Source organism: Haloarcula sp. 1CSR25-25 (genome assembly GCF_032027985.1).
Taxonomy (GTDB): Archaea; Halobacteriota; Halobacteria; order Halobacteriales; family Haloarculaceae; genus Haloarcula.
The window spans coordinates 1-53,571 of record NZ_JAHYBW010000015.1 but is presented as its reverse complement, the minus strand read 5'-3'; the positions used below and the strand labels follow the sequence as shown (position 1 = coordinate 53,571).

Below are 53,571 nucleotides of genomic sequence, written 5' to 3'. Positions count from 1 at the left end.
GGAGTCGCCACGGCTGGACGTCTGTGGTCCATGCGCCGCCCTGGTAGACGACTGCGTACACAGCCGCACCGAGGACGATGCCAAGCGTGAACACGACCCGCCAGTCACGGGAGCCGACGTACCGCTGAAACCGGGACTGGTCTGAAACGTACGACAGCGTCGACTCCAGGAACGTGCTCGCGCCGGCGGGAATACCAGTGCCAACGTAGATGACGACAGTTCCGAGCCCCACCAGCAGGCCCCCGACAGCGTAGCGACTGATGCCGTTCGGGAACAGTTCGGCGGTTGCCTGCAGTGGGAGTGCCTCAATGACCATTGGCGTGGTTAGTCACCCGCAAGGGATTCCTGGCTGGCCGCGCAGTTGTTCGGGCCCAGTTCCAGCGTGAACGCTTCCTCGTCGTCGACGGCGTTCTGCCCCAGATTCGTCGCGATGATCTCCTCGTAGTTGGCCGGCCGCGGCGGCATGTCCGAGAGGATCAGTTCGACGAACGCGTCTTCGTCCATCGTGAGCGCCTCCATCTCCGCGACGAGCTCTCCGATTGGTGCTGTGTAGGTGCCGTCCTCGGCGGGCTCGGCTGCATCGCTGAAGTGCGCGCCGCCAATCAGCGTGTCATCGGGCAGGGTCAGCACCCGCTCCTGCAGGGACTCGTAGAGCATCCGGGCAGCGTCGGGTGCGCCGTCGTCCCCTTCTTCGAGGTCCGGGCGGGCGACGCTTTCGATGAAGAGCCCATCCCCAGTTGCGAGCAGGCTCTCGTCGACGAGATACGAAGTCATCCCGGTCGTGTGGCCGGGCGTGGAGACGGTTTCGATAGTCGCGTCGCCGACGCCGAACGTGTCGCCGTCGGCCGCTGTCGTCAGGTCGTCAGCATACACGACGCCGCGGTCGACCGCAGCCTCCGGGATGACGCCCTCGACGCCCTCCGCGTCGAGATTGCGAACGCCGGAGACGTGGTCGGCGTGGATGTGCGTATCAAATGCGTACTGTAGCTCCACGCCGAAATCCTCCGCATCTTGCAGATAACGGTCGGTGAACGCCCGCAGCGGGTCGATAATTGCAGCTTCGCCGTCGTGATAGAGCAGATAGCCGAGACAGCCCGAGGAGGGCCGCTGGTACTGCAGGAGCGTGCCGGCGCCGTCGTAGCGCTCGACCTCGACGGCCTCGTAGATGCTCGCCCAGCCGTTCATGCCGTCTTCGAGATGGTCGACGTCGTAGCCGCGCTCCGCGAGCGTGCCCGCGACGTACTCGCTGGCGCCGCCTTTCGCACACAGGACGGTCACTTCGCGGTCCTCGGGAATCTGAGCGAGGACGTCGTCGTCGATGTCGTCCTCGAGGAACTCGAAGTACGGGATGTTGATCGACGTGACGTTCGCACCGTCGATGTGCCACTCGTCGTAGTCCGATTGCATCCGAGTGTCGAGGAGCGTGACGTCCTCGCCGGCGTCGATGCGGTCTTTGAGCGATTCTGGATCCGTTGATTCCACGGCAACGTCCGGCGTCGGAAAGTCGTCGGCGTTCATATTGTGCACTCGTTCCTACCGGTCGGATGCACAAAAGCATTTGCATAGTAATTCACATTACGAACAATACTATCGGCCGAAGTCAGCTGTTCAGAGAGGGCAGAACGACACCTGAGCGACCTTCAGACCTCGAAACGCGTGTCTCGAAATCGAGGTGTTGTTTGTAGTGTGTACAAGAACCGACAATCTTTTACTTGATTGGGTGGTATTGTGTGATACCTCCAAGACAGACCAACGGAGTACACAACCAATGAACGCTGAATTCAACATCGCGGAGACGCTCGACGTGAAAGGTGCATCGTGTCCCATGCCAGTGGTGAAGACGAAATCGGCCATCGACGACCTCGCCGCCGGCGACGTCCTGGAAGTCCTGGCGACCGATTCGGGAAGCATGAGCGACATCGACGGCTGGGCCGCCGGAACCGAGGGTGTCGAACTCCTCGCCCAGGAAGAAGGCGACAACGTGTACAAACACTACGTCCGCAAGACCGAGTAACGATGAGCACGGACACACCCGACGCGGACGGGGCCGACACGCCATCCGAGGACCCGCCTTCGCGTGCGGAGCTGGCCGCCCGCGTCGACGAACTGGAAGACGCGCTCGCGGAGACCACCAGCGAGGACGACACGAAGAAGATGAGCATCATCGCGACGAAGGGAACGCTGGACATGGCGTACCCGCCGCTGATCCTCGCCAGCACGGCGGCTGCGTTCGGGTACGAGGTGACAGTCTTCCACACGTTCTGGGGGCTAGACATCCTCCACGAGGAACGCTCGAAGAACCTCAAACTCAGCTCCGTCGGCAACCCGAACATGCCGATGCCGAACGCCGTGGCCGCGATTCCCGGCATGGACCGCGTGACGACGAAGATGATGGAGAAGAAAATCGCGGACAACGACACCGCGACCATCCAGGAGCTGCTGGAGACGAGCCTCGATATGGGCGTGGAGTTCCAGGCCTGCCAGATGACCATCGATCTGATGGACTACGACGAGAAGGACTTCTACGACGGCGTCACCACCGGTGTCGGCGCCGCGACAGCGCTGCAGGACATGGCCGACGCCGACATCCAGCTTCTCGTCTGAAGCGACAAACCGCGTGTAAGGTAGCTGCGTCGGACGACTACTCTGTTTTTTCCTCGGCTCGCTCACTGCCGACTGCGCCGGCAATCGCCAGCAAGTAGCCGAGCCCGTACTGGACGTCCGGGTCGCGCAGCCCGCGAAGCAGGCCGACGGGGCCGACCGGCTCGGCCGGTTCGCGCTCCGCTTCGCCGAGGCCCGCCAGTAGCGTCTCGATACCGTTGCGGGTGTCCTCGTCCGCGGCCGTCTGTGCGACCTCGCCGAGCGCAGCACCGGTGCCTGCCAGCGAAGTGACCATCTCGTCGTCGAGCGCGGCGGTTGCCAGCGAGCCGACTTCGGCGAGTTCGGCCAGTTCGTCGAGCGTGCCGCTTCGCTGGAGCACGAGCAGGGTTTCGAGCGCGTTCTGCAACTCGTCGCCGTTCTCACCGACGGTCTCGGCCAGGGCGACGGTCTCGTCGGTCGCGAGCCCGTCTACGGACTCGGCGAGCGTCGAGCCCGTGGCCGAGAGCTCACGCACCATCTCGTCTGAGAGCGCACTCTCGCCGAGTGAGAGCACGGCCAGCAGTTCGTTGACGGCGTCGAGATGTTCGACAAACTCGGCGACGGCTTCGGGGTTCTGCTGAATCGCCGCTTCGAGGTCGGCCTGCTCGGTGGCCTGTTCCCCGGACATGGTCAGAGCAACCCCCGTGCGGTGAGCCAGTAGGACTCGTTGTACGCCAGTTTCGACCAGTGGAGTTTCTCCGAGGGCGGCGCCGGCGACGGTGGGTTCTCGTAATCGAACTCGACGAACGACGCCGCGTCCATCCCCGTCTCGATGAAACACAGCGTCTTCCCGTCGTAGGTCGCTGTCGCCGGCCGACCGCGGACTTCGCTGGCGAGGCGCTGGCCGACGACCCCGGCCTGATAGTGGGCGACACTGCCCGCTTTCGGGACGCCAGTGTCGGCGGTGTCGCCGAGCGCGTAGACGTTGTCGGCAGCCTCGGCTTCGAGGGTGTGCTTGTCGACGTCGACCCAGCCGTCGTCGCCGAGTCCCGCCTCCTTGATCAGGTCGACACCGCCGTGGGGCGGAATCGTCACGAGGAGGTCGTAGTCGAGTTCGGTCCCCTCCATCGAGACGAGCGTCTCCGAGTCCGGGTCGACCTCGTCGGCGTTGAAGAACGTCTCGACCTGGATGTCGCGCTCATCCATGATCGGTCGGGCCCACTCGGCGATATGTGGGTTGCCGTGGACGCGCTGGATCGGGTACGTGTAGGTGATGTCGACCTCGTCACGGAGCCCGCGCTCGCGGAACCAGTCGTCGGCCATGAAGACGAACTCGAGTGGCGCTGCCGGACACATGTGCGGTGAGCCGATAACGCTCAACACGAGGTGCCCTTCGGTGAACTCCAGGAGTTCGTCCCGGAGCGCGGTCGAACCCGATTCGCTGTAGTAATCGTGCCCGCCTTCGGCGAGGCCAGGGATCCGTTCTGGCTCCAGCGTCGACCCGGTCGCCAGCACGAGGTAGTCGTAGTCGACTGACGGGGCGGTACCGTGGAACCGGAGTCGCTGGGCGTCGGTGTCGATTTCAGTCACGCGGTCGATCCGGAGGTCCACGGCGTCGTCGACGAGCTCGTCGAGCGGTCGCCGACCGTCGTCCGGTTCGCGCTGTCCGAACGGCACGTACAGCCAGACCGGCTTGTACACGTGGTCGGGCCCGTCGTTGAACAGCGTGATGCGGACGTCGCCGGCGTCGAGTTCGGAGCCCAGTCGGTCGGCGAGGTCGTTCGCGAGGACAGCGCCGCCGGTTCCGCCGCCGACGATGGCGATTTGGTCGGTCATGCTTTCTCCACGTATAGTTCGTAGTGGTCCTCGAGCTCTTCGGTGGCCAGCAGTTCGTTGCCGGCCTCTTCGGCCCACTCCGGGACGTCCGTGAGCGACTGTTCGCTGTCGCTCAGGAGCCGAACCACGTCGCCGGGTTCGGCATCCCGGATCGCTCCGATGAGGTCCATCAGCGGACCGGGACAGGCTGCGCCGCGGGCGTCGACGGTGTCGTCAGGTTCGATATCGGTCATGGGTATCTCACAGGAGTTAGTTGGGGCTGGTCCGTATTAGTATTGTGCTATAATTCCAAGATAGTGAAAAAGAGGGATACGGCGAAGCCGAGCAAGGTTATCGCACGTACGGCGACCACAGAGCTGCATTGAGCGCGACGCGATAGCTAGCCGAAAACACGAGCGCGTCGACGCGGGCAGGGAGCCGAGGACGGCGCCGAGTAGTGTCGAAATGGCCCCAGACGACGTCCAGAGATTCGACAGCCCGGTGAGCGTCGCCAGTCCGACACCGGCAAGCCCGGGACCGTGGACTGCGCGAGTCCGTCCCTCGGTTGTACCAATATTGTCTTCTATATCCACAAGTCTACAACGGTAACATCCGAGTCTCACTCGATGGCCGGCCTGTCTCCGAGTCAGTGTCTCCGGCGGACTCGGATGTCCCCGGACTGCTACCGGCCTGTCTGGGACGCCCACACTGCGGGAAGTCTGGTGTAGACGGCTGCATTGTCGACGAGCACATCGACCGGGACGTACTCGTCGGGGGCGTGGACGGTGTCGGTCCCGAACGCGAACTCGACGGTCGGGATGCCCGCGTTCCGGAGCGTCTTGGCGTCGCCGCCCCCCGTGGCACTCCGCCGGAAGACGCGTTCCCCTGTGACGTCCGCTGCCGTCGCGGTGACAGCTTCGACGAGCGGGCTGTCTGGCCTCTCAGCAGTCCCGACGCTCCAGGAGACGTCGGTGATCGTAATCCCCTCGCAGTCGGCGACACAGGACCGGATCTCCGAGAGCACGTCGGGCGTCTCCACCCCGGCGGTCAGTCGGATATCGACTTCGGCGCGGGCGGACTGCGGGACGCTGTTTATCGCGTCGCCGCCTTCGAGAACGCCGAGGTTGATAGAGGGGTACCGGAACAGGTCGCGAGCGACATCTTCGCCCAGTGACGGGGCGTAGTATTCGACCGACTCGTCGACGATCGACTCCAGGTCGGGGTCGATATCGAGTCGCCTGGAGCCAAAGCGGTCCCGCAGCGTCTCGACGGCGTCGTAGAGCCGGTCGATAGCGTTGACGCCGAGTACCGGCCGGGAGCCGTGGGCCCCCTCGCCGCTGGCTTCGAGCGTCAGCCAGATGCTGCCCCGGTCAGCGATTGTAACGGAGTGGTGGCCCGCCTCGCAGGTCGGCTCGCCGATCACGCACGCGTCGGCGTCGAGTCGTCCGGCCTCCAGCAGCGCGGGAAGGCCGGCGTCGCCGCCCACTTCCTCGTCGCTCACGAAGGCGAACTGGAGTGTGACAGGCGGCTCAGCGGCAGTCGCGGCGAAGGCCCGGATGGTAAACAGCATCGACGCCACGGCACCTTTCATATCGGTCGCGCCGCGGCCGTACACACGGTCGTCGTCGCGCTCGCCGAGCGGGTCGTGAGTCCAGGCATCGGCGTCGAACGGTACCGTATCGAGGTGACCGTTGTACAGCAGCGTTCGGTCCGCCTCACCGGGAATCCGAACGAGGAGGTTCGGCTTCGCCGGGTCGACTGCGAACCGCTCGACATCGACCGAGAGCGGGTCGAGGAACCCCTCGATATCGGTCACAATCTCGCGCGTATCTCCGGGTGGATTCGACGTGTCGCTTGCTATGAGGTCGAGGGCGAGTGTGACCAGTTCTTCGCGGTGGTCTCGAACGTAGTCGGGTGGAGTAGCGTCGCTCATGCGTGGTCGAATTTGCCGTCGAGGACGTTCGCTGCCGTCAATACCGGGTCCCGGACGGGACTGAATGGGGGCGCGTAGGCGAGGTCGGCAGTCCGCAGTTCGGTCACCGTCATGCCCGCTGTGAGCGCCATTGCGACCGTGTCACTCATGTTTTATGAAAGGAACGGCGCATTCAAAAGTATTTCGTGAATATTACAATACTACAAACTACCAATCGGCAAACTCTGGCCATCGAGAAAGTCGCCGGGCAAGAAGGATAGGGAGGGCTTGAACCGTTTCCAAATCGCACATCGACGAGAGCACATCTGGTCTCCATCACACGGAAACAGACCTGGTCTCTCCTGCACAACGAGTGGCTGCTTACCCGAACAACGGGACCTTATCGCGAGGGGAAAACCGACTATCCGTCTGGAGACCTGTCCCGTCGGCCGGAGCTTCGCTCCCGGGTTAGGCACCTGCGGGGCCGGTGGAATCAGGCGTGGCTCTCGATTACCGAGCGGAGCTGTGCTTCGTCCTGCATCCCGACGAGTCGCTCGACCGGCGCCCCGTCAGCGAATAGCAGGAGCGTCGGGACCCCCTGGACGCCGTACTCGGCGGCGAGTTGCTGGTTCGCGTCGACGTCGACCTTTGCCACTGTCGCAGCGGTTTCGGCGGCCACCGTTTCGACGACGGGTTCGAGCATCTGGCAGGGGCCACACCAGTCTGCGTAGAAGTCGACCAGAACGACGTCGTGCTCGGTGGCTATGTCGGTCAGCTCGGATTTTCCATCGACCGAGATCGGCTCGGAAACGCGCTCTGGTTCCGACTCGTCGGCGCTCCCCGCTTTGCCTCGGTCACGGAGTTCGTTCAGTTTTTGCCGTCTGATCTCCTCTAGCTCGTCGGTCATCGCTCTGACCTTCGACCTGAATCGACTTATTTGTTTTGCATATAGTATACAATACTGCACCGCATTGAGAGAGTGTCTGAAATGGGCCGCCAACAGCGGCGGACTCCGACCACGAGAGCCCGAGCAGTCGGTCGACAGTCGGTCGAACGGCCACCGCCGTGGTACCGACGATAACAGAGCTTTCCGGCCGGGCAGGAGGTCAGAGGGGTCGCTGTTCATGTGACGGGAGACCCCAAGAGCCTTTGTCCTGTAGGCACAATACAATACACGAATGGTTCTCCCAATCGACCCCAGTCAGATCGACCCTGAAGACATCGGCGAACAACAGACGACGCTGGAAATGAGCCACGAAGACGCGATCGAACACGTCCGGGACGTGTTCACCGACGCTGGATTCGGCGTCCCCGTGGAGTTCTCGCCCTCCGACATGCTCAACGAGAAGATCGACGCGGGTCGGGACCCCTACTACGTGCTGGGAGCCTGCAACCCCGAGGTCGCCGACCGTGCCCTCGATGCGACAGACAACAAACTCGGTGCGCTCATGGCCTGTAACGTCGTCATCTGGGAGGAAGAGCCCGGGCAACAGCGCGTCTATCACGTCTCCATCATGCGCATCGCCCGCCTCGTCGGGATGGCACCCGACAACGAGGAGATGGCGGACATCGTCGCCGACACCGGCGAGATCGTCGACGAGGCGTTCCGGAACCTCTAACATGGGCTATCACACGTTCGAGGCCGACCGGGCCGACAAACTCGAAGACGCACAGCAACGGTACCGGTTCCTCTCGGCGGAAGAGCTCCGCTGGGCGCTGTCGGCCGACAGCGGCGAGACGGTCGCGGACCTCGGGAGCGGGACCGGATTCTACACCGACGAAGTCGCACCGGACGTTGACCGTGTGTACGCGGTCGACGTTCAGGAGGCGATGCACGACTACTACCGGGAGAAAGGTGTCCCTGACAACGTCGACCTCGTGACGAGTGCGGTCGACGACCTCCCCCTCGATACCGGGAGCCTCGACGCGGCGTTCTCGACGATGACATACCACGAGTTCGCTAGCGAGGGGGCGCTGACCGAGGTCGCACGCGTGCTCAAGCCACGGGGGACGTTCGCTATCGCCGACTGGGCAGCCACCGGAAGCGGTCGCGATGGCCCACCCGTCGACGAGCGGTTTTCAGCTGCCGAGGCCACGGAGGCGCTCCGCCAGCACGGCTTCACCGTCGAGTTCGAGGCGGTGCGACCGGAGACGTTCCTGGTAGTTGTGAGTGCCGAGTGAGGTCACGGCACCCACTGTCCACGCCGGTTTTCCGAATGCCGCCCGCGGGTATCATCGGTTGAGTTGCTTGACCGGTCTCGTCCCTGGTAATCTAGTTACATCGGACACCGAATCGGCCCATAAGACCGGCTGTTTCGATAGGTATAGATTCATATATGTACCGAGACACGCCTATCTTGTAAAAGTATTCCTGTTTTGGGAATAAAAAGCTCTTTTAGACTTCTAAATATATTTACGACTGATAGCAGCACTATATGAGATGTATGTTCAGATATCTCCAGAAAAGTGTCTCGTATTGGTGTCAGATATACCTCGATACGTGCAGTCCCAGATTAAAACGGTTTGCCCACCGATCGCATTGCAGTCGTGCGGCCGGCGTATGCAGTGATATTTAATGGGTGCTACGATCCGTGGCTCTGTTGCCGACGGACGGCCATGTCCGTCACCGGTGGACTTCTCTGATGACGACCTCCTGAATGCCGTCGTGGAGTGTCGTCTGTTCGAGTTGCCTGAGCTGCTCGGCGCTTGCGTCGACCGTCGCGACGTGATTCCCTGCAAGCTCGCCCGCTTGACTCTTGAAACAGGTCGGTCCACAGGGGAGCAGTATTTCCGCGTCGTTCCGATAGCCCGGATAGAGCAACAGGTCGCCACGCGACGGATACGTCGTGTGGTTTTCTCGGGGCAGTTCCGGGAGGTCGACCTCATCGATGTTGATCCACGTCGCGATGCCGCTCCAGCGGACGTGCATCAACTCCGAGCGAAGCGGTAACATCGCTTTGAGTGCTGCAACCGTTTCGGGGGCCTGCTGTTCGTGTAGCTCAGCTGTAAACGTCGTCTCGTCGGTCTGAATTTCGATCATTCGTACGTATGGTGTCGCTCAGTGTTCGATGCAAGCAATGCGAGACTCTCTGCGAGGACCTGGGTCGCCACAGCACAGTCCGACCATTCAGCCCACTCTTTGGGCGAGTGCGAATAGCCACCCGCAGACGGGGCGAACAACAACGCTGCATCGGTCACGTTGGCGACCTGCATCGTGTCGTGGCCCGCGCCGGAGTGGAGCGCGAGTGTCTCGATATCACACCGGGAGGCCGCTGTTTCTACGGTGTCCCGAATGCGCTCGGAGAGTTGCGTCGGGGCGATGTCGTATGGGATATCGAGCGACGTTTCGACGCCGTGTTCGCGCTCCAGATCAGCAAGCGAGCTCTCGACAGCCCGGACCTGGCGGTCGATCTCCAGTCGGTCGATGGACCGGAGGTCGAGACGCATCGACACGCTCCCCGGAACGACGTTGACTGCGTTCGGTTTCGGGGTGAGGCGGCCGACAGTCCCGACTGCAGTCTCCGTTCCCGTGGCGGCGATCTCGGTTGCGGTCTCCTCGACATCGAGGACAAGTTGGCTCGCCGCGACGAGCGCGTCGCGACGCGCCTGCATGCCCGTCGTCCCCGAGTGATCGGCGCTCCCATCGATACTGACGTGTCCCCGAGTCGTGCCGGTGATATCGGTCACGATGCCGAGGGGGATGCCCGCGTCTTCGAGGTGCCCCCCCTGTTCGATGTGGAGTTCGATCCAGGCGTGCCACTCGCTCGCGTCGAGGCGTCCCGTCCCGCGAAAACCAGTCTCTGCCAGTGCCGTTCCGAGAGAGACGCGTCCGTCAGAGAGGTCCAGCGCGTCCTCGACCGATAGTTCCCCGGCGGCGACTGAAGAACCCAGGACTCCGTCCGCGAACCGAGTTCCCTCCTCACCGGTGAAAGAGACGACTTCAAGCGGGCGTTCGACGACCACGCTGCTGTCCCGAACGGTTCGGACCGCTTCGAGCGCGGCGTAGACACCGAGGAGACCATCGAAAATCCCACCCCTCGGCACGGAGTCGAGGTGGCTTCCAGCCACGACCGGTGCGGCGTTGGGGTCACACGTCGACGGCGCCCACCGGCCGGCGATGTTGCCGACAGCGTCGACCCGAACGTCGAGACCGACCTCTTCCATCCGGTCGAGTAGGTACTCTCTCGCCCGCACGTTTGCATCGTCCGCCGGAAGGGCGGTCCGGCCGCGACCGGTTTCGGCTGCAACGCTGCCGAAGTCACCGGTACGCTCGATGTCTGTTCGGAGCGAATCGGCGTCGACGTCACTTGTGGTGTCCACTACGCCATACCTCCCTGTGGGTCCCATGTCGGAACGTCACGGACGAGGAACTCGCCGCGCGGGTCCCCAACGACGCCGGAGTCGTCCGCGATGCGTCGCCCTCTGAGGTACGTCTCGACGACTTTCCCGGTCACCTCTCTGCCGTCGTATATCGAGTAGTCCGCCAGAGACGCGTTGTCCGCCGCCGATATCTCGTAGGACTCCGTCGGGTCGAACACGACGAAGTCGGCGTCGGCCCCCACTGCGAGACGGCCCTTCTGTGAGAGGCCGAACGTCTGGGCAGGGTTTCTGGAAAGGACCCGGACGAGGAACGAGTAGGGAAGGCCACGACGGTTGACCGCCTCGTCGTGAAACACCGGGAGCGACGTCTGCAGGCTGTTCACGCCGAACGGACAGTCCCACCAGTTCTCGACGGCCTTCTCGGCCCGCGTTGACGCGACGTGGTCCGTCGACACGATATCGAGCGTGCCATCCCGGAGCGATTCGAACATCGCCTCGACGTCGTCCGAAGTTCGAAGCGGGGGTGACTGGAGCGCCATCGTTCCCTGTTCCGCGTACACATCCTCGGTGAGGGTCGTGAAATGCGGACACGTCTCGCCGCGAACCCGCGTTCCGTCCTCGCGTGCCGCTGCAAGTTCGTCCACGGCGGCCCGTGAGGTGGTGTGGATGCCGTAGTACTTGCAGTCAGTCTCGGTCGCCAGCGTAACCGCATCCGACAGTGCAATGGCCTCCGCGTAGTCGGGACGTGTCTCCGGATAGTCTGTCGGGTGTCCGTGGCCGGTGCGGCGCTGTTCGTCAGTCAGTGCCTGACAGACGGATTGGTCTTCGGTATGCAGGACGGCGACCGCATCGAGGTCCGCGAGACGTTCGAAGGCCAGTCGGAGGAACCCGTTGGAGACGCCGACGTCGTAGACGGTGAAGAACTTGAACGACGGCACGCCCGCCTCGACGACCGCATCGAACTCGTCAAAGACCGAACGGTCCTCGGCGGTCACCGTCGCGTGCAGCCCGTAGTCGACGTACGCCGCCGACGCACTCGCCCGCTGGCGGTCAATAGCGTCGAGGAGTGACCCGCTGTCGGCCCACACTGACCCAGCAGCATCGCGCTCGCGCTCGCCGGTCCACGTCTGCCACGCGAAATTGATGACGCTGGTGACGCCACCGCGGGCCGCCGCCGCCGTCCCGGTCTCGTAGGTGTCGATAGAGTTGAACCCGTCTATGTGGACGTGCGGGTCGACGACACCCGGCAGGACCATCTTCCCCGTCACGTCTAGGGTGTGTTCCGCGTCGGGAAGGTGGCGTTCGTCGCCGGTAGCGACGATGGTTCCGTCCTCGACAGCGAACCCCGTATCAACGGTTCCCTGTGCTGTGGCAAGCGTCCCACCGACGACACGGAGGTCAGCTGCCATCGGAGCTACTCCCGACAGAGGTCTGCCTACGGAGTCGGTCGAACCCGTCTGCTCCGTCTTCGTATGCGATACACCGCACGTCTCGGTCATGTACGTTGTACTGTTCTGGATGTCTCATTGTACAGTCCTCGGTCGCGTGTGGACACCGCGGGTGGAGCCGACACCCCGACGGCATGTTCCGCGCACCAGGTACTTCACCGTCCAGTGACTCGCTGTCCGGTTTGAGCGCTTCCTCTTGCTGGGACGTAACGGGGATTGACGACAGGAGCGACCGCGTGTAGGGATGCCGGGGGTTATCGAAGAGCCGGTCAGTCGGCCCCTGTTCCTGTATCTCACCGAGATACATGACGGCCGTTTCGTCCGCGAAGTTCCGTACGAGTGAGAGGTCATGCGTAATAAAGAGGTACGTGAGGTCGAATTCCGTCTGGATGTCCTCCAGCAGCGAGATAATCTTGGCTTGCACGCTAACGTCGAGCGCGCTGGTCGGTTCGTCCAGCAGCAACAGGGACGGTTCGACGGCCAGCGCGCGGGCGATGTTCACGCGCTGTTTCTGGCCGCCACTCAGTTCGTGCGGGTATTTGTACAGGTACTCGTCGTTGAGCCCGACCCGCTCCAGCATCTGTCGGACGCGCTCCTCGCGGTCCGATCTCGGGACTCCGGTCGCTTTCAGCGGGACCAGGAGTGACTTCCGGATCGTCCGACGCGGGTTCAGACAGGACGTCGGGTCCTGGAACACGAGCTGGATCTCCGAGCGCATCTCGGCCAGCTGCTGTCGAATCGGATCGGTGATGTCCTGCCCGTTGAACCGGATGAGCCCCGCAGTCGTCTCGTGGATGTCGATGATGGTCTTTGCCACCGTCGACTTTCCGCTTCCGGACTCCCCGATCAGGGCGAGCGTCTCCCCCTCGTCGATACTGAAGGAGACGCCGTCGACCGCCTTCGCTGGCGGGTCCGACGAGAACAGCCCCTCGGCCGGGAAGTGCTTTTTCAGGTCTTTGACCTCGAGCACTGGGCCGCTCATGAGTCGCCTCCCGCTGCCGGCCGCTCAGGCTCGGAGAGTCTCTGTTTTGTTTCCGCAAGCGTCGGGACTGGCCCCGTGTCGCCGTCCGCGTGACGGACACAGGCGGCTCTGGCCTGCTCGCCAAACGAGACGTCTGGCGGCTCGCTGGACCGACAGCCGTCGTCAGCGTACGGACAGCGCGGGTGGAACCGACACCCCATCGGCGGGTCCGTGTACTCCGGGACTGACCCGCCGATGCCGCCGGCCATCGAGTCGCCGGACAGGCGGGGAATAGACGCGATCAGTCCCTGCGTGTACGGGTGGCGTGGCGCGTCGAATATCTCAGTCGTCGGTGCGGTTTCGGCGATACGGCCGCCGTACATGATGTAGACGCGGTCACTCAGCTGTCGAGCGACCCCGAGGTTGTGCGTAATCATCAGGATACTCATGTCCCGTTTCGCGATGAGGTCTTCGAGCAACGAGAGGATCTCATCGTGGACGGTCACGTCCAGCGCGGACCCCGGTTCGTCAGCGATTAGCAGGTCAGGTTCGTTCAAGAGCGCCTGCGCGATGATCGCTCGCTGTCGCATCCCACCGGAGAGCTCCGACGGATAGCTGTCCATCACTGATTCCGGGTCGGGCATCCGGACTTCTTCGAGAAGCTCCAGGACCCGCTCCCGGGCAGCCAACCGGTCCGGCGACGAAAGCCGTCGCCGTAGGTATCCGAGGATGCCAGTATCCCCTTCACCACCGAACTGTGCCGTATCGGTGAGTTGCTCTCCGATGGTGAATACGGGATTGAGGCTCGACAGCGGGTTCTGGAAGATAACGCTGATACGGTCGCCGTTCAGTGCTCGCCGTTCGTCGTCCGGGAGGGCCCGGAGGTCCTGTCCGTCGAACTCGACGGCCCCGGAGACGCGGGCTGGCGGCTCATCGAGCAGTCCAGTGATGGCTTTGGTCGTCACGGATTTGCCACAGCCTGTCTCGCCGGCGATGGTGACGACCTCTCCGTGCTCGACCGTCAGGTCGACACCGTCCACGACAGCCGCGTAGCCGTCGAAGCCCTCGAACCCGACCGAGAGATTCTGAACCGAGAGCAGTGGGGCGGTACTGTCGCTCATTGCTCCACCTCTACGTCGAAGAGGTCACGCAGCCCATCCCCGAGCATGTTGAACCCCATCACGAGGACGAAGATCGCAAAGCCCGGGAAGATGCTGATCCACCACTCGGCGGGTAGATACTGGGTGCCGTTTGCGACCATCGTCCCGAGCCCCGGTCTGGGGGGCTGGACACCGAGACCGATGAACGACAGCGACGCGCCCGTCAGGACCACGATACCGGCGTCAAGCGTCGCTTTGACCAACAGCGGCGAGAGGCAGTTCGGCAGTAGCTCCCGGAAGAGTATATGCGTCGTGCTGGCACCCGCGAGTTCGGCGGCCTGCACGTACTCCTCGGACGACAGACTCGCGGCCAGTCCGCGGGCTAATCGTGCGTACCACGTCCACCAGAGCGATGCGATGGCAAACATCGCAATCTCGAGGGTCGGTTCGAAGGCCGACGCGATAGCAAGTGCCAGTACGAGCGGCGGGAGTGCGAGGAAGGTGTCCGTAATACGCATAATGATCGTATCGACCCAGCCGCCGGCGTAGCCGGCAACCAGCCCCAGCATCACGCCGACCGGGACGCCAAGTCCCAGTACGACGGCGACCAGTAGCAGTGCGATGCGGTAGCCGAAGATGACGCGGGTGAGGAGGTCTCGCCCTGCGCTATCCGTCCCGAAGGGATGGTCGAGGCTCGGCGGTTGGTAGGCGTTCGCGAAGTCCGTGAACGAACCCACCTGCTCGGGGTATGGCGCGACGTACGGCGCGAACACGGCCATGAGTGTGATAGCGGCCACTACGCCGAGTCCGATGACGCTCATGGGCTGGTTTACGAACCGGCGATACGAACGATACCACAGTTCGCGACGGGCCGGCGAGACGATTCGGTCAAGTTCGGACGTATCGAACGAGAGGGTATCGATGCTCATGCGCTGTCACCTGCCAGACCGATCCGCGGGTCGATGTAGCTCGTCAGTAGATCGACGACGAAGTTGACCACGACGAACACGACGCCGACCAGCATAGTTACGCCGACGACAGCGTTGACGTCCGAGGTCAGCACAGACTGGACGCCATACTTCGCGAGACCGGGCCAGGAGTAGACTATCTCGATGATGAACGCGCCGCTGAGAAGCCACGCGTACTGGAGCCCGAGGATAGTCAGCGTCGGCACGAACGCGTTCTTCAGCGTGTACTTGTCCGTGACCATCCACGTCGGCAGGCCGTAGCCACGCATCGCCTCGATGTAGTCCTGGCCTTCGACGTCGATCATACTCGAGCGCGTGATGCGAATTATCTGGCCCATCCCGCTAAACGACAGCGCAAGCGCCGGCAACAGGATGTGCGTCCACGCGTCGACGTGTGCTGCAATCGACCCCGACAGGAGGGTGTCGACGAGCATGAAGCCCGTCGATCGGACCACCTCGCCGCTGTACGCCGAGGAGAGCCGCCCCGTGATAGGGAACCAGTTGAGGAAATACCCGAACACGAGCTGGAAGACGATGCCGACGAAGAAGCTCGGGACGCTCACCGTCGAGAAGGCGAAGAACCTGGTTGCGTTGTCGAGTATACCTCCGTGGTGTTTCGCGGCGACGATGCCCAGCGGGATACCGAACACCACCATGAAGACGAACGCGAGCGTGATGAGTTCGAGCGTCGCGGGGAACTTCGTCACCAGATCACGTGCAACGGAATTCTTCGTCTGGAGGCTCTGGCCCAGGTCGCCGACGAAGAGCCGGCGCATGTACTCGACGTACTGGAGCGGGAGCGGCTTGTCGAGTCCCATCTCCGCGGCGAGTTCCGCTACCTGCTCGTCGCTGGCCATCGCTCCGAGTGCCATCCGGGCCGGATTCCCCGGCAGGACCCGTGAGATGACGAATATGAGGACCGATAGCCCGAGCAGGCTGACGGTCATCCCCGAAAGCCGACGCAGTAGCTGGCCTATGCGCGCCATTACACTCGGTGGATGTCTCGGAACGTGTACTCGAAGCCCTGTGCCGGTCGGAGCGTGAGCCCCTCAACGTCGTTTTGGAAGCCGATCGTCTTCACCGTGTGATACAGGTGCATGTCACAGTGCAGATTCGCAAGCTTGCTCTGGAGCTGTTTGTATATCTCGACGCGGGCCTGTCGGTCCGGGGTCTGACGCGCTTCGTCTATGAGGCTGTCGACCTCATCGTTATCGAGGTGTTCCATGCTCATCCACGTGTTTGCGGCCTTAGAGTGGAACTGGTTGTAGAACATCGAGTCCGGCGACGGGTACGTTGGGACGTAGAACACCTGACTCGTGTGTGGCGTGTTTTCTACTGTAGTGGCCATCTCCGTGATGGTCCCCCACGTCTGTGGGTTCAGTTCGACGTTGATCCCGATGTCCGCCATGTTGTCTTTGAACAGCAGTGCGATGCGCTCCTGGAAGGAGTACGATGAGGTGAACGTGTTCGTGATCGTGAGTTCCCCCTCCGAGTAGCCGGCGTCAGCGAGGATCTGTCGTGCTCGCTCGGGGTCGTATGACGGCTGCATCACGTCGCTTTTGTGCGCACCCCACGTCGGCGGTAGTGGTCCCCTGGCCTTCTTCATATCCGGCCGAATATCGTTGACGACCTGTTCGTAATCGAAGCCCCAGGCCATCGCCTCACGTACTGCGGGGTCGTCAGTCGGCGGTTTCTGGGTGTTTATCTTGTTGTACAGCAACCCGAACGTCGGGACTGTGTCCACCCTCGCGTTCTCCATCTGGTCGATGGCACTGTAGGTCTGGGAGTTCTGGTACTGCCCGGTCATGTCCAGTTCCCCGTTTTTCATCAGCGTCTGCACGGTGGAGTTCTCGGTGATTATGCGGACCTCGATGGTATCGAACGATCCGTCAGGGAACTCCTTGAAGTAGTCGTCGTACTTTGCGAACGTAATCGAGTTGCCACGGGAGAACTCAGACAGCTGGTAGGCACCGGACCCGGCGTCGTTGTTGTTGATGTACGCCTGTCCGTAGTCACCACGTTCCCCGTAGTCGCCGTCTTCGAGGTTCTCCATGATCCTGTCCTTGTCGACGACGAATACGAGGACCATGATGGGGAGAAACGGCGCGTACGAGCGATTGAGTTCGAACGAAACCGTCTGCTCGTCCTCGACAACGATGTTCTCCTTATCGAGGACACCACTCAGTAACGATGCGTACCCCTGGTTGAGGTCGAGGAACCGCTCGGTGGTGAATTTCACGTCCTCGGCAGTTACCGAATTGCCACTGTGGAACGTCGCGTCGTCTCGCAGGCTGAACGTGTACGTCTGACTGTCGTCTGAAACTGACCAGTCCGAGGCGAGATTCGGTTGAATCTCTCCCTCGCTGTCAGGGAACACGAGCGGGTCATAGAGGTTTACGAGCGCCATCGCCTGCACGTAGTCGGTCCCTTTCGCAGGGTCGATCGTCCCGAGTCGCTGCGAGATGTTCGCCGTGAGCGTCGAGCCGTCGCCGTTACTGTCCGTCTGTGCCCCGGCCTCCTCAGCTGCGGTGCCGTCGTCAGTCGAACCCGACCCGGACCCCCCTGCACAGCCGGCTAGTCCAGCAGCACCGGCTGAACCGAGTGCAGTGAGGAACTGCCGGCGCGACCCCTTTGCGATGAAGTCAGACGCAGTTATCTCGCCAGTGAGACCCTGACTGTTTCCGGTAACGTCGTCAGTCATCTGTTGGCTCCGTGGGATAGGATAGGGTATTCTAGTTCGTACAGTACTAGCTGGATATTCTGGGCATTCAGTCTCATTTTCGCGTCGAATAGGTAAATCCGCCATCTGTTCAAAAGCTTTTCCCTACATACGTTATAACTACTTCAAGGCGGACTAGGTGAGCGTATACCTTAGTTGCGGTACCAAGTCCTTAAATATCTGAATCAAACGCCGTCGATTCAAAATATACGAACAGCTCAGCTCACAACCGAGCTATGAGTCATCCATTATACCGGGGATTTACTGCTAGAAATGGCCGATTTCTCTCAAAATCATGTATGTCTCGGCAGTTCTCCGGAATGTTGTTCAACATATGCGAACATATAAGTCATCCTGATGTAAAGACGGTAATATGCCTCCAACCGGTGGTGACGACGGGCCTCGGACGTTGCAGACTGTCTCGGTATCCGCACAGGTGCTGAGGAAACTCAAAGAGCTGGATGGGGCTGGTGTGACGGAACTCGCGACCGAGCTTGATCTCTCGAAAAGCACTGCTCACATCCACTTGACGACGCTGGTAGAGAATGGGCTCGTCGTGCAACGTGACGGCAGATACGAACTCGCACTCGAACTGTTCGCGTTCGGGGAATACGTCCGTAGTCAGAACCCACTGTATCGCTACGGGAAGCCACAGGTCAACGAACTCGCTGATAAAACGGGGCAATACGTCCACATCGTCACCGAAGAGAACGGACGCGCAATCAACCTCTATCAGGTGAAAGGCGATACGAGCGTAAGCGGGGAGTACCAGACGTCGAAACCTCAGCAGCGGGATCACTTGCACTACACCGCCTCTGGGAAAGCGATACTTGCCTACCTTCCCGAACAGCGTGTGACTGAAATCATCGACCGGCACGGCTTACTGGAACGGACAGCGAACACCGTAACCGATTTCGAAACGCTGTGTGAGGAGCTGGCAGCAATCCGTCAGCGCGGGTACGCGTACAACAAGGAGGAAGAAATCGAAGGGTTCTGTGCCGTGGGGGCGCCGATCCGGACACCCAGTGGCGACGTACTGGGTTCGTTGAGCGTCTCGGGGCCTGCAAGCGTTCTGCAGGGAGACCGTTTCGAAGAAACTCTCCCCGAAAAGGTCGTTAATTCGGCGAACGTTATCGAAGTCAATATCAACATGAGCAATCGTTCATAATCTAACCACTCCGTTCGAACATTTTGAACGCCACGACAGCCGTTGAGCGGAGCGGTTTCAGTATCCCTGGGCGTCCTTTTTGAGGGACGATTCTGTCTATAATAACAGATGTACATATGTTATAATCAGCTGCCGACAATACCCACTTCCTCCAGGGTCGGGTTCTATATGCAGACCCCTCTCTGATTTCGATTTCTAGTATGTAGCCTTGATACTCATAATCAGGCTATCTCTACCTATCTTTGGGATATGAGTTTATTTTCGGCATTCTTATCCATATCTTTTACCTATCTGGGTGTGTTTCAGTTTTTCACCTTCTAAAAACCCGGTTATATAGTTAAAATTCCCATAGGCTGATTAACTTGCGAACAGGCGCCGCTCTGCGCGTTCGTGCTCGGCGGCCAACACGTCTACCAGTGGGGCGAACGGGGCCATCTCGTCTATCTCCCGGTCCGCGCTCTCGTCGACAGCGGCTGTAATCACCGACTGAAGGTCGTCGAGGATTCGTTGCGCATCTGTATGACCGAGCGAGAGGAGCCGCTGAGCTGCGCCCAGTAATCCGGTGACGAACCCGTGACAGCACAGCAAGCAGGCCTCACGGACAGCCACGTCGGCCAGCCCCGTCGCAACGCCGAGCACAACGGCGTAGTTACCGGGGGCTTCGCCGGCGTCGACGCGCTTAGCGTAGCGGTCCAGCAGGGCCTCGTCACGCAGGTCCGTCTGCAGTGAGAGCAGCCGGTCGCCGGACTGCTGTGCGCTCTCGCGGAACTCCGCGGCCAGCGTCACGGCCGAGAGCCGCCGGTCAGCCCGACAGACCGCATCGAGATCGCCCTCGGTCGCGGCGGCGTGTGCGGCCCGCAACGCGATGAGTTCGGCGGGACCGACCTGCTGTCGGAGGTACGTCGACAGGAGCGCCTGGAGGTCCGCCGCGTCTTCGACCCGGTCGTCCTGGATGAACTGTTCCAGCCCGTAGGAGACAGTGTAGGTCCCGACAGGGAGAAACGAGTCTGCGAGCCGGAACGACTCCAGCGTCGCGGCGTCGCTCACTGGTCGCCCCCGTCGATAGTCCGGATGCCGTGGTCGTGGGCGTGGGCGTGGCCACCGCCGCCGTGACTGTGGTCGCTGGCGTCGTGGTCCCCGTCGCCATGGGTGTGGCCGGCCCCGCTATCGTCGAACGTCGTCGGTGGAACGTGCTCGTACCGTGTCGGCACGTCCGCGGGGAGCAGTTCGGCGACCGTTGCTTCCATCCGCGTTTTCGACTCGGTCACCGGGAACAGTGCCTCCTCGCCGCGGACCGCGAGGTTCCAGTGCCTGTTCCCGACCGCGTGACCGAGCTCCAGCGCCGCGGTCGGTGACACGTCGCTGTCGGCGAAATCGAGCACCAGAGCCTCGATTGCGGCGAGTTCGACGACGACAGGGGTCCCGTCCTCGGCCTCCAGCACGTCGCCGTCCGCGAGGTCGCGGGCGACCACGATACCGAGGTCCCGACCGTCTGCCGTCTCGGTGCGGACTCGCGAGCGGCGGCGTTCGGTGTCCGAGAGCACGACCGTTGCGTGGTCCGACGCATCGACGGCCTCGGCGATGGCATCGTCGTCCCGGTGGCCGAGGTAGGTGTCTGCGACCAGCATCAGTACTTCCTCCCCGACGGCGCAGGCGCGTCCAGTAACTCAGTTCGTGCGAGGTTCCAGCCCGCCTGCAGCGTCTCCTGTACGGTCTCGGCCCGGTCACCGAGGGCACGGACCGCGACGCCGGCGCCGTTCGGTAACGCTGTCGCGCCGGCCCGGGCCTCGCCGTCAGCGACGACCGCGTGGAGCGCGTCGCTCAGCTCGGCCTCATCGTGGGCCGGCGCGAGGATGAACGTCGTCCCGTAGACGGTGAACTCGCCGAGAACGCCGGGCGCTGTGGGGTCGCCCTCGGCCGGCGTCAGATGCGTCGCGTCCTCGAACAGGAGTCCGTCGGGGCCCGTCGCCCGCACGCGGGAGAGGTATCGCTCGAACTCGAAGCGCTCGCCTCGGGCGAGACGGCCCGGGACGACTACGTCGCTGACGACGGCGGTCGCGCCGGGGGCCAGATCGACCGAAAGCTCCTGCAGGTACCGCGAGTCGGCGTGGAGAATCGTCGGCTCGGGCACGTAATCCAGGTGGCCGCCAGCGCCGACGCTGAGCGTCGTGTCGGCGGCGGCGTAGTTACACGTCATCGTCTGGACCTTCGTCGAACTCTGGGTCGAGACGTGCGCGATGGCATCGTCCCCGACGGCTATGGACACGTCGTGGCGGTCACCCTGGGCGACGCCGCCGGTCGGTGACTGGACGAAGACGGTGTCGGCGTCGGGATGGGGGTCGTGGCCCAGCGTCCCCGAGATGTGAAACGGGACCGTCGCGTAGTCGTGGACCAGAGTCGTCCCGTCGGCCGCCCGCTCGAAGGTCAGTTCGAGCACGCCGTCTTTCCCCGGCGACCCCACGGCGGCCTGTGGCACGGCCTCGGTCGCGTACCCCTCGAACGCCGGATGGGGCGCGTCGGCGGCCATCAGGCGAACAGCACCCCGTCGCGGACGTGTGACAGCACCGCGTCGATGTTCGTCTCGTCCTTGCAGTTGGTGAACACGACCGGCCCGTCACGGACCTCGTCGGCGTCCCGTTCCATCACGTCGAGGTCGGCGCCGACGTGGGGCGCGAGGTCGGTCTTGTTGACGACCAGCAGGTCACAGTCGACGACCCCCGGCCCGCGCTTCCGGGGGATGTCTTCCCCCTCCGCGACCGAGATGACGTACAGCGAGTAATCGGCGAGTTCGGGGTTGAACGTCGCCGCGAGGTTGTCGCCGCCGCTCTCGACTAACACCAGGTCCAGTTCCGGGTGGTCGGCCAGGAACGAGTCGATCTGCTGGAGGTTCATCGACGGGTCCTCGCGGATGCCCGTGTGCGGACACGCGCCCGTTTCGACGCCGGCCACGAGGTCCTCCGGGACGACCCCGGCGAAGCGCTCCCGGAGTACGTCAGCATCCTCCTGGGTCAGGATGTCGTTGGCGATGACGCCCACGTCCAGGCCCTGCTCGCGCAACTCGGGGACGAGCGCGGTCAGCAGCGATGTCTTCCCGGAGCCGACCGGGCCGCCGATGCCAACCGTCGCCACGTCGCGGTGTGTCAGACTCATTCGTCCGTGTCCGTGTCTCCGCCGTCGGTTGTCGCCTCTGCCTCGTCCGCGTCGTCGTCAGCAGCCCCGACGCTGTCGGACCGGATCGGGTCGTGGACCGTGACCAGTTTCGTCCCGTCGGGGAACACGGGTTCGACCTGGATCATGTCTATCATCTCCGGGACGCCGTCCATCACGTCCTCGCGGCCGAGCAGTTTCGACGCCCCCGAACGGATTTCGGCCACCGACTGGCCGTCACGACCCCGCTCGATGCACCAGTCGCTGATGTAGGCGACCGCCTCGGGGTGGTTCAGCGGGACGCCGCGTTCCTTGCGGCGCCGCGCGACTTCTGCTGCAGTAAAGACCGTGAGTCGTTCCTGCTCTTTGGGTGTGAGTTTCATAGTATGTACCGTTGTGCGAGTGGAATCTCGCTGGCCGCGTCTGAGGTTACCTGCTCGCCGTCCATCTCGACCGTGAACGTCTCGGGGTCGACGTCGACGGTCGGACTGTACGTGTTCAACACGAAGTCGTCGGTCGTCAGGTCGCGGGTGTCGCTGATGGGCATGACCCTCTTCGAGAGGTCGTACTTCGACCCGATGTCGTCGTCGTAAGCCTGCTGACTGACGAACTGGACGCTGGTCACGTCCGGTGCGGAGCCGAAGGCACCGTACTGCGGCCGCATCTCGATCGGCTCGCAGGTCATCAGCGACCCGTTGGCCTCGCCCATCGCGGCGTACGCCGGGAACCCGCCCTTGATGACGGTCTCGGGCTTGATGCCGAAGAATGCGGGGTCCCACAGGACTATGTCGGCGAGCTTTCCAGGTTCAAGCGAGCCGACGTAGTTGTCGATGCCCGCCGTGATGGCAGGGTTGATGGTGTACTTCGCCAGGTAGCGCTTGATGCGGTGGTTGTCCGCGCCGCTTCCGTCGTCCTGGGGAAGGGGCCCGCGCTGAATCTTCATCTTCGAGGCCGTCTGCCAGGTGCGTGCAATCAGTTCCCCCATCCGCCCCATCGCCTGTGAGTCCGTCGCCATCATCGAGACCGCCCCGATGTCGTGAAGCACGTCCTCGGCCGCGATGGTCTCGGCCCGGACCCGCGATTCGGCGAAGGCCACGTCCTCGGGGACGTCGGGATTGAGGTGGTGACACACCATCACCATGTCGAGGTGCTCCTCGAACGTGTTGTCCGTGTAGGGCATGGTGGGGTTCGTCGACGACGGGAGCATGTGTTTCTTCCCGACGAGTTCGATGATGTCGGGTGCGTGGCCGCCGCCGGCCCCCTCCACGTGGTAGGCGTGGAGCGTCCGGCCGTCGATAGCGTCGAAGGTGTTCTCGACGAACCCGCCCTCGTTTAGCGTGTCCGTGTGGATGGCCACCTGCACGCCGGTCTCGTCGGCCACGTCGAGACAGGTGTCGATGACGCCCGCCGTCGCGCCCCAGTCCTCGTGTATCTTGAGCGCGACGGCTCCGGCCTCGACCTGCTCGTGGATGACGTCCGGCCGCGAGGAGTTGCCCTTGCCGTAGAAGCCGACGTTGATCGGCCACGCCTCGGCGGCCCGCATCATCATCTCTAAGTTCCACTTGCCGCTGGTGATGATGCCGACCGTCGAGGGGCCGACGCCGCCGCCGAGCATCGTCGTGACGCCCGATGCGATGGCGTGGCGCGGCAACTGCGCCGAGTTGAAGTGGACGTGGACGTCGATGGCACCGGGCGTCGCTATCATTCCCTCCGCGGAGACGACTTCGGTGTTCGCGCTGACGATGAGGTCCTCGTCGACGTCGTCCATCGTTTCGGGGTTGCCGGCGTTGCCGATGCCGGCGATGTACCCGTCCTTGATGCCGATATCGGCCTTCTGGATGCCGAGGACGGGGTCGAGGATGACCAGGTTCGTCAGCACCCAGTCGAGCGCGCCTTCCTCGGCGGTGAATCCGGGCTTCAGTCCCATCCCGTCGCGCATGGTCTTGCCGCCGCCGAAGACGGTCTCGTCGCCGTGCGTGATGTGGTCGGTCTCGACCTCCGCGACGAGTTCGGTGTCGGCCAGTCTGAGTCGGTCACCCTCGCTCGGGCCGTACAGCGAGGCGTACTCGTCGGCCGAGAGGTCGCGAGCCATTCAGAGCCCCCCGTAGCCGCCCTCACGAGCGCGTTCCAGCGCCGCGGCCTTCGTCGACTCGTCGAGTGGACCGTTGACCAGCGCGTTCATCCCCGACATCACACGCTCGCCGCCGACGGCGACCAGGTCGACCGACCGCTCGTCGCCGGGTTCGAACCGCACTGCAGTGCCGGCGGGGACGTCCAGGCGCATCCCGAAGGCGGCCTCGCGGTCGAACTCGAGGGCGGCGTTGGTTTCGAAGAAGTGGAAGTGCGACCCGACCTGCACCGGGCGGTCGCCCGTGTTCGCGACGGTCACCTCGGCCGTCTCGCGCCCGTCGTTGATGGTGACGCCGTCGCCGCGCGGATAGATTTCCCCGGGGATTCGTGGCTCGCTCACCGTGTCCCCTCCGGGAGTCGTCCCGACTCGCCGATCTGTCTCTGGCACTGACTGTACGTCGAATGTTCAATCATTCTGTGTAGCTCTTTCTGTATGTGTTGTAAATCTGTTTTGAATGGGGCAATTATATGGATTCTGTCTGTATTTGTTGTATTCCATCACAACATGTACCGCTGTGCGAGCGGGAGTTCCGAGGACGGTTCGCAGGTGACGTGGTCGCCGTCGACCCGGACCTCGAACGTCTCGGGGTCGACCTCGATGTTGTCGGGACAGTAGTCGTTGTACACCATATCGGCCTTGCCGGGCGTGCGCGTGCTCTCGACCGGAACGACGCGGGAGTCGAGTCCGTACTCCTCGCCGACGCCGGCCTCGGCGGCCGCCGGGGAGACGAACGACAGCGAGAGGGCGTGTTTGGCCTTCCCGACCGCACCAGCGCGTTCGCGCTGGAGGATTGGCTCGCAGGTCATCAGCGACCCGTTGGCCTCGCCCATCTCCGAGTTGACCGGGAAGCCGCCCTTGAACGTCATCGCCGGCTTGACGCCGAAGAAGGCGGGGTCCCAGAGGCAGATATCTGCGAGTTTGCCGGGCTCCAGCGTCCCGACGTGGTCTTCGATGCCCGCCGAGATTGCGGGGTTGACGGTGTACTTCGCGATGTAGCGCTTGATGCGGTGGTTGTCCGCGCCGGTCCCCTCGTCGTCGGGGAGCGGGCCGCGCTGGGACTTCATCTTCGAGGCCGTCTGCCACGTCCGCGGGATGACTTCGGCCATTCGGCCCATCGCCTGCGAATCGGAGGTCATCATCGAGATGGCCCCCATGTCGTGGAGCACGTCCTCGGCGGCGATCGTCTCCGCGCGAACCCGGGACTCGGCGAAGGCCACGTCCTCGGGCACGTCGGGGTTGAGGTGGTGACACACCATCACCATGTCCAGGTGTTCGTCGAACGTGTTGTCGGTGTAGGGCATCGACGGGTTCGTCGACGACGGGAGCATGTTCGGTTCCCCGACCATCTCCATGATGTCGGGCGCGTGGCCACCGCCCGCGCCTTCGATGTGGAACAGATGCATGGTCCGGCCGTCGACGGCACCGAAGGTGTTCTCGACGAAGCCGGCCTCGTTCAGGGTGTCCGTGTGCATGCACACCTGCACGTCCTCGTCTTCGGCGACTTCGAGGCAGGTGTCGATGGTTTCGGGTGTCGACCCCCAGTCCTCGTGGAGTTTCAGCCCGCAGGCACCGGCCTCGACCTGTTCGCGGAGCGGGCCGGGGTCGGAGGCGTTGCCCTTCCCGTAGAAGCCGACGTTGACCGGCCACGCCTCGGCGGCCTGCAGGAAGCGCTTGATGTTCTCCGGGCCGGTCGTGGTCGTCGTCGCGCCGCCGCCGTACCCGCCGCCGAGCATCGTCGTGATACCGCCTGCCAGCGCGTGTTCGTGGAGCTGTGCGGAGTTGAAGTGGATATGGATGTCGAGGCCGCCGGCCGTCGCAATCTTCCCCTCGGCGGGGTAGACGTCCGTCGACGGGCCGACGACCATGTCCACGCCGTCCATCGTGTCGGGGTTCCCGGCCTTCCCGATGCCGGCGATCTCGCCGTTCCGAATGCCGATATCGGCGGCGACGATGCCGAGTATCGGGTCGATGACCGTCGCGTTCGTCAGCACCCAGTCGAGCGCGCCCTCCGCCTGTGTGACGCCCGGGGCCATCCCCAGGCCGTCCCGGAGCGTCTTCCCGCCGCCGAACACCGCCTCGTCGCCGTGGGTCCGCAGGTCCTCCTCGACCTCGGCGAACAGTTCCGTGTCGCCGAGCCGGACCTTATCGCCCGTCGTCGGCCCGTACAGTTCGGCGTAGTTGTCGCGGTCGATGTCGCGTGTCATCGGTCGGACTCCGCGTCGCCGCCGTCCGTTGCTATCTCGCCGGTATCTCCGAACCCGGCCCCGCGCATGCGCTCGACGGCGTCGCTCGTGTCGCCGTCGACGCTCCCGTTGACGAGTCCGTTCATCCCGTGAGCGCGGCGCTTCCCGCCGATTGCGACGAGTTCGACCGTCTGCTCGTCGCCCGGCTCGAACCGGACGGCCGTGCCGGCGGGGATGTTCAGCCGCATCCCCATGGCCGCCTCGCGGTCGAACTCCAGGGCCGCGTTGGCCTCGAAGAAGTGGAAGTGCGACCCGACCTGAGACGGCCGGTCGCCGGTGTTTCCGACCGTCACTTCGGTCGTCTCGCGACCCTCGTTCAGTGTCACAGTCCCCTCGCCCGGGATGACCTCGCCGGGCACGAGTCCGTCGCTCATCGCGCCACCGTCCCGAGTATTTCTGACTGTTCGTCTATCATCTGCCCCTATCTTTGAATACACATACTAAAATGGTTGCTCTCTGCGCAAGTGACGCCTCTATATCCGGGACCGGATTAAATGCTAAAGTTTCGGCCGTACATAAAGGGGTCCGACTATCGGATTGTCCTACTTCTCGGGGTCAACGCGACTACCGTCCAGTCTGCCGGCAATGTCGGCGGTGGGCGGCCCCGTGGCGCGGGCGAGCATATGACGGGTGGTCTGGGGGGCCCAGAGCGCAAAATTGACCGAAAGTGACGGCTCACACCGTCGGGATCGAAAAAACGGTATCAATAGCTACTTTTCCCGTATCGACTGTCAGCAACCCAAAATTGCTGAATAATTCAAATTTCTGCCCCAGACCTAGTGGTATCTCTGTATATTCGTCATATCCTTTGATAGCCTTATACTCTTCAGACTGTGTGGTGGACAATATAAGATGAGATTGGTAAACCTTATTTAGCACCTACCAAACGCCAACACTGTGAACAAAATCATGGACGAACGGTCGGATATCGAGAGTAAAGGACGAGAGATGACCAAGGACTTCGGATATAAGGGTCGCAACGACAAGATAAAATCAGAGGTGGACGCATGAGTCGCCCCCCTGTCAGCCGCCGACAGTTCCTCGGTGCGGGTGGGGCCGCACTCGTCGCCGGTCTCGCCGGCTGTTCGGCCGGTGAAGGCGGGACCTCGACGGACACCGCGAGCAGCACCGACACGCTCAAAATCGGCGTTCTCGAGGACCAGTCGGGGAACTTCGCCCTCGTCGGCGATCCGAAGGCCAAGGCGTCGATGCTCGCCATCGAAGAGATCAACGCCAACGGCGGAATCGACGGCAAGCAGATCGAGACGTTCCAGCGCGACCCCCAGTCGGACAACCAGCGCTACCAGGAGCTCACCCGGACGGCGATCAACGAGGAGAACGTCGACGCGCTGTGGGCCGGTTACTCCTCTGCGACCCGGGAGGCTATCCGTCCGATAATCGACCGTAACGAACAGCTGTACTTCTACACCACCCAGTACGAGGGCGGTGTCTGCGACGAGTTCACCTTCGCGGTCGGACCGACCGCCCGCCAGCAGCTCGGCATCGTCCTCCCGTACCTGGTCGAGGAGTTCGGGCCGAATATCTACACCATCGCGGCCGACTACAACTTCGGACAGCTCTCGGCCGACTGGGTGAAGGTGCTGGCCAACGAGAACGACGCGAACGTCCTCGGGGAGGAGTTCATCCCGCTGAGCGAGTCCTCCTTCGGGTCGACCATCAACCGGATTCAGGAAGCCGACCCGGACTTCGTCATGTCGATGCTCGTGGGCGCGAACCACACGTCCTTCTACGAGCAGAAGGCCTCGGCTGGGCTCGACATCCCGATCGGCACCTCGACGGCCATGGCACAGGGGTACGAGCACCGACGGCTCGACGCCCCGGCGATGGCCAACATCTACGCGGGCGTCAACTACATGGAGGAAGTCCCGACCGAGAGCAACACGCGAGACGGCGGTTTCGTCGACCGCTACTTCGATATGTACCCCGACGCCCCCTACCTCAACGAGGAGGCCGAGACGAACTACTTCTCGACGTACATGTACAAGAAAGCCGTCGAGCAGGCCGGCACCACCGAACAGCCGGAAGTCATCGACGCCTTGGAGTCGGGAATCAGCCTCGGAACCGAGCAAGCGCCCGAAGCACCGGAAGGCGAGACCATCGAGCTCGACGGCGCGACCCACCACGTCGACCACCACATGTGGATTATGCGCGCCGACGAGGAGCACAACGTCGAGGCCGTCGAGAACCGCAAGATCCCCGAGACGTTCCTCTCGGAGACGGTCGGCTGTAACCTCCCAGAGAACGCGGAGCAGACCCAGTACACCCCGGTCGACTACTACGAGGAGGCGCAGTAGGGATGGTAAACGGCATCAACCTCGCGTTACAGTTCCTCGACAGCTTCGCGTTCATCGTGCTCGCAGCGGCGGGGTTGGCCATCATCTTCGGAATCATGGGCGTCATCAATCTGGCACACGGGGAGTTCATCCTCATCGGTGCCTACACCGCGACGCTCGCCGTGACGCAACTCGGCCTCCCGCTCGTCGTGGCGATGGTCGTCGGCGGCCTGGTCACTGGTCTCTTCGGGATTCTGACCGAGCGGGTGATCATCTCCGGAGCGTGGCCCAACTACGTCAGCCAACAGACGCTGGGCCGGGATGTCATCGAACCGCTGTACGACCGACTGGCCGATTCGATGGTCGCCACGTTCGGGCTCAGCCTGATACTGACCCAGGGGGCCCGGATCCGCTTCGGGAACTCAATCGACCAGATAGCCACACCGTTCGGCGCCATCTCGTATGGCGCGTTCTCCTACTCGACGTACCGGATTGTCCTGGCCGGCGTCAGCATCGGCCTGCTCGTAGCTACCTACTACCTGTTCACCCGGACCGACTTCGGGATGCGCGCCCGGGCGACGATACAGGACAAGGAGACGGCACAGGCCATGGGCGTCAACACCGACCGGATGTACATGTTGACGTTCGGAATCGGATCGGCGCTGGCCGGACTGACCGGTGCGCTGTTCGCGCCAGTCATCTCGATGCAGCCGACGCTGGGCGACCAGTTCCTGGTCGAGGCCTTCGTCGCCGTCGTCGTCGGGGGTCCGAGCGTCGTCCTCGGGACCGCGCTTTCGGGGGGCGTCCTCGGGGCGATTCTGGCCACGTTCTCGAACCTCTACGGGACGTTCATCGGCCGCATCGCGCTGATGATCGCCGCATTGATAGCGCTCCGGTTCCTCCCCGACGGGATCACCGGGTTCATCGAACAGCTACGGAAACGCAGACAGGAGAGCGACTAAATGTCTACGAACAGTTCAGAGAACGAGGCGAACAGTTCGCTCTCGGGCCGGCTCCGCAGTCGATTCGAGGGGCCAAACACCATCGGGGACTCGCGTGGGTTCTGGGTCGGCTTCCTGGTCGCCGTGGCGGCGCTGGCCGTCTATCCGCTGTTTGGCGACGGGTCACAGCTGTCGCTGTTCATGGTGCTTGCCCTGCTTGGACTCTCGCTGTCGATCGTCTGGGGCTACTCGGGCGTACTGAGCTTCGGCCAGGTCGTCTTCTTCGGGATCGGCGCCTACACGTTCGGCGTCGTCTCGATCAACTTCGCGACCCCGGGCGGCATCACCGGTGCCGTCCTCGCCGGCGTCGTCGGCGGTGGCCTCAGCGCGGCGATACTGGGCTATTTCATGTTCTACGGCGGGGTGCGTGACGTCTACGTCACCATCATCACGCTCGTCTCGACGATCGTGCTCCACACGTTCATGGCACAGACCGCCGGGTCCGAGTGGGCCATCGGGAAGGCGGCGCTGGGCGGTTTCAACGGGATGCCTGACATCCCGCTGTTGACGCTCGGTGTCGAAGGAGCGTCCTACCAGTTCATCTACAACCCGTTCCCGATGCGGATTATCGGTATCGGGGCGGTCGAAATCAGCCCGTTCTACTACCTCGTGCTGGTGTTGCTGGTCGGGGCGTACCTCGGGCTGCGAGCGCTCGTCAACTCCGACTACGGCCGCGTGATGGTCGCCGTCCGCGAGGACGAGGACCGCACCGAGATGTTCGGCTACAACGTGACCCGTGTCAAGTTCGTCGTGTTCACGCTCGGGGGCGCGCTGGCGGGCCTGTCCGGCGTCCTGTACGCCGCACGGAACGTCTACATCGACCCGACGGTGTTCTCGCTGCTGTTCGCGACGCTGCCGGTCATCTGGGTGAGCATCGGCGGCCGAAAGAGCCTGCTGGGGGCCATCGTCGCCACGCTCGGCGTCGAATACCTCCGCATCTCGATGGCCGGAGAGCTGGCGCTGGTCCTGCTGGGGACCCTGTTGCTGGTGACGATTCTGGTGCTTCCCGGCGGCTTCGTCCCGTGGGTCCACCAGCGGATCGTTAGAGCCCGAATCGGCCCGGAAGAGGCCGGCGGGCGCGACGTCCCGGACGCACCGAGTGAGGTGAGTGACTAATGAGTGATACCGAAACCGAATCCGACGTCGAATCGCTCGGACCGAACGTCCGACAGACCGCCGCGGAGCTGGCGACGGGCGACAGAACGGAGACGCTGCTGCAGACAGACGGGCTCGTCAAGCAGTTCGGCGGATTCACCGCAACCGATGACGTGGACTTCTCGGTCGCTGAAGGGGAGCTCCGCTGTCTCATCGGGCCGAACGGAGCCGGCAAGTCGACGCTGCTGAACCTGATCACCGGCTCCTACGAGGCCACCGACGGCAAGGTGTACTACAACGGCCACGACATCACCGACCTCGACCCCCACGAGCGGGTCACGCGCGGTATCAGCATGAAGTTCCAGGTGCCGTCCGTGTACGGTGACCTGAGCGTCAGAGAGAACGTCAGGCTCCCCGTCCAGCAGTTCGCCGACGGGGAGGAGCGACAGCGGCTGGTCGCCGAGGCCATCGAGGCCGCGGGGCTCACCGGCTACGAGGACGTCGACGCCGGCCAGCTCTCACACGGCCAGCAACAGCAACTGGAGATCGGGATGGCCGCCGCGCTCGAACCCGACCTCCTCCTGCTGGACGAGCCGGTCGCCGGCCTCGACGTGGCCGAACGCGAGGCCATCGCCGAGCGGATTACGCGGCTCAACGAGGAGCAGGGTATCGCCTTCGTCGTCATCGAACACGACACCGACTTCGTCGCGAGCATCGCCGACGAAGTGACCGTCTTACACAACGGCGAGGTGTTCCGCGAAGGCCCCATCGAGGAGATCGAATCGGACCCGGCAGTCAAGCGGATATATCTGGGTGGTGAGTCGTGATGCTCGACCTCGACGGCGTCACTGCCGCCTACGACACGACGCCGATACTCAGAGAGGTGGACATCTCGGTCGAAGAGGGCGAAATCGTCGGCGTGATGGGCAAAAACGGCGTCGGCAAGACCACGCTCCTGAAGACGGTGATGGGGCTGTTAGAACCCAGCGAGGGGACCATCAGCTACGACGGCACCGACGTGACGCATGCGAGCGCCGACGAGCGCGCCCGGGCCGGCATCGGCTACATCCCGCAGGGTCGGGACGTATTCCCCAGGCTGACCGTCGAGCAGAACATCAGGATGGGCGAGACCATCCGGGCCGACAGCGACGAGACGCTGTACGACCAGATATACGACTACTTCCCGGTCCTCGAAGAGCGGGCCAGCCAGGAGGCCGGCACGCTCTCGGGCGGGCAACAGCAGATGCTCGCCATCGGCAGAGCACTGGTCTCGAACCCCGACCTGCTCTTGCTCGACGAGCCAAGCGAGGGTATCCAGCCCTCCATCGTCGACCAGATCAGTCGGGACATGCAGACCATCAACGACGACCTCGGGACGACGATACTGTTCGTCGAGCAGAACCTCGGAGTCATCCGCGAGATGGCCGACCGCTGTTACGCGATGGAGCGTGGCACGGTCGTCGACGAACTCGGCCCGTCGACAATCGCCGACGAGGACGCCATCGCGGAGTACCTCGCGGTCTGAGACCGCGGTGGCCGTTTCCCGCGACGAGCGCCCGAACACCGGCGGTCGAGGCATACGACAGCCTGCATGCAGGCTGGACTGTCTGGCCGCTGTCCTTCATAATCAAGTGCAAGCAATCGAATCAACACAGTCTTGAGTAGCCACTGAACAGACCTGTACACGAATGTCCGCACGTGATTCATGGGTATCGAACATCGGCTTCGTGCTTGCCGCCGTCGGCGGTGCGGCGGGCCTCGGGAACATCTGGCGGTTCCCGTGGCTGACCGCCGGGAACGGCGGGAGCGCGTTCCTCGTCGTCTACCTGCTCGTCGTCGTCGGCATCGGCGTCCCGGGACTGCTCGCCGAGTTCGTCCTCGGACGCTGTGGCCGGCAGACGCCGACCGCGGCGCTTCGCTCGCTCACCGGCTCCCGCTGGGGGTCCTGGCTGGGCGCGTTCAACGTCCTCACGACGCTCGTCATCCTCTCGTTTTACTCCGTCGTGGGCGGGTGGATACTCCGCTACACGCTGGTCTCGCCGGTCGGGGCGTACTTCGGCCAGCCCCAGCAGTACTTCGGGGCGATAAGCTTCGGCCCCGGGGCGGTCGCCTTCCACCTGCTGTTTCTCGGTATCGTCGCTGGAATCGTCTTCTTCGGCGTGAGCCGCGGCATCGAACGCGTCTCGAAGGTGATGCTCCCGGGGGTCGTCGTGATACTGCTCGGGCTCGCGGTGTGGACGGCCACCCAGCCGGGCACGGCCGCCGGCTACGAGTTCTATCTCAGCTTCGACGCCGAGTACCTCGCGGCCAACTTCCTGAGCGTCATCGGGCCGGCGGCGGGCCAGGCGCTTTTCACCCTCTCGCTTGGCGCCGGGGTCATGCTGACCTACGCCTCCTATCTCGACGACGACGCCTCGCTCCCGCGAGACACGCTCGTCATCGCGGTCTCGAACACCGTCATCGGTGTCCTCGCCGGGCTGGTCGTCATCCCGCTGCTGTTCTCCCAGGGCGTCGACCCCGGGCAGGGCGGTCCCGGCGCGCTGTTTGTCGCACTTGCGACGGCGTTCGCGTCGCTTCCGGGCGGCGAACTCGTCGCGACGGCGTTTTTCGCGACGGTCTTGATGGCCGCCGTGACCAGCGGCATCAGCCTGCTCGAGACGCCGGTCGCCACGCTCGTCGACAGCTTCGGCGTCCAGCGACGCCGGGCGACGGTGCTGGTCACGGTCCTGCTCGGGGCCACCGGGAGCGGCCTAGCGCTCACGAGCACGGTGTTCCAGTTCGTCTCCGGCACGCTCGCAGACCTGCTGTTGACCGTCGGACTGTTCGCGTTCACTGTCATCGTCGGCTGGCTGCTGCGCGGGGAAGCGCTCGCGGAATTCCGCGCCGGAACCGACCGCTTCGGGTGGTTAGCGAGACCGTGGCTCCTGACGGTCAGCTGGGTCCTCCCCGTCGTCGTCCTGTTCCTGTTGACGAACACGCTGGCGTCACTCGCCGGGACGTCACTGGGGCTCGGCGGCCGGGCGATTATCGCTGTCGTCGGCACTATCGCCCTGGCCGTCGCAGTCACGAACGACCGCTGGAGCGGCCGGTCGAGTTCGCCGTAGTCACGAGTCGACAGAGCCCAGGAAATCCAGCTGGTGGGTGTGATACAGCAACTCGGCGGCAGCGACCTGTTCCCGCCGGCTCGATAGCCACGTATCGAGTTCCTCGAAGCCGCTTCCGGTCATCTCGCCGACCGCGTCCTCGATAGTATCGAGGATGTGCCGGAGGAAGTAGGCTTCGTCGGCCGGATAGCTCCCGTCGACAGGCCGGACGACCCAGTCCGACCCGGCCACCGCTGCAAGCGTCGCGCCGTCGAGCCCGTGAAGACGGGCGAGCACGTCGCCGCCGGCGCGGCTGTCACCGCCCCGTTTCGCGTCCATGTGGTCGTGATAGTGCCGTTCGACCGCTCGGTCGGCCGGATGGGCCGGCTGGAAGCGGGTCGCGCCGTCGAACGTAATTGGGAAGTAGTACAGGCCACCCGGCGCGAGCGGTTCGAGTAACGTCGCCAACTGCTCGCGGTCGAGAATGTCGAGCAGGGCGGCCCCGATGAGGAGGTCGGACTCGCCGTCGGCGGATTCGGCGTACGCCACCGCCTCGGCCTGGACCGTCTCGACCCTGATGCGTCGGGTTTCGCTCTCCAGGACCAGGGGACTGTCGCCGACCGACAGCCCCCCCTGGGCGGCCCAGTCCCGGAGGTAGTCGGGCAATCGGGCCACGTTCTCCGACCGAATATCGACCGCAGTGTAGCGGAGCTCCCCCGCGGGAAGCACGTCCCACTCGAGGAGGCGAGCGAGCATCGTGCCGATACCGGCCCCGATTTCGAGGACCCGAAGCGGTCCGTCGGTGTCGGCTGCCCGGGCGGCCAACTGCTCGCGGAGCATATCGATCAGCCGGCGGTCCAGCGCGCGGTCGTCGACAGTCCGTTTCGCCCGCAGATACCGCTGGAACGACTCCGTCACGCCGGCACCTCCGCGGGCTGTACGACGTCTGTCAGCAGGCTCCGGACCCGCGTCACCGTCGCCTCCCAGTCAGGGTGGGCCTCGTAGCTCCGTCTCGCGGCCCACCCCATCTCGGCCAGCCGGTCCCGGTCGGCGGCGAACCGCTCCAGTTCGCGGGCGACGGCGGCCGGATCGTCAGGGTCGACGAGCACACCCGTCTCGCCGTCGGCTACGGGGTCGGCTGCGCCGCCCGCCCGAGTGGCCAGCGCGGGGAGGCCGAAGCTCATCCCCTCCAGGTAGACGATGCCGAACCCCTCGTACCGGGACGGCACCGCGAGGACGTGGCTCGACCGGAGCGCGCCCGCCAGTTCGTCGTCTGCGAGCCGCCCCGCGAACTGCACGCGGTCACCCAGACCGTACTCGCGGACGCGTTTCCGGACCGCAGTAACGTGTGCCGCGTCGACGGGGCGACCGACGACGGTGAGTTCGATATCGGCCTCCGCCCCGGCCAGACCATCGACGAGCGTATCCAGTCCCTTCCGGGGCGTGACGTTCCCGACGAAAACGACCCGCAGCGGCTCGGTGGTGGCCCGCCGCTCGACCGTCGACCGGTCGATGTCGGGGTCGAACCGGTCCCCGGCAGGCGGAGCGACGACGGTATCGTCGGGGTCGACGCCGAGGTCGGTAACGACGCGTCGGGTCGTGGCGCTGTTACAGACCACGCCCTGAACCGTCCCGAGATAGCGGCGCTCGACCGCTCGGTACAGCGGCGCGAGGCGACGGGGCTCGCTCGCCCGCAGGTGGTGGACGATGCTGACAATCGGGTACGAGAGGGCACGGTTCGTGCGGACGAGCGACGGATGGGCGAGTTCGTCCTGTAACATGACGTCGACGTCCACGTCCAGTCGCCGGCGGAGCTTGCGCGACCCGTTATCGAGAAGCCCTCTGTGGTAGTCACGCCAGGGGAGCTGGATGCACTCGACGGTGTCGCCGGCGTCTCGCAGTCCCTCGACGAGTTTTCTGTCGTACCGGAACCCACCCGACTGCTCCTCGAGGCTTCCGTACAGCGTCAGGCCGACCCTCATACGGCGGCGTCGTAGCCTGCAGCGGCCGCATCGTCCTCCCAGATGGTGACCGACAGTTCAGTAACCGTCTCGTCGGTGACATACTCTGTGACACGGTCGAAGATGACCCGGGCGAACCGTTCGACGCTGGGGTTGTACTCCTCGAACTCCGGGAGGTCGTTGAGCATCGTGTCCCGGTACCGGTCGGCCAGTGACGACAGGGCCGCGTCGGCGTCGTCGATGTCCACGATGTAGTCGAACTCGTTGAGTTCGGGGCCGCGGAAACACAGCTCGACCCTGTAGTGGTGTGAGTGCGGGTCACCTTCCGGGCCCGGGTCCGGGACAGTGAGGTAGTGCTGTGCCACGAACTCGGTCCGTACCGTCGTCGCGTACATGCCCGAGTAAACGGCCGGGACCCACCTAAATCACTGGTGTCAGTCGTAGGTCAAGACCACCTGGACTGCGTCGTCCGGCCGGTTCTCCAGCAGTCGGTACGCCTCCGCTGCACGCTCGATGTCGATCTTGTGTGTCAGAAGCGCCGAGAGGTCGGTGTCACTCAGCCACGACCGGACGACGTCCAGTCGGCGGTCCTTGTCCCAGCGGTCGGCGTGGTCCGGGTCGATGCGGCTCACCTGACTGCTCCGAAGGCGGATGTGGCTCCGGTGGAAGTGGTGTCCGAGGTCGAGCGAGACGTCCTTCGAGCCGTACCACGACCCGACGACGACCTGGCCTGCATAGCCGGTGGCGTCGACGGCCCTGTCGAGTGCGGTGGGGTTCCCCGACAGTTCGAACGCGATGTCGGCGTCGTCGACGTCGAGATTCCCGGGGGAGACCGAGCGGTCCGCTCCGAGCGCTTCCGAGAGCCGGCGGCGACCTGCACAGGGGTCGACCGTCACGAGCGACGCCAGCGGAAACTCGGCCAGGAGGCCGGTCGTCAACAGCCCGACCGGGCCCTGGCCGAAGACGACCACCCGGGCGCCGATGCGCGGCCGCGCGTCCATCACGAAGTTGACCGCCGCCTCGACGTTCGGAATGAACACCGCCTGTTCCGGGGGTAACGTCGTAGGGATTAGCGACGACGGCTCGGCGACGAAGTGGCTCTCGTGTGGGTTGAACGCGAACACGCGCCGGTCGAGCCAGTCGTCGTCGACTGCGTCCCCGACGGCGGTGACACAGCCGACTGCCGCGTAGCCGTACTGCAGCGGATACGAGAACGTCCCGTCGAGGGCGTCGATGGTCTCGTCGGTCGCGAGTTCCGAATCGACCTCGCCGCGGTACACCAGCAGTTCCGTTCCGGGGCTGATTCCCGAGAGTTCTGTCCGGACACGGACCTCCGATGGCCCCGGGTCAGGCACTGCCTCTTCGTCGACCCTGACCGACTCCGAGCCGGTAAAGTACAGCGCTCTGGCGGACATTACACTGTCCCCTGGGGACGTGAGTGGTGGCCGGTGGCGATGTTTCGGTGCCAACCAGTTCGAACGCGGCGGCGGCTCCGGAGATACACGTCACTAACCCAGGCTTTCTCTGACTAAAAAGTACCTCACGAACGGCTACAGATACCCGAGTGCATCGAGCCGGTCCCGGTCGCCCTCGGCGCCATAGACGCGCGAAACCGGTAGCGGCTCGGGCGGACTCAGGTCGGGGTCACGGCGCCCGTGGTCGACGCCGGTGGTTTCGGCCCACGGCACCGCCAGCAGCGTCGGCACCGGCGTGTGCATCGGGTGCCCGTACAGCCCCCACTCCCCGAAGAGGTTGCCGTGGTCGGCGGTGACGGCGATTCGACCGTCGACGTTCTCGACGAGTGCCCCGACCTCCCGGAGGACGTACCGGAGGTTCGCCTCGTAGGCGTCCCAGACGCGGCCCGGCGAGACATCGCCGCGGCGGAGCGCGACCCACGGGTTCGCCGCGTTGCTGTGGGTTCCGGTGCGGGCCAGACCGCCGTCGTCGTCGAGCGGGTCGGGGACAAACGGGTGATGTGGTTGCATGTAGTGGACGACCAGCCGCTCGGGAGCCCGGCGGCGGGAAAGCGTGACGGCGCGGTCGGTGACGGCTCTCGCCGGGACAGTGTTCAGGTCCTCGTCCCACGCGTACTTCCAGACCTCGTCCAGCGTGGCGAAGGCGTCGGCATCGAGGTACCGGTCGGTCCACGTGTTGCCGGTGACCATGACGGTGTGGGCCGTCTCGGGATGACCGAGGAACGTGTTCTCGAGCCACTCCGAGGAGGAACTCCCGACCGAGCGGACAGTCGATACAGCGTCGAACAGCTCGGAGTCCGGGGCGACCGCCCGCAGCAGGTCCGCTCGGCAGGCGTCGAGCACGACGAGGACGTCCCACTCGCGCTCGTAGACGTTCGTCCCGTACGGAATCCGGCGGCCCAGTGCCTGTAACGCGCGCAGGTACGCCGTCCCCAGTCGGCTCATCCCCGGTTCTGTCACGTCCGGTGTTCGGTGCCGGCGAATAAAATCCCACTGGCGATATGATATATATGCGAGGCCGCCCCCGTTCGAGTGTGCACTGTCTGTTCGTCGGCGCCGGCAGCATCGCGGCGGAGTACGCGGCCGAGCTTCCAGCCAGCCCGCTCTCGCTGGCGGGCGTCTGCGACCTCGAGGAGGACCGGGCGACGACACTCGCCGCGGAGCACGACTGTCCGGCGTTTACTGACCTCGACACTGCGCTCGCCGCCGTCGACGCGCCGCTGGTCGTGAACCTGACGAACCACGCCGCGCACGCGCCGGTGACCCGAACAGCGCTCGAAGCGGGGCGACACGTCTACTCCCAGAAGCCCCTGGCACTGGCGGAGTCGGCGGCCGCGGACCTGCTGGCGCTGGCCCGGGAGCGGGACCTGGCGCTTGGATGTGCCCCTGGCACGCCCCGTGCACCCTCACAGCGCCGCGCCGGACGAATGCTCGCCGACGGTCGCATGGGACCCGTCCAGCTAGGATACGCCAACGCTCACGTCGGCCGCGTGACCGATTGGCACGACCGACCCGACTCGTTTCTCGCTATCGGGCCGCTGTACGACGGCGGCGTCTATCCGCTCGCGCTGCTGGTCTCGTGGTTCGGCCCCGTCGAATCCGTCCGGACCGCCACTGCGCTCGATTGCTGGCCGGAGCGGGAGGCAAAGCGACCGTCCGCCCCGAGCCACGTAGAGGGGACGCTCGCGTTCGACGGCGGTCTGACCGTGCGGCTGACCGCGAGTTTCTACGCGCCACACCGGAGCCGGGAGTTCTACGGGCTGGAACTGCACGGCGACGACGGGTCGCTGTACCTCCGTGGGACCGGCGCGATGGCCGACAGTACTGGCGCCGTGCGGTACGGCCGCGTCGGCCGCGAATACATCGATGGCCCCGCCCAGCACCCCACTCGACCGTACCGATATCTCGACCCGGTCGAGTCACTCGCGGCCAGCGTCAGCCGTGGGTCCCCATCACGAGAGACGGGCCGCCGCGGCGCCCACATTGTCGCCGTCTGTAACGCGATCGAGACGGCTGCCGAGACCGGTGGGCCCGTGCCCGTATCAGACTACGGCGCGGCGGCCGACCCCGTGCCAGCGCCGACCGTCACTCCGAACGGGGAGCGAGACAGCGGTCGGGAGCAATCGATTCGACTCCCGCCTATCGGCTTTGGCTGTTCCCGCTACCGTGACGGAACGTACGTCGACCGTGCGGACTCGGTCGCGGCGGCCCTCGACGCCGGCTACCGACTGCTCGACACCGCCGAACTGTACGGCAACGAACACCGCATCGGCCGCCTCCTGGCTGCCCCGGGCGCGCCCGACCGGCGTCGGGTGTTCCTTCTCGGGAAGGTCTGGCGCACGAACCACCGGCGGGAGCATATGGTGACGGCCTGTCGGGGCAGCCTCGAGGAACTGGGCATCGACGCCTTCGACTGCTATGCGCTGCACTGGCCCGGCGCGTGGGCTCACCGCGGCCCGTTAGCCCGACTGGCCGAGAAACCGGTCGAGCAGCAGGAGGCATTGACGTTCCCCGAGGACGAGGCAGGGGACATCGAGACGGCTTCGGTCCCGCTCCAGCGAGCCTGGGCGAACCTGGAGACGCTGCACGAGCGGGGCTGGACGCGGACGCTCGGGCTCTGTAACGTCTCCCGGGCGCAACTGGAGACCGTCCTCGAAACCGCGACTGTCAGGCCGGCACTCGTCCAGGTCGAGCGCCATCCGTACCAGCCACAGTCCGACCTCGTCGAGTACTGTCACGACCAGGGTATCAGGGTCGTCGCCCACTCGCCGCTGTCGGCCCCCGGGTTGCTCGACGAACCGGTTCTGGCGGACATCGCCGAGGCGTATGACTGCTCGCCGGCCGGAGCGGTGCTGGCGTGGAACGTCACACAGGGCGTCGTTCCGATTCCCTCCAGTACGACGCCGCCCCACATCGTCGAGAACCTCGCCGCGGCCGGACAGCGACTCGACGCCGAGGCGTGTGCCCGGATCGACGCGCTTCAACAGCCGGATTTCGAGCGGTGAGCGGTCCACGTGGCAGTAGCATACTGTGACTGAAAGTCGAATCGACCACAGGGCCGTGACGGAGGCACGGGGACGGTCGCTCGACGGGGCATCGCCACTGGCTCGGCCTCGTCGCCGCCTCTCTCGTGGTTGCGGTGTCGACCTGTCTTCGCGCTTGGCGGTCGTCCTCGCACCGCCGCTGGCGGTGGCTCTCCGGGACTTCCTCGTCGTGCGCGGTCGCCTCCCCCGCGAGTAGTTCGGCGGGCAGCGTTGATACGTCTCCGTGCCTATCGTTCCGTATGCTCTTTGCGACACACCTGCTCGCGGCTGCGGTTCTGGGGCGTGTGTCGCGGCTGTCGGCGCTGTGGCTGGTAGTCGGTACTGCGGTGCCCGACGTGGTCGATAAGCCCCTGGCAATGGTCGGTGTCACGTCCCTGTATCACTCCGTCGGCCACTCCGCCCTGCTCGTCGTCGTGGCGCTGCCGCTGGCGCTTTCGGGACGCGACGGGCTGTCGGCAGCAGTCGGGTGGGCCCTGCATCTCTCCCTCGATACCCTCCACGTCGTCCTCAACGGCCGCCCCGGCGACGCGGTGTTCCTGCTCTGGCCTGTCGTCTCCCCGGCGGACCCGCTGGCGCTCCCACCAGGGTCCTTTTTCGTGTACTACCTCTGGAGCCCGTCGTTCTTTCTCGAAGTCGCGTTCTGGCTCACTGTCGCCGGGCTGGTCGTCAGAACCGTACTCAGGGAAGTCCGCGCCGGCTCGCGGGGCCGGGTCGATTGACCCTCTCACCGTGACACGTGAGAACGGGTCAGACCGGTTGGCTGGAGAAACTGCCCTCGACCGGTCTTTGGCGTCAGCCCTTACTCTATTCGGGCCCTGAAAACTGGTATGACCGCTCACCCGGGGTTCCATTCGCTGCACGAGGAGACGGCCGCCTCACTGGACGTGAGAGGGACGTTGCCCGAGTGGCTCACGGGGACCCTCATCCGGAACGGACCGGGCTCGTTTTCGGTCCCCGGCGGCAGCAGCGTCGACCACTGGTTCGACGGGTTCGCGATGCTGTATCGGTTCACCTTCGACCCGGGCTCGGGCGACGGCGATACAGTCCACTACCGGAACCGATCCCTCCGGACAGACGCCTACGACGCGGCCCGTGACGGTGCGTTCGAGGGCGGGTTCGCCACCGGCGAGACGACGCTTCGCTCGCGCCTCGCGACGTTCCTACGGGCGCCGTACGACAACACGAACATCATCGCCGAGCGGATCGGCGGCGAATACGTCGCATTGACCGAATCGCCGCGACGGGTCCGGTTCGACCCGGGGACGCTCGATACCACCGGCCACGTCGAGTACGGCGGTGACGTCCCGACCGGGCAACTGTCGTGTGCCCATCTGAAACGCGACCCCGCGACAGGCACGCTCGTGAACGTCGACACGGAGTTCGGTCGACCGAGTCAGTACCACGTCCACGCGACGACACCAGCCGGCGACCGACGTCACGTCGGGAGCGTCACGACCGACCGCCCGGCGTACATGCACAGCTTCGCGCTGACGCCCCGGTACGTGGTACTGACCGAGTTCCCACTGCGGCTCGACCCGCTCCGATTCCTGAAGCCGGGGCGGCAGGCCCCGTTTATCGAGCAGTTCGAATGGGAGCCCGACCGCGGGACCCGTGTCGTCGTCATGGACAGAACGACCGGAGAAATCGTCGCCGAACCCGTGACCGACGCCGTGTTCGGGTTCCACCATCTCAACGCGTTCGAACGGGCCGGCGGAACCGAACTCGTCTTCGACCTGGAGACGGTCCCCGACGCGACGACTATCGATTCACTGTACCTGGAGAACCTTCGCGCCGGTGAGATGGGTGCTATCGTCGGGCGCATCGAACGCTTCGTCGTGCGGTTGAACGGTGCTTCCGGCCCGTCGCAGTCAGGCGGTGACCCGACGGTGTCACGGGAAATGCTGTATGCCGACGGGAGTGCGCTCCCGACCGTCGCCCCGACACGCTGGTGTCGGCCACATCGATACGTCTACGCGATGGGGATGGACACGCCGGTCACCGAGTGGGCACGCCGCGTGTGCAAACTTGACACGCAGAGCGGCGACGTTCAGGCCTTCGACGACGGCGGGGAGTACTTCGGCGAGCCGATTTTCGTCCCCGCCCCAGGGACCGACTCCGAAGACGATGGCGTCGTCCTGACGGTTGCACTCGATACCGAGGTCGACCGGTCACGGCTACTCGTCCTCGATGGGAGCTCGTTCCGGGAACGCGCTCGCGTGACATTCCCGCACGCAGCCCCGTTTGATTTCCACGGCCGGTACTTCCCCGAAATCCGAGCGAGTCGGTGACACCGACGGTAACAGTATCACCCGTTCTGTGGGGCCGAGGACACGCCCGTAATCCCACGACGTGCTCGACAGTGGCGCCGTAGGTACAAACGGCCACATCTCAGTATACGCGTCGACACTGGCCCACGAAAGGATTCCTCCAGGTAGATACTGATTACTATTATTTTGTTCGATATTAACGCCCCAATCTTATGTCACGTGACTCCAATCGTTCAATATCGTGAGTCAAACAGCAGGGATAACTGTCCTTCACGTCGACGACAATCCCGACCTCGCGGATCTGACGGCCGAGATGCTTACAGCGCAAGCGGAGGGGTTTAGCGTCGAGACGGCGACCAGCGCAAGCGAGGGACTGGAACGACTTGCCGCGGCCGACTTCGACTGTATCGTGAGCGACTATCAGATGCCTGGCCGGAACGGCATCGAGTTGCTTGAAGCGGTACGCGAGGAGTATCCCGACCTGCCGTTCATCCTCTATACCGGCGAAGGGAGCGAGGCGGTCGCGAGTGACGCGATTTCCGCCGGTGTCACCGAGTACCTCCAGAAGGAGACTGGCACCGGACAGTACACTGTCCTTGCCAACCGGATTCGCAATGCTGTCGAGAAACGACGGAGTGAACGGGCCCATCAGCGACACCTCGAAGCCATCGAAACGGCCCACGAAGGGATCAGCATCCTCGACGAAGAGGGACACTTCCGCTACGTGAACGAAGCGTATGCCGACCTCTACGGGTACGAACCCGATGCGTTGGTCGGCGAGCACTGGGAGGTGGTCTATCCCGATGACGACCTCGACATCGCCCACGAGGAGATACTGCCAGCAGTCGAGGAAACGGGCTCCTGGCACGGGACGACGACCGGACTCCGGGCCGACGGAACCACGTTTCGAGAGGACCACCGGGTAGCCGCGACCGATCACGACGAGCTCGTCTGTACTGTGCAGGACATCACCGAACGACAACAGCGCGAGCGGGAGCTCGGCCGGACAAGCACTGTTCTCCGGACGATTATCGAGCATCTTCCCATCGGTGTGCTGGTCGAAGACGCCGACCGCAACGTGCTCATGGCAAACGACGAGTTGGGGGAGACGCTCGGCACGCCGTTCACCGGTGATGAGCTCATCGGGCGTGATTGCGACGCGGCAGCTGAAGGAGTGAAGGACCTGTTTGCCGAACCCGGGAGATTCATCGACGATATAACCGAACGTATCGAACAGCGGGAGCCGGTGCAGAACGAAGAACTCACGCTCGCTGACGGACGCGTTCTCGAACGCGATTACGTGCCGTACAGCTTGCCCGACGGCGAGGGAAACCTGTGGCTGTACCGCGATGTAACCGAACGGAAACAGCGAGAACAGAAACTGCATACCCATCTCAAAGCGATGGAGGCGTCTATCGATGGGATGGCTTTACTGAACAACGACGGTGAGTACAGCTACGTTAACGAGGCCCACGCTGACATCTATGGATACGAGGACCCGGCGGTCTTTTTGAGCGAGACATGGCGGATGTGTTACGACGATGAGACAGTAGCTCGCTTCGAAGACGAGATTATCCCGGCGCTGTACGAGGACGGCAGCTGGCGCGGTGAAGCGACTGGAGTCCGCGAAGACGGAAGTACGTTCCCACAGGAACTGTCCCTCACAATCACTGACGATGGCGGGATTATCTGTGTTATCCGCGACATCACCGAGCGCAAGGAACACGAGGAGACGCTGGAGCAGCTACACGATGCGACGCGGGATCTGATGCGGGCAACGACCACCGAGGAGGTGGCGACGATAGCGTCTGAGACGGCTACACAGGTGCTGGGACAACCGATGAACAGCATCCATCTCTACGACCCAGAGGCGGACGCGCTCGTGCCTGCCGTCTGCGCCGACGAGACACGAGGCCTGCTTGATGGCACGCCGCCAACGCTTCCCCTCGACGGTAGTCTAGCAGGACAGGCCTACCGGTCAGGTGACGCCCAGTGCTACACGGACCTCCGCAAGGTAGACGACACGTTCACCGCTGACACGCCGTTTCGCAGTGAGTGTTTTTATCCGCTTGGCGACCACGGCGTCTTCATCGTCTCGTCACAACTGCCAGACGCTTTCGAGGCGACGGATGAGGCTCTCGCGGATGTGTTCACGGCCAATGTCGAGACCGCATTTGACCACATCGAGCAGCGACAGCGGCTGCAACGAGAGCGTGACAGGCTCGATAAATTTGCCAGCATTATCTCTCATGACCTTCGCAACCCGTTGAGCGTGGCGACGGCCCGCTTGGAACTGGTGCAAACGGAGTGCGATAACGACCATCTCGACGATATTGCTCGGGCACATGCCCGGATGGAGACACTCATTGACGAGGTCCTGGCGCTCGCACGAGAGGGGCCACAGGTCGATGCACCGCGGGCAGTTGATCTCGCTGACACGGCCGAGGACTGTTGGCGGACCGTCCAGACGGACGAGGCGACACTCGTGACCGAGACGACGCAAACACTCCGGGCGGACCCGAGTCGGCTGAAGCAACTACTGGAGAATCTGATGCGAAATGCGGTCGAACACGGTGGCGAAGGAGTCACGGTTTCCATCGACGACCTGGATGAGAGAAACGGTTTCTACATCGCCGATGACGGCCCGGGCATCCCAACGGACGCACGCGGTGAGGTGTTCCAGGCCGGGTATTCGACCGCGGATGACGGGACTGGCTTCGGACTGAACATCGTACAGGAGATCATCGACGCACACGGATGGGATATTACGGTCACCGAGAGTAGGGCGGGTGGGGCGCGGGTCGAGATTACCGACGTCGAGCAGGCAAATCGTTGACTGGCCGATACGTCGGTCAGGTACACTACCAAGGTCTCTCGGGAACCACCGACCAAGACCCTGTCCTGTTTAAAAACGGCGGTGCCGGCGTCACCGGCTAACAATATGCGGATAGCTGACAGACGTACCCGGTTGTAGGTCCGCTGTGCAACTGAAAAGAGCTCAGGCTTCCAAACAGTCAGTGCAGCGGCCGGCACCTGGTAGAGACGGTCCACCACATTCCGTACAGGCATCGAGCCCCGTATCACGATCATCTCGGGGGACAGGTATCGATTGTAGTGCTCTTTGCAGCTGTTTCTTCATGTGGTGTAGTATTGCGATACATTGTTTTAATATTTTGGGTTCCAACTCATTTAATTGTCCAGTTAAAGAGAGAATAGACCATTCATCACAGGAATGTATGTTTATTCTGGCGTTTTGTATACGGGCGGGGTAGCCAGTGTCGGCGGACGACGGGTGCTGTCAGGCGACGCTTTGATTTTATTCACTGCAAAATCAGATTCAAACCGCTGACGCCCCGATAGAACTCCAGACGCCACCACACCCGCCATCCAGTCGAAAACGGGAGTCTGGACTGTGTGACTGTTTCGAACCGGTTCTCTTCGAATTGCAATTAAACAGATGCGGCCCTGTTGAAATCCTCTTCTTCAGGCACGATGTTGACCGAAACACCCGGTCGATGGAGATTACGTATCAATAACGAGGTGGGACCAGTGGTCAGTGAAGGAGAGGAGTGAGGGCCGGAGAGGTGGTCCGACTCGGGGACCACCGTTGAGGGACCTGTCGCCCCGCGGACCGGCGATTCCACGGCCAAGCTAATCCTCGTCGCCAGCCTCGATTGTGCGGTCCTCGTGTATATCCTTGAACGCCGTTCCCCCGCACTCGGGGCACTCATCCGCCATTGGGACCCGCTTGCTGTCTTCGATCAAGGCCGTTGTGAACTCTCCGCAAGACCGACACATCACCATCTCCATTATGCCACCTCAAGCAGTTCACTGGACTCCAGCAGCGGATGGTCCCGACTTCGGACGGTCTTAGTCCGTGGGTCGTAATCGAGGATACCTGCGTCTGCTATCTTCGGTAGTCCGGCGTGATGAAGGTAAACAGCAACTTGCTCCGGCGATTCGAGGTCACTGCTGGTTTCTTTGGTGGCGACGTAGTCGGCAAGCTCGTCCAACGAAGCAAGGGATTCGGATGACTCGCGGAAGTAGTTCAGGACGCCCCGGTTGGGTTTGTGAGCGAGTACCGACAGTATCCGGTCGACTGTCTCTGGTTCGAACTCGGCCTCAAGAGTAGCGGTTTCCATCCTTGGCTGTAGCGCAGTGTCAAGTGCAAAAAGCCCACACTGTTGTTCGGACAACGGTTTTAAAAAGGCGTCAGGTTACTCCAGGTCCGTCGCCGACGTGAGGAGGGATTCGGAAAGGACTTGCTTGTTCCCCCGACGGATTCGGTTCGATATGGCTTGTTGGGTGATGCCAAGTTCGTCGGCGAGTTCACTCAGGCTTACCTGACTCGGCGTGTCGAAGTAGCCTTCTCGAAGGGCGAGGATGAGGGCTTCCCGCTGTTCGTTGGAGAGGTCGAACTGCTTGACGCTCTCGGTCCGCTCGGTCAGCGTATAGGTTCGGGTGATGTGAATGCCGATGTTCTGGTCTGTACAGTAGTTGTAGAACTTCGAGAGTCTGTCGTGGTCGTTGAAGCGAATGTGGAACTCCCAACCGTCGTCAGTGTTGAACGCCTCCAGAACTGTACCTTCTGCCTCGGTGATGCCTCGAATGATATCTTTGTGGTCGCCTCGCCACGTAATCCGATAGAGGGTCCCGTCCTCGACGTTGTCGAGTGCAACGATGTCATCGACACTGTCCGACGCGAGTACTTTTTCCTTGAAGGCCTCGTAATCATCGCCTTCGACCCACAGAAACGGCAGTATGGCATCTCCCGTGGGAACAACTCGCTCAAGTTCGATGTCCATGCTCGGCGGTCCCGACAGCACGTGGCCGAGGATGAACTGGTCGTTGTCCACGGTGAATTCCAAGATGACGCTCATGAGTAATCAAAGGGGAGCCAGTCATCTATGGCTGACGCCTGTCAACCTCGACTGAGGAGACATCTCCGCCGGTAGACGCAACCACTGTATTGACCGTTGGGAGTGATCGGTCGATATTATGAACGAGACAGGCGATAGTGAGTTCACGGAACTGCTTCCACCATCGCCGTGAGCGGACAAACGCACCGTACTTTCGATTGAGCGAGGAGTTGACAGTCTCGGATTGCTCCGCTAGCCGTAGATATCCGCGTCTAAGCGTGCGTTCCATGCCCTGTGGAGCGATGTGAACTCACGGTGCCTGATCAGTTGACGAGCCTCGTGTTGTCGGGCAAGTCGTCTGATTTTCTGATCGTCGTACCCCTTGTCACCGAGCAGAATACCGATACTCTCGGGATTGTGCCTGATCAAAGACGGAGCGATCCGGCTATCGTGTTTTCGTGTCGTCGTCACGTGTAGACCGAGAATTGCGTTCTCATTCGTATCGACCAGTAGCGTTACTTTGAGTTGCTGAATTGTGAGCTCGGCTCGTTTCGTGTAGTGTTTTGAGGCGTGACCGCGGTCGAAGCCCGAGGCGTCGATCCCCGCAACACCGTTAGTCGGAAGCAATGAAACAGAGAGCTTGAGAAGCACCCGCCAGACAGCCATATCGAGCCTATTGAACGCTTTGCATAGCGTTGACGGAGCAGGAAGCTCGGTGAGGTTGGTCGCACTCCGAATACGGGGCAGCTCGATGCGTTCATCAAGGAGTGTTCGATACGTGGTATCCTTCCGAACTTTGAGACACAGGGTGCTGATGGAGCGTGTGGCGTTGTTTCGAGAACTTCGAGGGGTATCGAGCCACGGCACGTTGCGCTAACTCAAATGCGTCCTCGACAACCCGGAGCAACCGTGACTTTGGGCGAGTCTGCATCTACTCGAACTACTGACTGAATCTGTAACTCACTACGGATTTCAACAGCGCCACAGATGCGTCAGTGCGAGTCGGTTCGTTACTCGCCGTCTCTCTCAGTTGCAGGCGGTTCGTCGTCTGTTTCCCCAGCACTCTGCAAGAGGAGATCTGTACCGGCTGCGGCAATCATACCAACGCCAACCGCGCGCAACTGTCGGCGATATGCCGGCTTCGCCTTGAGTTCTGAAGCGTTGTCGAAGTTCTTCCCGATCATAGATTTAATGAACTTGACACTTATCTGTGGGAAGAGTGCAGTCACCACTCCCTGTACAAGTACGATCGCTGCACCGACCGTGCGGCTCCGTTGGTCATCAATCATAGACTCGTCTACGCGCTGGGCAGGAATTAATATTGCGACTAATCCACTACATTGAGAAAGACAGGAACTGTCTTCTAAGGTTCTATAATGAGCAGCCGGGACCGACGTGCTCTCGACCGTCGCCCCGGCCAGATACGCTTTTTCAGCAGGCTTGCCACGAGAGTGAGCGACCGAAGGGGACCACAGAACTCGGAGACAGTCCACATAGAGTCCCGCGGCGGCCGAAGCGTGGATCGAACCTTCGACGGGTCCAAACTCCCCCCACGTCTGGGTTGCCCTGACTGGGACGGTCGATCTGTCGGTCGGTTCGTCGTCCGTCGTGGCCGCGGAGAGTTATATTGTATAATATACACAAGACTATTAACTGCTTCGTCCGTAGGTAGTGATGATGGAAACACAGACAACTGAACTGGACAGCGTGGTTTCCCTCGGCGATGACGACATCGAGGCGGTCGTAGAAACCGATGGCGTCGCCCTCGCGGAGTTTTATACAGCGTGGTGTGGCGTCTGCCAGCGGATGAAACCGGTCCTCGAAACGATCGCCGCCGATACCGACGCGACCGTACTGACGGTCGACATCGAGTCGCATCTCGAAACCGCAGTCGAGTTCGGTGCCCAGAGCACGCCGACGTTCGTCGTGTTCGTGGACGGACAGCCGGTGAAACAGCTACGAGGAGGACAGACCGAACAGTCACTCCGCGAGTTGATCAGCAGATACAATGACTGACCGTCAGAGACGACAGATGACTCCGAATGAACTACGCGCTGACACGCCTGCGCTACACGAGGATATCTACCTGAACTTCGGTGCTCACGGTCCGAGCCCGCGGTACGTCGTCGAGGCCGCCGACGAGTTCGTCCAGACACACGAGTACGAGACGAACGCTCGAAACGACCCCTATGACGTAGCGTTCGAGGCGTACGACCGCACGCGAAAACGCGTTGCCGACTTCGTGGGGGCGGACACCGACGAAATCGCACTCACGGAGAGCACGACCGCGGGTATCAACGCCGTCGCGAACGCGATCGACTGGCAGCCCGGTGACACTGTCGTCCGTACGGACCTCGAACACCCGGCCGGGACGCTCCCGTGGCAACGGCTGGAACGGGAGGGCGTCGACGTTCGCGTCGTCGAGACCGAGGACGGCCGCGTCGATGCTGACGCGTTCGCCGAAGCGGTCGATGACGCACGTCTGGCGTGTTTCAGCGCGGTGACCTGGACCCACGGGACGCGGTTACCTGTCGCCGAACTCGTCGCAATCGCCCACGAGGCCGGCGCGCTCGCGCTCGTCGACGCCGTGCAGGTACCCGGACAGCTACCGATGAACGTCACCGAATGGAATGCAGACGTCGTCGCAGCGGCGGGACATAAGTGGCTCATGGGGCTGTGGGGCGGTGGGTTCCTCTACGTCGACCGTGACGTCGCCGAAACCCTGGAACCCAGGACGGTCGGCTATCGAAGCGTCGAGACGCCGATTGCGGACCCCTACGAGTTCGTGGCGGGTGCTCGGCGATTCGAGATTGGCTCCTCGAATCCTGCCCCGCACGTCGCTCTGGCCGAGGCAATCGATGTGATCGACGAGATCGGAATCGACCACATCGCGGACCGGATTCACCAGTTGACTGGACGGCTGGCCGACGGTATCCCCGACGACCGACTCGACAGTCCTGCGACGCCCGAGTCGGGCCTGGTGACGGTCGACGTCGACGACCCTAAAGCGACGGTCGAATGCCTCGCCGCGGACGGAATCGTCGTCCGTGCGCTGCCGGCACCGAACGCGATCCGAGTATCGGTCCACGCAGTCAACACCCAGACCGAGATCGATCGCTTGCTCGACGCTCTCGAGACAGAATGGGTCTGAACTGTCTGGCTCTTAGAGGGTAGCGGCCGGAGTCGGCTCTTCTATCAGCGTTTCGAGCACGTTCGGCCCGACAACCTCAGAGAACGGCGAATCAGGGGCGAGTGGGGTTGACACTCCCTTTCGGCGATAGCGCTGACACTCCGGGAGGCTGGCTGTTTCGAAAGGTGGTTCGTCGTTTCAGACGAGAAGCTGGATGTCGGCGTCGGCCATGTCCTGCAGCGCTGTCGCGGCGCCGACGCCGGTGGTGACGCCGTCGTAGAAGTCGTCCTCGTCGTAGTCCATCAGGTCGATGGTCATCTGGCAGGCCTGGAACTCCACGCCCATGTCCAGGCTCGTCTCCAGCAGTTCCTGGATGGTGGCGGTGTCGTTGTCCGCGATTCGTTTTTCCATCATCTTCGTCGTCACGCGGTCCATGCCGGGAATCGCGGCCACGGCGTTCGGCATCGGCATGTTCGGGTTGCCGACGGAGCTGAGTTTGAGGTTCTTCGAGCGTTCCTCGTGGAGGATGTCCAATCCCCAGAACGTGTGGAACACTGTCACCTCGTACCCGAACGCGGCCGCCGTGCTGGCGAGGATCAGCGGCGGGTACGCCATGTCCAGGGTGCCTTTCGTCGCGATGATGCTCATCTTCTTCGTGTCGTCCTCGCTGGTGGCCTCCGCCAGAGCTGCCTCCAACTCGTCGACGCGGGCGGCCAGCTCCGCACGCGAGGGCGGGTCGTCGGATGGCTTGTCGGCCCCGTCCGCGTCGGGTGTGTCCGTGCTCATCGTTACTCGGTCTTGCGGACGTAGTGTTTGTACAGGTCGTCGCCTTCTTTCTGGGCGAGGAGTTCGACACCCTCGGTTCCGGCGGCCCAGCCGTCGATGTCGCTCATACTCCCGGGGTCGGTCGCCAGTACCTCGAGGACGTCGCCGACGTCGAGGTCGTCGATGGCCGATTTCGTCTTCACCACTGGCATGGGACACGATGCACCTTTCACGTCGAGCGTCTCCGCGATGTCGAATTCAGCGTTCATTGGTTGTGTACTCCGTTGGTCTGTCTTGGAGTTATCACACAATACCACCCAATCAAGTAAAAGATTGTCGGTTCTTGTACACACTACAAACAACACCTCGATCTCGAGAAACCCGTTTCGAGGTCTGACGGTCGCTCAGGTGTCGTTCTACTCTCTCTGAACAGCTGACTTCGGCCGATAGTATTGTTTATAGTGTGAATTACTATGCAAATGCTTTTGTGCGTCCGACCGGTAGGAACGAGTGCACAATATGAACGCCGACGACTTTCCGACGCCGGACGTTGCCGTGGAATCAACGGACCCAGAATCGCTCAAAGACCGCATCGACGCCGGCGAGGACGTCACGCTCCTCGACACTCGGATGCAATCGGACTACGACGAGTGGCACATCGACGGTGCGAACGTCACGTCGATCAACATCCCGTACTTCGAGTTCCTCGAGGACGACATCGACGACGACGTCCTCGGTCAGATTCCCGACGACCGCGAAGTGACCGTCCTGTGTGCCAAAGGTGGCGCCAGCGAGTACGTCGCGGGCACGCTCGCGGAGCGCGGCTACGACGTCGACCATCTCGAAGACGGCATGAACGGCTGGGCGAGCATCTACGAAGCCGTCGAGGTCGAGCGCTACGACGGCGCTGGCACGCTCTTGCAGTACCAGCGGCCCTCCTCGGGCTGTCTCGGCTATCTGCTCTATCACGACGGCGAGGCCGCAGTCATCGACCCGCTGCGGGCGTTCACCGACCGCTATCTGCAAGATGCGGAGGATTTCGGCGTGGAGCTACAGTACGCATTTGATACGCACATCCACGCCGACCACATCTCCGGCGTTCGCAATCTCGACGCGGAGGGCGTCGAGGGCGTCATCCCGGAGGCCGCCGTCGACCGCGGCGTCACCTACGCCGCGGAGCAAAGCTCCGCGAGCCCTGCCTCGCAAGCTCGGCAGGACGCTGACGACCTGACGACAGCGGCTGACGGCGACACGTTCGGCGTCGGCGACGCGACTATTGAAACCGTCTCCACGCCCGGCCACACGACCGGGATGACTTCGTATCTCGTCGACGGTAGCCTGCTCGCAACTGGTGATGGACTCTTCATCGAGAGCGTCGCCCGCCCGGACCTTGAAGAGGGCGACGACGGCGCACCCGACGCTGCCCGGATGCTCTACGAGTCCCTTCAGGAGCGGGTGCTGACCCTGCCCGATGACACGCTCATCGGTGGTGCGCACTTCAGCGACGCGGCCGAGCCCGCCGAAGACGGCACCTACACGGCACCAATCGGAGAGCTCGTCGCGGAGATGGAGGCGCTCACGATGGACGAAGACGCCTTCGTGGAACTGATTCTCTCGGACATGCCGCCGCGGCCGGCCAACTACGAGAAGATAATCGCGACGAACCTCGGGCAGAACGCCGTCGACGACGAGGAAGCGTTCACGCTGGAACTCGGGCCGAACAACTGCGCGGCCAGCCAGGAATCCCTTGCGGGTGACTAATCACGCCAATGGTCATTGAGGCACTCCCACTGCAGGCAACCGCCGAACTGTTCCCGAACGGCATCAGTCGCTACGCCGTCGGTGGACTACTCGTCGGGCTCGGAACTGTCGTCATCTACGTTGGCACTGGTATCCCTGCCGGCGCGAGCACGTTCCTGGAGTCGACGCTCTCGTACGTTTCAGACCAGTCCCGGTTCCAGCGGTACGTCGGCTCCCGTGACTGGCGGGTCGTGTTCACGCTTGGCATCGTCCTCGGTGCGGCTGTGTACGCAGTCGTCTACCAGGGCGGCGCATGGACCACAGACGTCCAGCCGTGGCGACTCC

At 63.3% G+C, this 53,571-nt stretch carries 54 protein-coding genes and 2 pseudogenes; 20 read left to right on the top strand and 36 right to left on the bottom strand.

Annotated elements, in window-relative coordinates; all coding sequences use genetic code 11:
* A partial coding sequence (locus KZ498_RS24380) for a YeeE/YedE family protein (protein WP_396276201.1) occupies positions 1-316 on the bottom strand: 316 nt, incomplete at its 3' end.
* 8 nt (positions 317-324) lie between these two features.
* A complete protein-coding gene (locus KZ498_RS24375; protein WP_312622293.1) occupies positions 325-1,518 on the bottom strand; it encodes an MBL fold metallo-hydrolase in 1,194 nt (397 codons plus the stop codon).
* Between the two features lie 250 nt (positions 1,519-1,768).
* Between KZ498_RS24375 and KZ498_RS24370 the strand changes: the two genes are divergently transcribed.
* Positions 1,769-2,014: a sulfurtransferase TusA family protein gene (locus KZ498_RS24370; protein WP_312622292.1), complete on the top strand. Its 246-nt coding sequence runs from the start codon at positions 1,769-1,771 to the stop codon at positions 2,012-2,014.
* A 2-nt stretch (positions 2,015-2,016) separates the two neighbouring features.
* Positions 2,017-2,604: a DsrE/DsrF/DrsH-like family protein gene (locus tag KZ498_RS24365; protein ID WP_312622290.1), complete on the top strand. Its 588-nt coding sequence runs from the start codon at positions 2,017-2,019 to the stop codon at positions 2,602-2,604.
* A 37-nt stretch (positions 2,605-2,641) separates the two neighbouring features.
* On the opposite strand, the gene KZ498_RS24360 is transcribed toward KZ498_RS24365, so the two are convergent.
* From KZ498_RS24360 to trxA, 6 genes and pseudogenes are all read right to left on the bottom strand, one after another.
* Positions 2,642-3,268 carry a DUF1641 domain-containing protein gene (locus tag KZ498_RS24360; protein ID WP_312622288.1) on the bottom strand — a complete coding sequence of 209 codons (627 nt, stop codon included), beginning with the start codon at positions 3,266-3,268 and terminating at the stop codon, positions 2,642-2,644.
* A gap of 2 nt (positions 3,269-3,270) precedes the next feature.
* Positions 3,271-4,416 carry an FAD/NAD(P)-binding oxidoreductase gene (locus tag KZ498_RS24355; RefSeq protein ID WP_312622286.1) on the bottom strand — a complete coding sequence of 382 codons (1,146 nt, stop codon included), beginning with the start codon at positions 4,414-4,416 and terminating at the stop codon, positions 3,271-3,273.
* Positions 4,413-4,649, bottom strand: coding sequence for a sulfurtransferase TusA family protein (locus KZ498_RS24350; protein WP_312622284.1), 237 nt, complete (start codon positions 4,647-4,649; stop codon positions 4,413-4,415). Before KZ498_RS24350 ends, KZ498_RS24355 begins: the two co-directional genes overlap by 4 nt.
* Before the next feature lie 428 nt (positions 4,650-5,077).
* Positions 5,078-6,328 carry an ArgE/DapE family deacylase gene (locus KZ498_RS24345; protein ID WP_312622283.1) on the bottom strand — a complete coding sequence of 417 codons (1,251 nt, stop codon included), beginning with the start codon at positions 6,326-6,328 and terminating at the stop codon, positions 5,078-5,080.
* Positions 6,325-6,471 (bottom strand): annotated as a pseudogene (locus KZ498_RS24340) (pyridine nucleotide-disulfide oxidoreductase); the annotation flags it as partial. The pseudogene KZ498_RS24340 and the gene KZ498_RS24345, both read right to left, overlap by 4 nt.
* A 329-nt stretch (positions 6,472-6,800) precedes the next feature.
* Complete coding sequence (gene trxA, locus KZ498_RS24335) at positions 6,801-7,214, bottom strand: thioredoxin (RefSeq protein ID WP_312622282.1); 414 nt, start codon at positions 7,212-7,214, stop codon at positions 6,801-6,803.
* Positions 7,215-7,485: 271 nt separating this feature from the next.
* Here trxA and KZ498_RS24330 point away from each other — a divergent pair, with 271 nt between their 5' ends.
* Positions 7,486-7,926: a DUF302 domain-containing protein gene (locus KZ498_RS24330; RefSeq protein WP_312622280.1), complete on the top strand. Its 441-nt coding sequence runs from the start codon at positions 7,486-7,488 to the stop codon at positions 7,924-7,926.
* Between the two features lies 1 nt (position 7,927).
* The gene (locus KZ498_RS24325) at positions 7,928-8,488 is read left to right on the top strand and encodes a methyltransferase domain-containing protein (protein ID WP_312622278.1); all 561 of its coding nucleotides are present in this window, start codon (positions 7,928-7,930) and stop codon (positions 8,486-8,488) included.
* Between the two features lie 442 nt (positions 8,489-8,930).
* Here the strand turns inward: KZ498_RS24325 and KZ498_RS24320 are convergent, their stop codons facing one another.
* From KZ498_RS24320 to KZ498_RS24285, 8 genes are read right to left on the bottom strand one after another with little or no spacing between them, the layout of a single operon-like run.
* Entirely contained in the window at positions 8,931-9,347 is a 417-nt protein-coding gene (locus KZ498_RS24320; RefSeq protein ID WP_312622276.1) for a DUF3830 family protein, read from the bottom strand.
* Positions 9,344-10,654 (bottom strand): Zn-dependent hydrolase, encoded by a 1,311-nt coding sequence (locus KZ498_RS24315; RefSeq protein WP_312622274.1) that lies wholly within the window; start codon positions 10,652-10,654, stop codon positions 9,344-9,346. The genes KZ498_RS24320 and KZ498_RS24315 overlap by 4 nt, the downstream gene beginning before the upstream one ends.
* Positions 10,627-12,036, bottom strand: coding sequence for an amidohydrolase family protein (locus tag KZ498_RS24310; protein ID WP_312622273.1), 1,410 nt, complete (start codon positions 12,034-12,036; stop codon positions 10,627-10,629). Before KZ498_RS24310 ends, KZ498_RS24315 begins: the two co-directional genes overlap by 28 nt.
* Entirely contained in the window at positions 12,026-13,057 is a 1,032-nt protein-coding gene (locus KZ498_RS24305) for an ABC transporter ATP-binding protein (RefSeq protein WP_312622271.1), read from the bottom strand. Before KZ498_RS24305 ends, KZ498_RS24310 begins: the two co-directional genes overlap by 11 nt.
* Positions 13,054-14,157, bottom strand: a complete 1,104-nt coding sequence (locus KZ498_RS24300; RefSeq protein ID WP_312622269.1) for an ABC transporter ATP-binding protein — start codon at positions 14,155-14,157, stop codon at positions 13,054-13,056. The genes KZ498_RS24305 and KZ498_RS24300 overlap by 4 nt, the downstream gene beginning before the upstream one ends.
* A complete protein-coding gene (locus tag KZ498_RS24295; protein ID WP_312622268.1) occupies positions 14,154-15,065 on the bottom strand; it encodes an ABC transporter permease in 912 nt (303 codons plus the stop codon). The genes KZ498_RS24300 and KZ498_RS24295 overlap by 4 nt, the downstream gene beginning before the upstream one ends.
* Positions 15,062-16,090 (bottom strand): ABC transporter permease, encoded by a 1,029-nt coding sequence (locus tag KZ498_RS24290; protein ID WP_312622266.1) that lies wholly within the window; start codon positions 16,088-16,090, stop codon positions 15,062-15,064. The genes KZ498_RS24295 and KZ498_RS24290 overlap by 4 nt, the downstream gene beginning before the upstream one ends.
* Positions 16,090-17,805 (bottom strand): ABC transporter substrate-binding protein, encoded by a 1,716-nt coding sequence (locus KZ498_RS24285; protein ID WP_312622265.1) that lies wholly within the window; start codon positions 17,803-17,805, stop codon positions 16,090-16,092. The genes KZ498_RS24290 and KZ498_RS24285 overlap by 1 nt, the downstream gene beginning before the upstream one ends.
* 391 nt (positions 17,806-18,196) lie before the next feature.
* Here KZ498_RS24285 and KZ498_RS24280 point away from each other — a divergent pair, with 391 nt between their 5' ends.
* The gene (locus tag KZ498_RS24280) at positions 18,197-18,991 is read left to right on the top strand and encodes an IclR family transcriptional regulator (RefSeq protein WP_312622264.1); all 795 of its coding nucleotides are present in this window, start codon (positions 18,197-18,199) and stop codon (positions 18,989-18,991) included.
* Between the two features lie 357 nt (positions 18,992-19,348).
* On the opposite strand, the gene KZ498_RS24275 is transcribed toward KZ498_RS24280, so the two are convergent.
* The 9 genes from KZ498_RS24275 to KZ498_RS24235 all read right to left on the bottom strand — a co-directional run bounded on the left by KZ498_RS24275 (position 19,349) and on the right by KZ498_RS24235 (position 26,886).
* A complete protein-coding gene (locus KZ498_RS24275; protein ID WP_312622262.1) occupies positions 19,349-20,038 on the bottom strand; it encodes an urease accessory UreF family protein in 690 nt (229 codons plus the stop codon).
* Positions 20,035-20,619, bottom strand: coding sequence for an urease accessory protein UreE (locus KZ498_RS24270; RefSeq protein WP_312622260.1), 585 nt, complete (start codon positions 20,617-20,619; stop codon positions 20,035-20,037). The genes KZ498_RS24275 and KZ498_RS24270 overlap by 4 nt, the downstream gene beginning before the upstream one ends.
* Positions 20,619-21,518 carry an urease accessory protein UreD gene (locus tag KZ498_RS24265; RefSeq protein WP_312622258.1) on the bottom strand — a complete coding sequence of 300 codons (900 nt, stop codon included), beginning with the start codon at positions 21,516-21,518 and terminating at the stop codon, positions 20,619-20,621. Before KZ498_RS24265 ends, KZ498_RS24270 begins: the two co-directional genes overlap by 1 nt.
* Positions 21,518-22,141 (bottom strand): urease accessory protein UreG, encoded by a 624-nt coding sequence (gene ureG, locus KZ498_RS24260; RefSeq protein WP_312622256.1) that lies wholly within the window; start codon positions 22,139-22,141, stop codon positions 21,518-21,520. Before ureG ends, KZ498_RS24265 begins: the two co-directional genes overlap by 1 nt.
* Entirely contained in the window at positions 22,138-22,521 is a 384-nt protein-coding gene (locus tag KZ498_RS24255; RefSeq protein WP_312622255.1) for an urease subunit gamma, read from the bottom strand. Before KZ498_RS24255 ends, ureG begins: the two co-directional genes overlap by 4 nt.
* On the bottom strand, positions 22,518-24,230 hold the full coding sequence (gene ureC, locus KZ498_RS24250) for an urease subunit alpha (protein ID WP_312622253.1): 1,713 nt from the start codon (positions 24,228-24,230) through the stop codon (positions 22,518-22,520). Before ureC (KZ498_RS24250) ends, KZ498_RS24255 begins: the two co-directional genes overlap by 4 nt.
* Complete coding sequence (locus KZ498_RS24245; RefSeq protein ID WP_312622251.1) at positions 24,231-24,608, bottom strand: urease subunit beta; 378 nt, start codon at positions 24,606-24,608, stop codon at positions 24,231-24,233.
* A 158-nt stretch (positions 24,609-24,766) separates the two neighbouring features.
* A complete protein-coding gene (gene ureC / locus KZ498_RS24240; protein ID WP_312622250.1) occupies positions 24,767-26,473 on the bottom strand; it encodes an urease subunit alpha in 1,707 nt (568 codons plus the stop codon).
* Positions 26,470-26,886, bottom strand: a complete 417-nt coding sequence (locus KZ498_RS24235; protein ID WP_312622249.1) for an urease subunit beta — start codon at positions 26,884-26,886, stop codon at positions 26,470-26,472. Before KZ498_RS24235 ends, ureC (KZ498_RS24240) begins: the two co-directional genes overlap by 4 nt.
* 633 nt (positions 26,887-27,519) lie before the next feature.
* Here KZ498_RS24235 and KZ498_RS24230 point away from each other — a divergent pair.
* From KZ498_RS24230 to KZ498_RS24205, 6 genes are all read left to right on the top strand, one after another.
* Positions 27,520-28,827, top strand: a complete 1,308-nt coding sequence (locus KZ498_RS24230; RefSeq protein WP_312622248.1) for an urea ABC transporter substrate-binding protein — start codon at positions 27,520-27,522, stop codon at positions 28,825-28,827.
* A gap of 2 nt (positions 28,828-28,829) precedes the next feature.
* Complete coding sequence (urtB, locus tag KZ498_RS24225) at positions 28,830-29,768, top strand: urea ABC transporter, permease protein UrtB (protein WP_312622246.1); 939 nt, start codon at positions 28,830-28,832, stop codon at positions 29,766-29,768.
* Positions 29,769-30,923 (top strand): urea ABC transporter, permease protein UrtC, encoded by a 1,155-nt coding sequence (gene urtC, locus KZ498_RS24220; protein ID WP_312622244.1) that lies wholly within the window; start codon positions 29,769-29,771, stop codon positions 30,921-30,923.
* Positions 30,923-31,729, top strand: coding sequence for an ABC transporter ATP-binding protein (locus KZ498_RS24215; RefSeq protein WP_312622242.1), 807 nt, complete (start codon positions 30,923-30,925; stop codon positions 31,727-31,729). Before urtC ends, KZ498_RS24215 begins: the two co-directional genes overlap by 1 nt.
* The gene (locus KZ498_RS24210; RefSeq protein WP_312622241.1) at positions 31,729-32,427 is read left to right on the top strand and encodes an ABC transporter ATP-binding protein; all 699 of its coding nucleotides are present in this window, start codon (positions 31,729-31,731) and stop codon (positions 32,425-32,427) included. The genes KZ498_RS24215 and KZ498_RS24210 overlap by 1 nt, the downstream gene beginning before the upstream one ends.
* 163 nt (positions 32,428-32,590) lie before the next feature.
* Positions 32,591-34,006 carry a sodium-dependent transporter gene (locus KZ498_RS24205; RefSeq protein WP_312622239.1) on the top strand — a complete coding sequence of 472 codons (1,416 nt, stop codon included), beginning with the start codon at positions 32,591-32,593 and terminating at the stop codon, positions 34,004-34,006.
* Here KZ498_RS24205 and KZ498_RS24200 read toward each other — a convergent pair whose 3' ends face one another.
* From KZ498_RS24200 to KZ498_RS24180, 5 genes are all read right to left on the bottom strand, one after another.
* Positions 34,007-34,903, bottom strand: coding sequence for a class I SAM-dependent methyltransferase (locus KZ498_RS24200; protein WP_312622237.1), 897 nt, complete (start codon positions 34,901-34,903; stop codon positions 34,007-34,009). It lies immediately after the preceding gene.
* On the bottom strand, positions 34,900-35,967 hold the full coding sequence (locus KZ498_RS24195) for a glycosyltransferase family 4 protein (protein ID WP_312622235.1): 1,068 nt from the start codon (positions 35,965-35,967) through the stop codon (positions 34,900-34,902). Before KZ498_RS24195 ends, KZ498_RS24200 begins: the two co-directional genes overlap by 4 nt.
* On the bottom strand, positions 35,964-36,341 hold the full coding sequence (locus tag KZ498_RS24190; RefSeq protein ID WP_312622233.1) for a 6-carboxytetrahydropterin synthase: 378 nt from the start codon (positions 36,339-36,341) through the stop codon (positions 35,964-35,966). Before KZ498_RS24190 ends, KZ498_RS24195 begins: the two co-directional genes overlap by 4 nt.
* A gap of 39 nt (positions 36,342-36,380) precedes the next feature.
* Positions 36,381-37,361 (bottom strand): oxidoreductase, encoded by a 981-nt coding sequence (locus KZ498_RS24185; protein ID WP_312622231.1) that lies wholly within the window; start codon positions 37,359-37,361, stop codon positions 36,381-36,383.
* A 135-nt stretch (positions 37,362-37,496) separates the two neighbouring features.
* The gene (locus tag KZ498_RS24180) at positions 37,497-38,366 is read right to left on the bottom strand and encodes a hypothetical protein (RefSeq protein ID WP_396276208.1); all 870 of its coding nucleotides are present in this window, start codon (positions 38,364-38,366) and stop codon (positions 37,497-37,499) included.
* A gap of 89 nt (positions 38,367-38,455) precedes the next feature.
* Here KZ498_RS24180 and KZ498_RS24175 point away from each other — a divergent pair, with 89 nt between their 5' ends.
* The 5 genes from KZ498_RS24175 (at position 38,456) to KZ498_RS24155 (ending at position 45,568) form a co-directional block, all read left to right on the top strand.
* A complete protein-coding gene (locus KZ498_RS24175) occupies positions 38,456-40,426 on the top strand; it encodes an aldo/keto reductase (RefSeq protein WP_312622229.1) in 1,971 nt (656 codons plus the stop codon).
* Between the two features lie 25 nt (positions 40,427-40,451).
* Complete coding sequence (locus KZ498_RS24170; protein WP_312622228.1) at positions 40,452-40,661, top strand: hypothetical protein; 210 nt, start codon at positions 40,452-40,454, stop codon at positions 40,659-40,661.
* A gap of 43 nt (positions 40,662-40,704) precedes the next feature.
* On the top strand, positions 40,705-41,184 hold the full coding sequence (locus KZ498_RS24165; RefSeq protein WP_312622226.1) for a metal-dependent hydrolase: 480 nt from the start codon (positions 40,705-40,707) through the stop codon (positions 41,182-41,184).
* Between the two features lie 108 nt (positions 41,185-41,292).
* On the top strand, positions 41,293-42,753 hold the full coding sequence (locus KZ498_RS24160; RefSeq protein WP_312622225.1) for a carotenoid oxygenase family protein: 1,461 nt from the start codon (positions 41,293-41,295) through the stop codon (positions 42,751-42,753).
* A 220-nt stretch (positions 42,754-42,973) separates the two neighbouring features.
* Complete coding sequence (locus KZ498_RS24155) at positions 42,974-45,568, top strand: PAS domain S-box protein (protein WP_312622224.1); 2,595 nt, start codon at positions 42,974-42,976, stop codon at positions 45,566-45,568.
* A gap of 973 nt (positions 45,569-46,541) precedes the next feature.
* On the opposite strand, the gene KZ498_RS24150 is transcribed toward KZ498_RS24155, so the two are convergent.
* The 4 genes and pseudogenes from KZ498_RS24150 to KZ498_RS24135 all read right to left on the bottom strand — a co-directional run bounded on the left by KZ498_RS24150 (position 46,542) and on the right by KZ498_RS24135 (position 48,880).
* Positions 46,542-46,874, bottom strand: a complete 333-nt coding sequence (locus tag KZ498_RS24150; RefSeq protein WP_312622223.1) for a hypothetical protein — start codon at positions 46,872-46,874, stop codon at positions 46,542-46,544.
* Positions 46,875-46,949: 75 nt separating this feature from the next.
* A complete protein-coding gene (locus tag KZ498_RS24145; protein ID WP_312622221.1) occupies positions 46,950-47,612 on the bottom strand; it encodes a bacterio-opsin activator domain-containing protein in 663 nt (220 codons plus the stop codon).
* A gap of 100 nt (positions 47,613-47,712) precedes the next feature.
* Positions 47,713-48,522 (bottom strand): annotated as a pseudogene (locus KZ498_RS24140) (IS5 family transposase); the annotation flags it as partial.
* A gap of 79 nt (positions 48,523-48,601) precedes the next feature.
* Entirely contained in the window at positions 48,602-48,880 is a 279-nt protein-coding gene (locus tag KZ498_RS24135) for a hypothetical protein (protein WP_312622220.1), read from the bottom strand.
* Between the two features lie 388 nt (positions 48,881-49,268).
* Here KZ498_RS24135 and KZ498_RS24130 point away from each other — a divergent pair, with 388 nt between their 5' ends.
* Together KZ498_RS24130 and KZ498_RS24125 are read left to right on the top strand one after the other, a co-directional pair.
* Positions 49,269-49,607 (top strand): thioredoxin family protein, encoded by a 339-nt coding sequence (locus KZ498_RS24130; RefSeq protein WP_312622219.1) that lies wholly within the window; start codon positions 49,269-49,271, stop codon positions 49,605-49,607.
* A gap of 16 nt (positions 49,608-49,623) precedes the next feature.
* Complete coding sequence (locus KZ498_RS24125) at positions 49,624-50,742, top strand: aminotransferase class V-fold PLP-dependent enzyme (protein WP_312622218.1); 1,119 nt, start codon at positions 49,624-49,626, stop codon at positions 50,740-50,742.
* A gap of 177 nt (positions 50,743-50,919) precedes the next feature.
* Here the strand turns inward: KZ498_RS24125 and KZ498_RS24120 are convergent, their stop codons facing one another.
* Complete coding sequence (locus tag KZ498_RS24120; RefSeq protein ID WP_312622216.1) at positions 50,920-51,507, bottom strand: DsrE/DsrF/DrsH-like family protein; 588 nt, start codon at positions 51,505-51,507, stop codon at positions 50,920-50,922.
* 2 nt (positions 51,508-51,509) lie between these two features.
* Positions 51,510-51,755 carry a sulfurtransferase TusA family protein gene (locus KZ498_RS24115; protein WP_312622214.1) on the bottom strand — a complete coding sequence of 82 codons (246 nt, stop codon included), beginning with the start codon at positions 51,753-51,755 and terminating at the stop codon, positions 51,510-51,512.
* Between the two features lie 250 nt (positions 51,756-52,005).
* On the opposite strand from KZ498_RS24115, the gene KZ498_RS24110 reads away from it, so the two are divergent.
* Together KZ498_RS24110 and KZ498_RS24105 are read left to right on the top strand one after the other, a co-directional pair.
* The gene (locus KZ498_RS24110) at positions 52,006-53,247 is read left to right on the top strand and encodes an MBL fold metallo-hydrolase (RefSeq protein WP_312622211.1); all 1,242 of its coding nucleotides are present in this window, start codon (positions 52,006-52,008) and stop codon (positions 53,245-53,247) included.
* An 8-nt stretch (positions 53,248-53,255) separates the two neighbouring features.
* Positions 53,256-53,571, top strand: a 316-nt coding sequence (locus KZ498_RS24105) for a YeeE/YedE family protein (protein WP_396276201.1), incomplete at its 3' end; no start/stop codon positions are given.

What these genes read in the sequence shown, in the direction of transcription:
- KZ498_RS24235 (WP_312622249.1), bottom strand. Translation starts at nt 26,886, where the DNA reads ATGAGCGACGGACTCGTGCCCGGCGAGGTCATCCCGGGCGAGGGGACT.
- KZ498_RS24360 (WP_312622288.1), bottom strand. Translation starts at nt 3,268, where the DNA reads ATGTCCGGGGAACAGGCCACCGAGCAGGCCGACCTCGAAGCGGCGATT.
- KZ498_RS24285 (WP_312622265.1), bottom strand. Translation starts at nt 17,805, where the DNA reads ATGACTGACGACGTTACCGGAAACAGTCAGGGTCTCACTGGCGAGATA.
- urtC (WP_312622244.1), top strand. Translation starts at nt 29,769, where the DNA reads ATGTCTACGAACAGTTCAGAGAACGAGGCGAACAGTTCGCTCTCGGGC.
- KZ498_RS24330 (WP_312622280.1), top strand. Translation starts at nt 7,486, where the DNA reads ATGGTTCTCCCAATCGACCCCAGTCAGATCGACCCTGAAGACATCGGC.
- KZ498_RS24190 (WP_312622233.1), bottom strand. Translation starts at nt 36,341, where the DNA reads ATGTACGCGACGACGGTACGGACCGAGTTCGTGGCACAGCACTACCTC.
- KZ498_RS24150 (WP_312622223.1), bottom strand. Translation starts at nt 46,874, where the DNA reads ATGGAAACCGCTACTCTTGAGGCCGAGTTCGAACCAGAGACAGTCGAC.
- KZ498_RS24315 (WP_312622274.1), bottom strand. Translation starts at nt 10,654, where the DNA reads ATGGGACCCACAGGGAGGTATGGCGTAGTGGACACCACAAGTGACGTC.
- KZ498_RS24375 (WP_312622293.1), bottom strand. Translation starts at nt 1,518, where the DNA reads ATGAACGCCGACGACTTTCCGACGCCGGACGTTGCCGTGGAATCAACG.
- KZ498_RS24325 (WP_312622278.1), top strand. Translation starts at nt 7,928, where the DNA reads ATGGGCTATCACACGTTCGAGGCCGACCGGGCCGACAAACTCGAAGAC.
- KZ498_RS24270 (WP_312622260.1), bottom strand. Translation starts at nt 20,619, where the DNA reads ATGCTGGTCGCAGACACCTACCTCGGCCACCGGGACGACGATGCCATC.
- KZ498_RS24310 (WP_312622273.1), bottom strand. Translation starts at nt 12,036, where the DNA reads ATGGCAGCTGACCTCCGTGTCGTCGGTGGGACGCTTGCCACAGCACAG.
- KZ498_RS24120 (WP_312622216.1), bottom strand. Translation starts at nt 51,507, where the DNA reads ATGAGCACGGACACACCCGACGCGGACGGGGCCGACAAGCCATCCGAC.
- KZ498_RS24295 (WP_312622268.1), bottom strand. Translation starts at nt 15,065, where the DNA reads ATGAGCATCGATACCCTCTCGTTCGATACGTCCGAACTTGACCGAATC.
- KZ498_RS24300 (WP_312622269.1), bottom strand. Translation starts at nt 14,157, where the DNA reads ATGAGCGACAGTACCGCCCCACTGCTCTCGGTTCAGAATCTCTCGGTC.
- KZ498_RS24215 (WP_312622242.1), top strand. Translation starts at nt 30,923, where the DNA reads ATGAGTGATACCGAAACCGAATCCGACGTCGAATCGCTCGGACCGAAC.
- KZ498_RS24345 (WP_312622283.1), bottom strand. Translation starts at nt 6,328, where the DNA reads ATGAGCGACGCTACTCCACCCGACTACGTTCGAGACCACCGCGAAGAA.
- ureG (WP_312622256.1), bottom strand. Translation starts at nt 22,141, where the DNA reads ATGAGTCTGACACACCGCGACGTGGCGACGGTTGGCATCGGCGGCCCG.
- trxA (WP_312622282.1), bottom strand. Translation starts at nt 7,214, where the DNA reads ATGACCGACGAGCTAGAGGAGATCAGACGGCAAAAACTGAACGAACTC.
- urtB (WP_312622246.1), top strand. Translation starts at nt 28,830, where the DNA reads ATGGTAAACGGCATCAACCTCGCGTTACAGTTCCTCGACAGCTTCGCG.
- ureC (WP_312622253.1), bottom strand. Translation starts at nt 24,230, where the DNA reads ATGGCTCGCGACCTCTCGGCCGACGAGTACGCCTCGCTGTACGGCCCG.
- KZ498_RS24205 (WP_312622239.1), top strand. Translation starts at nt 32,591, where the DNA reads ATGTCCGCACGTGATTCATGGGTATCGAACATCGGCTTCGTGCTTGCC.
- KZ498_RS24180 (WP_396276208.1), bottom strand. Translation starts at nt 38,366, where the DNA reads ATGAGCCGACTGGGGACGGCGTACCTGCGCGCGTTACAGGCACTGGGC.
- KZ498_RS24135 (WP_312622220.1), bottom strand. Translation starts at nt 48,880, where the DNA reads ATGATTGATGACCAACGGAGCCGCACGGTCGGTGCAGCGATCGTACTT.
- KZ498_RS24160 (WP_312622225.1), top strand. Translation starts at nt 41,293, where the DNA reads ATGACCGCTCACCCGGGGTTCCATTCGCTGCACGAGGAGACGGCCGCC.
- KZ498_RS24125 (WP_312622218.1), top strand. Translation starts at nt 49,624, where the DNA reads ATGACTCCGAATGAACTACGCGCTGACACGCCTGCGCTACACGAGGAT.
- ureC (WP_312622250.1), bottom strand. Translation starts at nt 26,473, where the DNA reads ATGACACGCGACATCGACCGCGACAACTACGCCGAACTGTACGGGCCG.
- KZ498_RS24280 (WP_312622264.1), top strand. Translation starts at nt 18,197, where the DNA reads ATGCCTCCAACCGGTGGTGACGACGGGCCTCGGACGTTGCAGACTGTC.
- KZ498_RS24145 (WP_312622221.1), bottom strand. Translation starts at nt 47,612, where the DNA reads ATGAGCGTCATCTTGGAATTCACCGTGGACAACGACCAGTTCATCCTC.
- KZ498_RS24130 (WP_312622219.1), top strand. Translation starts at nt 49,269, where the DNA reads ATGGAAACACAGACAACTGAACTGGACAGCGTGGTTTCCCTCGGCGAT.
- KZ498_RS24365 (WP_312622290.1), top strand. Translation starts at nt 2,017, where the DNA reads ATGAGCACGGACACACCCGACGCGGACGGGGCCGACACGCCATCCGAG.
- KZ498_RS24265 (WP_312622258.1), bottom strand. Translation starts at nt 21,518, where the DNA reads ATGGCCGCCGACGCGCCCCATCCGGCGTTCGAGGGGTACGCGACCGAG.
- KZ498_RS24165 (WP_312622226.1), top strand. Translation starts at nt 40,705, where the DNA reads ATGCTCTTTGCGACACACCTGCTCGCGGCTGCGGTTCTGGGGCGTGTG.
- KZ498_RS24290 (WP_312622266.1), bottom strand. Translation starts at nt 16,090, where the DNA reads ATGGCGCGCATAGGCCAGCTACTGCGTCGGCTTTCGGGGATGACCGTC.
- KZ498_RS24320 (WP_312622276.1), bottom strand. Translation starts at nt 9,347, where the DNA reads ATGATCGAAATTCAGACCGACGAGACGACGTTTACAGCTGAGCTACAC.
- KZ498_RS24185 (WP_312622231.1), bottom strand. Translation starts at nt 37,361, where the DNA reads ATGTCCGCCAGAGCGCTGTACTTTACCGGCTCGGAGTCGGTCAGGGTC.
- KZ498_RS24370 (WP_312622292.1), top strand. Translation starts at nt 1,769, where the DNA reads ATGAACGCTGAATTCAACATCGCGGAGACGCTCGACGTGAAAGGTGCA.
- KZ498_RS24230 (WP_312622248.1), top strand. Translation starts at nt 27,520, where the DNA reads ATGAGTCGCCCCCCTGTCAGCCGCCGACAGTTCCTCGGTGCGGGTGGG.
- KZ498_RS24355 (WP_312622286.1), bottom strand. Translation starts at nt 4,416, where the DNA reads ATGACCGACCAAATCGCCATCGTCGGCGGCGGAACCGGCGGCGCTGTC.
- KZ498_RS24110 (WP_312622211.1), top strand. Translation starts at nt 52,006, where the DNA reads ATGAACGCCGACGACTTTCCGACGCCGGACGTTGCCGTGGAATCAACG.
- KZ498_RS24195 (WP_312622235.1), bottom strand. Translation starts at nt 35,967, where the DNA reads ATGAGGGTCGGCCTGACGCTGTACGGAAGCCTCGAGGAGCAGTCGGGT.
- KZ498_RS24255 (WP_312622255.1), bottom strand. Translation starts at nt 22,521, where the DNA reads ATGAAACTCACACCCAAAGAGCAGGAACGACTCACGGTCTTTACTGCA.
- KZ498_RS24115 (WP_312622214.1), bottom strand. Translation starts at nt 51,755, where the DNA reads ATGAACGCTGAATTCGACATCGCGGAGACGCTCGACGTGAAAGGTGCA.
- KZ498_RS24305 (WP_312622271.1), bottom strand. Translation starts at nt 13,057, where the DNA reads ATGAGCGGCCCAGTGCTCGAGGTCAAAGACCTGAAAAAGCACTTCCCG.
- KZ498_RS24350 (WP_312622284.1), bottom strand. Translation starts at nt 4,649, where the DNA reads ATGACCGATATCGAACCTGACGACACCGTCGACGCCCGCGGCGCAGCC.
- KZ498_RS24210 (WP_312622241.1), top strand. Translation starts at nt 31,729, where the DNA reads ATGCTCGACCTCGACGGCGTCACTGCCGCCTACGACACGACGCCGATA.